The sequence below is a fragment of the Enterobacter sp. PGRG2 genome, from assembly GCF_030291195.1.
Lineage (GTDB): Bacteria > Pseudomonadota > Gammaproteobacteria > Enterobacterales > Enterobacteriaceae > Enterobacter_D.
Map to the genome: position 1 here is coordinate 3,066,071 of NZ_CP127837.1, position 56,717 is coordinate 3,122,787.

General features: G+C 56.9%; 57 protein-coding genes and 2 tRNA genes (1 of these 59 cut by a window edge). 22 read left to right on the top strand and 37 right to left on the bottom strand.

All coding sequences use genetic code 11. The features are described from left to right. Positions 1-474: 474 nt before the first annotated feature. From sufA to ldtE, 7 genes are all read left to right on the top strand, one after another. Complete coding sequence (gene sufA, locus QRD42_RS13635; protein ID WP_318363101.1) at positions 475-843, top strand: Fe-S cluster assembly scaffold SufA; 369 nt, start codon at positions 475-477, stop codon at positions 841-843. An 8-nt stretch (positions 844-851) separates the two neighbouring features. Then, entirely contained in the window at positions 852-2,336 is a 1,485-nt protein-coding gene (sufB, locus tag QRD42_RS13640; RefSeq protein ID WP_072568284.1) for a Fe-S cluster assembly protein SufB, read from the top strand. Positions 2,337-2,345: 9 nt separating this feature from the next. Next, positions 2,346-3,092 carry a Fe-S cluster assembly ATPase SufC gene (gene sufC, locus QRD42_RS13645; protein WP_321987371.1) on the top strand — a complete coding sequence of 249 codons (747 nt, stop codon included), beginning with the start codon at positions 2,346-2,348 and terminating at the stop codon, positions 3,090-3,092. Beyond that, positions 3,067-4,338, top strand: a complete 1,272-nt coding sequence (gene sufD, locus QRD42_RS13650) for a Fe-S cluster assembly protein SufD (protein ID WP_321987372.1) — start codon at positions 3,067-3,069, stop codon at positions 4,336-4,338. The genes sufC and sufD overlap by 26 nt, the downstream gene beginning before the upstream one ends. After that, complete coding sequence (gene sufS, locus QRD42_RS13655; protein WP_321987373.1) at positions 4,335-5,555, top strand: cysteine desulfurase SufS; 1,221 nt, start codon at positions 4,335-4,337, stop codon at positions 5,553-5,555. The genes sufD and sufS overlap by 4 nt, the downstream gene beginning before the upstream one ends. A 12-nt stretch (positions 5,556-5,567) precedes the next feature. After that, complete coding sequence (gene sufE, locus QRD42_RS13660; RefSeq protein ID WP_318363098.1) at positions 5,568-5,984, top strand: cysteine desulfuration protein SufE; 417 nt, start codon at positions 5,568-5,570, stop codon at positions 5,982-5,984. Between the two features lie 99 nt (positions 5,985-6,083). Beyond that, positions 6,084-7,091, top strand: coding sequence for a L,D-transpeptidase LdtE (gene ldtE / locus QRD42_RS13665; protein ID WP_321987374.1), 1,008 nt, complete (start codon positions 6,084-6,086; stop codon positions 7,089-7,091). A gap of 63 nt (positions 7,092-7,154) precedes the next feature. On the opposite strand, the gene QRD42_RS13670 is transcribed toward ldtE, so the two are convergent. The 8 genes from QRD42_RS13670 to mdtK form a co-directional block, all read right to left on the bottom strand. Next, positions 7,155-7,391 carry a major outer membrane lipoprotein gene (locus tag QRD42_RS13670; protein WP_007374746.1) on the bottom strand — a complete coding sequence of 79 codons (237 nt, stop codon included), beginning with the start codon at positions 7,389-7,391 and terminating at the stop codon, positions 7,155-7,157. A 308-nt stretch (positions 7,392-7,699) separates the two neighbouring features. After that, complete coding sequence (gene pykF / locus QRD42_RS13675; RefSeq protein ID WP_321987375.1) at positions 7,700-9,112, bottom strand: pyruvate kinase PykF; 1,413 nt, start codon at positions 9,110-9,112, stop codon at positions 7,700-7,702. Positions 9,113-9,526: 414 nt separating this feature from the next. Further along, positions 9,527-10,705: an MFS transporter gene (locus QRD42_RS13680; protein ID WP_318373252.1), complete on the bottom strand. Its 1,179-nt coding sequence runs from the start codon at positions 10,703-10,705 to the stop codon at positions 9,527-9,529. Positions 10,706-10,723: 18 nt separating this feature from the next. Further along, positions 10,724-11,515: an inositol monophosphatase family protein gene (locus tag QRD42_RS13685; protein WP_321987376.1), complete on the bottom strand. Its 792-nt coding sequence runs from the start codon at positions 11,513-11,515 to the stop codon at positions 10,724-10,726. 117 nt (positions 11,516-11,632) lie between these two features. Continuing rightward, positions 11,633-12,406, bottom strand: coding sequence for a DeoR/GlpR family DNA-binding transcription regulator (locus tag QRD42_RS13690; protein ID WP_318363093.1), 774 nt, complete (start codon positions 12,404-12,406; stop codon positions 11,633-11,635). Positions 12,407-12,504: 98 nt separating this feature from the next. Further along, positions 12,505-12,581 (bottom strand) — tRNA-Val (locus QRD42_RS13695). Positions 12,582-12,596: 15 nt separating this feature from the next. After that, positions 12,597-12,673 (bottom strand) — tRNA-Val (locus QRD42_RS13700). Positions 12,674-12,823: 150 nt separating this feature from the next. Then, positions 12,824-14,197 carry an MdtK family multidrug efflux MATE transporter gene (gene mdtK, locus QRD42_RS13705; protein WP_072568294.1) on the bottom strand — a complete coding sequence of 458 codons (1,374 nt, stop codon included), beginning with the start codon at positions 14,195-14,197 and terminating at the stop codon, positions 12,824-12,826. A 223-nt stretch (positions 14,198-14,420) separates the two neighbouring features. Here mdtK and QRD42_RS13710 point away from each other — a divergent pair, with 223 nt between their 5' ends. Further along, positions 14,421-15,053, top strand: coding sequence for a riboflavin synthase subunit alpha (locus tag QRD42_RS13710; RefSeq protein ID WP_321987377.1), 633 nt, complete (start codon positions 14,421-14,423; stop codon positions 15,051-15,053). A gap of 36 nt (positions 15,054-15,089) precedes the next feature. On the opposite strand, the gene cfa is transcribed toward QRD42_RS13710, so the two are convergent. Both cfa and punC read right to left on the bottom strand, forming a co-directional pair. Then, positions 15,090-16,238, bottom strand: coding sequence for a cyclopropane fatty acyl phospholipid synthase (gene cfa / locus QRD42_RS13715; protein ID WP_318363091.1), 1,149 nt, complete (start codon positions 16,236-16,238; stop codon positions 15,090-15,092). A 300-nt stretch (positions 16,239-16,538) separates the two neighbouring features. Beyond that, positions 16,539-17,723, bottom strand: coding sequence for a purine nucleoside transporter PunC (gene punC / locus QRD42_RS13720; protein ID WP_321987378.1), 1,185 nt, complete (start codon positions 17,721-17,723; stop codon positions 16,539-16,541). 113 nt (positions 17,724-17,836) lie between these two features. Between punC and punR the strand changes: the two genes are divergently transcribed. After that, a complete protein-coding gene (gene punR / locus QRD42_RS13725; protein ID WP_072568298.1) occupies positions 17,837-18,748 on the top strand; it encodes a DNA-binding transcriptional activator PunR in 912 nt (303 codons plus the stop codon). A 16-nt stretch (positions 18,749-18,764) separates the two neighbouring features. Here punR and purR read toward each other — a convergent pair whose 3' ends face one another. Next, complete coding sequence (gene purR, locus QRD42_RS13730; RefSeq protein ID WP_072568299.1) at positions 18,765-19,790, bottom strand: HTH-type transcriptional repressor PurR; 1,026 nt, start codon at positions 19,788-19,790, stop codon at positions 18,765-18,767. A gap of 294 nt (positions 19,791-20,084) precedes the next feature. Here purR and QRD42_RS13735 point away from each other — a divergent pair, with 294 nt between their 5' ends. Both QRD42_RS13735 and QRD42_RS13740 read left to right on the top strand, forming a co-directional pair. Then, positions 20,085-20,177, top strand: coding sequence for a YnhF family membrane protein (locus QRD42_RS13735; protein ID WP_199775924.1), 93 nt, complete (start codon positions 20,085-20,087; stop codon positions 20,175-20,177). Between the two features lie 172 nt (positions 20,178-20,349). Continuing rightward, positions 20,350-21,516, top strand: a complete 1,167-nt coding sequence (locus tag QRD42_RS13740) for an MFS transporter (RefSeq protein ID WP_321987379.1) — start codon at positions 20,350-20,352, stop codon at positions 21,514-21,516. A 53-nt stretch (positions 21,517-21,569) separates the two neighbouring features. On the opposite strand, the gene QRD42_RS13745 is transcribed toward QRD42_RS13740, so the two are convergent. After that, on the bottom strand, positions 21,570-22,412 hold the full coding sequence (locus QRD42_RS13745; RefSeq protein ID WP_318373258.1) for a C40 family peptidase: 843 nt from the start codon (positions 22,410-22,412) through the stop codon (positions 21,570-21,572). 328 nt (positions 22,413-22,740) lie between these two features. Here QRD42_RS13745 and grxD point away from each other — a divergent pair, with 328 nt between their 5' ends. Then, positions 22,741-23,088, top strand: a complete 348-nt coding sequence (gene grxD, locus QRD42_RS13750; RefSeq protein WP_072568302.1) for a monothiol glutaredoxin 4 — start codon at positions 22,741-22,743, stop codon at positions 23,086-23,088. Between the two features lie 37 nt (positions 23,089-23,125). On the opposite strand, the gene rnt is transcribed toward grxD, so the two are convergent. The 4 genes from rnt to QRD42_RS13770 form a co-directional block, all read right to left on the bottom strand. Next, on the bottom strand, positions 23,126-23,782 hold the full coding sequence (gene rnt, locus QRD42_RS13755; protein ID WP_321987380.1) for a ribonuclease T: 657 nt from the start codon (positions 23,780-23,782) through the stop codon (positions 23,126-23,128). 100 nt (positions 23,783-23,882) lie between these two features. Continuing rightward, positions 23,883-24,290 (bottom strand): lactoylglutathione lyase, encoded by a 408-nt coding sequence (gene gloA, locus QRD42_RS13760; RefSeq protein WP_072568304.1) that lies wholly within the window; start codon positions 24,288-24,290, stop codon positions 23,883-23,885. An 87-nt stretch (positions 24,291-24,377) separates the two neighbouring features. Beyond that, a complete protein-coding gene (locus QRD42_RS13765) occupies positions 24,378-25,472 on the bottom strand; it encodes an alkene reductase (RefSeq protein WP_321987381.1) in 1,095 nt (364 codons plus the stop codon). Between the two features lie 53 nt (positions 25,473-25,525). After that, positions 25,526-26,125 (bottom strand): TetR/AcrR family transcriptional regulator, encoded by a 600-nt coding sequence (locus QRD42_RS13770; RefSeq protein ID WP_072568306.1) that lies wholly within the window; start codon positions 26,123-26,125, stop codon positions 25,526-25,528. A 98-nt stretch (positions 26,126-26,223) separates the two neighbouring features. Here QRD42_RS13770 and QRD42_RS13775 point away from each other — a divergent pair, with 98 nt between their 5' ends. The 3 genes from QRD42_RS13775 to sodC all read left to right on the top strand — a co-directional run bounded on the left by QRD42_RS13775 (position 26,224) and on the right by sodC (position 28,011). Then, positions 26,224-26,463, top strand: coding sequence for a DUF1289 domain-containing protein (locus tag QRD42_RS13775; protein WP_318373261.1), 240 nt, complete (start codon positions 26,224-26,226; stop codon positions 26,461-26,463). Between the two features lie 49 nt (positions 26,464-26,512). Then, positions 26,513-27,409 carry an aldo/keto reductase gene (locus tag QRD42_RS13780; protein WP_321987382.1) on the top strand — a complete coding sequence of 299 codons (897 nt, stop codon included), beginning with the start codon at positions 26,513-26,515 and terminating at the stop codon, positions 27,407-27,409. An 80-nt stretch (positions 27,410-27,489) separates the two neighbouring features. Continuing rightward, complete coding sequence (sodC, locus tag QRD42_RS13785) at positions 27,490-28,011, top strand: superoxide dismutase [Cu-Zn] SodC (protein ID WP_072568309.1); 522 nt, start codon at positions 27,490-27,492, stop codon at positions 28,009-28,011. On the opposite strand, the gene QRD42_RS13790 is transcribed toward sodC, so the two are convergent. Genes QRD42_RS13790 through QRD42_RS13800 form a run of 3 tightly spaced genes read right to left on the bottom strand, consistent with a single transcriptional unit; the run spans position 28,004 to position 31,112 of the window. Next, positions 28,004-30,016, bottom strand: coding sequence for an FUSC family protein (locus tag QRD42_RS13790; protein WP_321987383.1), 2,013 nt, complete (start codon positions 30,014-30,016; stop codon positions 28,004-28,006). The two genes, sodC and QRD42_RS13790, sit on opposite strands and share 8 nt — an antisense overlap. Positions 30,017-30,018: 2 nt before the next feature. Further along, positions 30,019-30,870, bottom strand: a complete 852-nt coding sequence (locus QRD42_RS13795; RefSeq protein WP_321987384.1) for an HlyD family secretion protein — start codon at positions 30,868-30,870, stop codon at positions 30,019-30,021. Then, on the bottom strand, positions 30,867-31,112 hold the full coding sequence (locus QRD42_RS13800; RefSeq protein ID WP_321987385.1) for a DUF1656 domain-containing protein: 246 nt from the start codon (positions 31,110-31,112) through the stop codon (positions 30,867-30,869). The genes QRD42_RS13795 and QRD42_RS13800 overlap by 4 nt, the downstream gene beginning before the upstream one ends. A 194-nt stretch (positions 31,113-31,306) precedes the next feature. On the opposite strand from QRD42_RS13800, the gene slyA reads away from it, so the two are divergent. Continuing rightward, positions 31,307-31,747 carry a transcriptional regulator SlyA gene (gene slyA / locus QRD42_RS13805; RefSeq protein WP_072568313.1) on the top strand — a complete coding sequence of 147 codons (441 nt, stop codon included), beginning with the start codon at positions 31,307-31,309 and terminating at the stop codon, positions 31,745-31,747. A 51-nt stretch (positions 31,748-31,798) separates the two neighbouring features. On the opposite strand, the gene slyB is transcribed toward slyA, so the two are convergent. Continuing rightward, positions 31,799-32,266 (bottom strand): outer membrane lipoprotein SlyB, encoded by a 468-nt coding sequence (gene slyB / locus QRD42_RS13810; RefSeq protein ID WP_072568314.1) that lies wholly within the window; start codon positions 32,264-32,266, stop codon positions 31,799-31,801. A gap of 278 nt (positions 32,267-32,544) precedes the next feature. Here slyB and anmK point away from each other — a divergent pair, with 278 nt between their 5' ends. The 4 genes from anmK to tyrS all read left to right on the top strand — a co-directional run bounded on the left by anmK (position 32,545) and on the right by tyrS (position 36,217). Further along, positions 32,545-33,678, top strand: a complete 1,134-nt coding sequence (anmK, locus tag QRD42_RS13815) for an anhydro-N-acetylmuramic acid kinase (RefSeq protein ID WP_318363082.1) — start codon at positions 32,545-32,547, stop codon at positions 33,676-33,678. Positions 33,679-33,781: 103 nt separating this feature from the next. Further along, on the top strand, positions 33,782-34,105 hold the full coding sequence (mliC, locus tag QRD42_RS13820) for a C-type lysozyme inhibitor (RefSeq protein WP_072568316.1): 324 nt from the start codon (positions 33,782-33,784) through the stop codon (positions 34,103-34,105). A gap of 56 nt (positions 34,106-34,161) precedes the next feature. Then, positions 34,162-34,818, top strand: a complete 657-nt coding sequence (gene pdxH / locus QRD42_RS13825; protein WP_072568317.1) for a pyridoxamine 5'-phosphate oxidase — start codon at positions 34,162-34,164, stop codon at positions 34,816-34,818. A gap of 124 nt (positions 34,819-34,942) precedes the next feature. Further along, positions 34,943-36,217 (top strand): tyrosine--tRNA ligase, encoded by a 1,275-nt coding sequence (gene tyrS, locus QRD42_RS13830; RefSeq protein WP_318363079.1) that lies wholly within the window; start codon positions 34,943-34,945, stop codon positions 36,215-36,217. Positions 36,218-36,301: 84 nt separating this feature from the next. Here tyrS and gstA read toward each other — a convergent pair whose 3' ends face one another. The 12 genes from gstA to blr all read right to left on the bottom strand — a co-directional run bounded on the left by gstA (position 36,302) and on the right by blr (position 47,653). Further along, positions 36,302-36,904, bottom strand: coding sequence for a glutathione transferase GstA (gstA, locus tag QRD42_RS13835; protein ID WP_321987386.1), 603 nt, complete (start codon positions 36,902-36,904; stop codon positions 36,302-36,304). 99 nt (positions 36,905-37,003) lie between these two features. Then, complete coding sequence (gene dtpA / locus QRD42_RS13840; RefSeq protein WP_321987387.1) at positions 37,004-38,506, bottom strand: dipeptide/tripeptide permease DtpA; 1,503 nt, start codon at positions 38,504-38,506, stop codon at positions 37,004-37,006. 519 nt (positions 38,507-39,025) lie between these two features. Beyond that, on the bottom strand, positions 39,026-39,661 hold the full coding sequence (gene nth, locus QRD42_RS13845; RefSeq protein ID WP_318376289.1) for an endonuclease III: 636 nt from the start codon (positions 39,659-39,661) through the stop codon (positions 39,026-39,028). Next, entirely contained in the window at positions 39,661-40,359 is a 699-nt protein-coding gene (locus QRD42_RS13850; protein WP_318363076.1) for an electron transport complex subunit E, read from the bottom strand. The genes nth and QRD42_RS13850 overlap by 1 nt, the downstream gene beginning before the upstream one ends. A gap of 3 nt (positions 40,360-40,362) precedes the next feature. After that, positions 40,363-40,983 carry an electron transport complex subunit RsxG gene (rsxG, locus tag QRD42_RS13855; protein WP_321987388.1) on the bottom strand — a complete coding sequence of 207 codons (621 nt, stop codon included), beginning with the start codon at positions 40,981-40,983 and terminating at the stop codon, positions 40,363-40,365. A 9-nt stretch (positions 40,984-40,992) separates the two neighbouring features. Then, positions 40,993-42,045, bottom strand: coding sequence for an electron transport complex subunit RsxD (gene rsxD, locus QRD42_RS13860; RefSeq protein WP_321987389.1), 1,053 nt, complete (start codon positions 42,043-42,045; stop codon positions 40,993-40,995). Beyond that, a complete protein-coding gene (gene rsxC / locus QRD42_RS13865) occupies positions 42,046-44,115 on the bottom strand; it encodes an electron transport complex subunit RsxC (RefSeq protein WP_321987390.1) in 2,070 nt (689 codons plus the stop codon). Continuing rightward, complete coding sequence (gene rsxB / locus QRD42_RS13870) at positions 44,108-44,686, bottom strand: electron transport complex subunit RsxB (protein WP_072568326.1); 579 nt, start codon at positions 44,684-44,686, stop codon at positions 44,108-44,110. Before rsxB ends, rsxC begins: the two co-directional genes overlap by 8 nt. Beyond that, the gene (gene rsxA, locus QRD42_RS13875) at positions 44,686-45,267 is read right to left on the bottom strand and encodes an electron transport complex subunit RsxA (RefSeq protein ID WP_072568327.1); all 582 of its coding nucleotides are present in this window, start codon (positions 45,265-45,267) and stop codon (positions 44,686-44,688) included. The genes rsxB and rsxA overlap by 1 nt, the downstream gene beginning before the upstream one ends. 75 nt (positions 45,268-45,342) lie before the next feature. Beyond that, positions 45,343-45,783, bottom strand: a complete 441-nt coding sequence (locus QRD42_RS13880) for a DUF2569 domain-containing protein (RefSeq protein ID WP_318363072.1) — start codon at positions 45,781-45,783, stop codon at positions 45,343-45,345. A gap of 217 nt (positions 45,784-46,000) precedes the next feature. Then, on the bottom strand, positions 46,001-47,401 hold the full coding sequence (locus QRD42_RS13885) for a GH1 family beta-glucosidase (RefSeq protein WP_321987391.1): 1,401 nt from the start codon (positions 47,399-47,401) through the stop codon (positions 46,001-46,003). 126 nt (positions 47,402-47,527) lie between these two features. Next, on the bottom strand, positions 47,528-47,653 hold the full coding sequence (gene blr, locus QRD42_RS13890) for a division septum protein Blr (protein ID WP_318376307.1): 126 nt from the start codon (positions 47,651-47,653) through the stop codon (positions 47,528-47,530). Between the two features lie 217 nt (positions 47,654-47,870). Between blr and QRD42_RS13895 the strand changes: the two genes are divergently transcribed. Then, positions 47,871-48,914, top strand: coding sequence for an oxidoreductase (locus tag QRD42_RS13895; protein ID WP_072568331.1), 1,044 nt, complete (start codon positions 47,871-47,873; stop codon positions 48,912-48,914). Between the two features lie 27 nt (positions 48,915-48,941). Here the strand turns inward: QRD42_RS13895 and add are convergent, their stop codons facing one another. From add to malX, 3 genes are all read right to left on the bottom strand, one after another. After that, positions 48,942-49,943 carry an adenosine deaminase gene (gene add / locus QRD42_RS13900; RefSeq protein WP_072568332.1) on the bottom strand — a complete coding sequence of 334 codons (1,002 nt, stop codon included), beginning with the start codon at positions 49,941-49,943 and terminating at the stop codon, positions 48,942-48,944. A 106-nt stretch (positions 49,944-50,049) separates the two neighbouring features. Beyond that, positions 50,050-51,219: a MalY/PatB family protein gene (locus QRD42_RS13905; protein ID WP_321987392.1), complete on the bottom strand. Its 1,170-nt coding sequence runs from the start codon at positions 51,217-51,219 to the stop codon at positions 50,050-50,052. Positions 51,220-51,229: 10 nt separating this feature from the next. Beyond that, entirely contained in the window at positions 51,230-52,822 is a 1,593-nt protein-coding gene (malX, locus tag QRD42_RS13910) for a maltose/glucose-specific PTS transporter subunit IIBC (RefSeq protein WP_072568334.1), read from the bottom strand. A gap of 164 nt (positions 52,823-52,986) precedes the next feature. Here malX and malI point away from each other — a divergent pair, with 164 nt between their 5' ends. Further along, entirely contained in the window at positions 52,987-54,006 is a 1,020-nt protein-coding gene (malI, locus tag QRD42_RS13915) for a Mal regulon transcriptional regulator MalI (RefSeq protein ID WP_321987393.1), read from the top strand. Positions 54,007-54,076: 70 nt separating this feature from the next. Here the strand turns inward: malI and QRD42_RS13920 are convergent, their stop codons facing one another. After that, a complete protein-coding gene (locus tag QRD42_RS13920; RefSeq protein ID WP_321987394.1) occupies positions 54,077-55,615 on the bottom strand; it encodes a YdgA family protein in 1,539 nt (512 codons plus the stop codon). 98 nt (positions 55,616-55,713) lie between these two features. Further along, on the bottom strand, positions 55,714-56,717 hold the 3' portion of the coding sequence (gene manA, locus QRD42_RS13925) for a mannose-6-phosphate isomerase (RefSeq protein ID WP_321987395.1). It continues 175 nt past the right edge of the window; only the last 1,004 of its 1,179 coding nucleotides appear in the window; its start codon lies beyond the right edge, outside the window; it ends in the stop codon at positions 55,714-55,716.

The following is a 56,717-nucleotide window of genomic DNA, read 5'->3' on the forward strand; positions in this document are numbered from 1 at the left end:
TGCACTGCCGTACAGGCAGCCTCAAAATAAAGCCCGCGCAATCACATCACCGTAATGGTTCCGTAGCTACAAACAGCCCAGGCCCAATTTTGTCGGGTGGCGCTTCGCTTACCCGACCTGGCGCAACTGACCCGGCCTACAATGACAAACTTCGTCCCATGGGCACACTGCCCGCATCATTTGTCACGTTTATATTACAGAATTGTTATAAAATCCTATCTGATAAATAGGCATTGCCTATACATGTTTCATTTCTCCATGGTGTGTTAAAGACCACCGCATAAAAATATTTCATATTCAAATGCTTAGTTATCGCAGACCTTTCCGGTTAACCCGGTTGTGAGGGTCTATGCTTAATAGAACTGTGCAAAAAGAGCGCTTCAGGGAATAACCCTTTGGAATAGAGGTTGAAGTGATAATCATTATCACTAACATAGCGTTATGCCCTATGGCGCAATCACGTGAGGTAGACCTATGGAATTGCAAGCAGGAACCTTCGACCCCAACGATCCCGGTTGGCAGGGCCTGACATTAACGCCAGCCGCCGCGAAGCATATCCGCGCGCTGGTGGAAAAGCAGCCAGAGCTGCTCGGCGTACGTCTGGGTATCAAACAGACCGGTTGTGCCGGTTTTGGTTATGTTCTTGATACGGTTTCCGATCCGGTGGCAGACGATCTGCTGTTCGAGTTCGACGGCGCGCGTCTCTACGTGCCGCTTCAGGCGATGCCCTTTATTGACGGCACCGAAGTGGACTATGTGCGCGAAGGACTGAATCAGATTTTCAAATTCAATAACCCGAAAGCGCAGCACGAATGCGGCTGCGGCGAAAGCTTTGGGGTATAGGCGGTACTATGTCTCGTAATACTGAAGCGACTGACGATGTCAAAACCTGGTCCGGCCCGCTGAATTACAAAGAGGGCTTCTTCACCCGGTTACAGACGGACGAAATGGCTCACGGCATCAATGAAGATGTCGTGCGGGCGATCTCGGCCAAACGCAACGAACCTGAATGGATGCTGGAGTTCCGCCTGAAGGCCTATCATGCCTGGCTGGAAATGGAAGAACCGCACTGGCTTAAAGCCCATTACGACAAGCTGGATTATCAGGATTACAGCTACTACTCCGCGCCATCCTGCGGCAACTGCGACGACACCTGCGCCTCGCAGCCAGGCGCGGTACAGCAAACCGGCGCCGGCAGCTATCTGACCGACGAAGTGGAAGAAGCTTTTAATCAGCTGGGCGTACCGGTGCGTGAAGGGCGCGAAGTGGCGATGGACGCCATTTTTGACTCCGTCTCCGTGGCCACCACTTACCGTGAAAAACTCGCGGAACATGGCGTGATCTTCAGCTCGTTCGGGGAAGCGATCCACGATCACCCGGAGCTGGTGCAGAAGTATCTCGGCACCGTGGTGCCGTCGAACGATAACTTCTTTGCAGCGCTCAACGCGGCAGTCGCTTCGGACGGCACCTTTATCTACATCCCGAAAGGGGTACGTTGCCCGATGGAGCTGTCCACCTATTTCCGTATCAACGCGGAAAAAACCGGTCAGTTCGAGCGCACCATTTTGATCGCCGATGAAGGCAGCTACGTCAGCTATATCGAAGGCTGTTCCGCGCCGGTGCGCGACAGCTACCAGCTCCATGCGGCGGTGGTGGAAGTGATCATCCATAAAGACGCGGAAGTGAAATACTCCACCGTGCAGAACTGGTTCCCCGGCGATAACAACACCGGCGGTATTCTGAACTTCGTCACCAAGCGTGCGCTGTGTGAAGGCGAAAACAGCAAAATGTCCTGGACGCAGTCGGAAACCGGGTCGGCCATTACCTGGAAATACCCGAGCTGCATTCTGCGCGGTGACAACTCCATCGGCGAGTTCTATTCGGTGGCGCTGACCAGCGGGCATCAGCAGGCGGATACCGGCACCAAGATGATCCACATCGGCAAGAACACCCGTTCGACCATTATCTCGAAAGGGATCTCCGCCGGGAAAAGTCAGAACAGCTATCGCGGGCTGGTAAAAATCATGCCGACCGCCACTAACGCGCGTAACTTTACCCAGTGTGACTCGATGCTGATTGGCCCGGACTGCGGCGCTCACACCTTCCCGTATGTGGAATGCCGCAATAACAGCGCGCAGCTGGAGCACGAAGCTACCACCTCGCGTATCGGCGAAGATCAGCTGTTCTACTGCCTGCAACGCGGCATCAGCGAAGAAGATGCGATCTCGATGATCGTCAACGGCTTCTGTAAGGATGTTTTCTCCGAGCTGCCGCTGGAGTTTGCCGTTGAAGCCCAGAAATTACTCGCCATCAGCCTTGAGCACAGCGTCGGTTAAGGAAATTACATGTTAAGCATTAAAGATTTGCAGGTTGCCGTTGAAGATAAAGAGATCCTGCGCGGTCTGAACCTTGAAGTGCGTCCTGGTGAAGTGCACGCCATTATGGGGCCAAACGGCTCCGGGAAAAGTACGCTCTCAGCCACCCTTGCCGGGCGCGAAGATTATGAAGTGACCGGTGGTTCAGTGCAGTTCCACGGCAAAGATCTGCTGGAGCTGTCGCCGGAAGAGCGTTCGGGCGAAGGCATCTTTATGGCGTTCCAGTATCCGGTGGAAATCCCCGGCGTCAGTAACCAGTTCTTCCTGCAAACCGCGCTCAACGCCGTGCGCAAATATCGTGGGCTGGATGAGCTGGATCGCTTTGACTTCCAGGATCTGATGGAAGAGAAAATCAAGCTGCTGAAAATGCCGGAAGATCTGCTGACGCGCTCGGTTAACGTCGGTTTCTCCGGCGGCGAGAAAAAGCGTAACGACATTCTGCAAATGGCGGTGCTGGAGCCGGAACTGTGCATTCTCGATGAAACGGATTCCGGTCTGGATATCGATGCGCTGAAAATCGTTGCCGAAGGGGTGAACTCCCTGCGCGACGAAAAGCGCGCCTTTATCATCGTCACGCACTACCAGCGCATTCTGGATTACATCAAGCCCGACTTTGTGCACGTGCTGTACCAGGGCCGCATTGTGAAATCCGGTGATTTTACGCTGGTGAAACAACTGGAGGAGCAGGGCTATGGCTGGCTTACCGAACAGCAGTAACGCGCTGCAACAGTGGCATCATCTGTTTGAAATCGAGGGCAGCGCGCGTTCGGAACAGGCGCAGCAGCATCTGCAACAGGTGCTGCGTTTAGGGCTGCCGACGCGTAAGCACGAAAACTGGAAATACACGCCGCTGGAAGGGCTGCTCAGCAGCCACTTTGTCAGCACGCAGACCCGGTTATCCGCCGCACAGCGTGACGCGCTGGCTCTGCCGGTGGACGCGGTGCGACTGGTGTTTGTCGACGGGCGCTTTGACGCCGAACTCAGCGACAGTACCGAAAACAGCGGCTTTGTGGTCAGCATTAACGACGAGCGCGCGGCGCTGCCCGCGCCGGTACAGCCGGAAGTGTTTCTGCATCTGACGGAAAGCCTGGCGCACAGCGTCACCCATATCCGCGTGGCGCGCAATCAGCGTCCGGCGAAGCCGCTGCTGCTGATGCATATCACCCAGGGGCTGGCGGGCGAGGAGATGAACACCGCCCACTATCGTCATCATCTGGATCTGGAGCAGGGCGCAGAGGCGACGGTCTATGAGCATTACGTCAGCCTGAACGATCAGCGGCATTTTACCGGCTCGCGTCTGACCATGAACGTGGCGGCCAATGCGCAGTTGCATCACGCGAAGCTGGCGTTTGAAAATCCGCAGAGCTACCACTTTGCGCATAACGATATTCTGCTGGCCGCCGATGCCGCCGCGCACAGCCACAGTTTTCTGCTCGGCGGGGCGGTGCTGCGTCACAACACCAGCATGGCGCTGAACGGCGAAAACACCACGCTGCGCGTGAACAGCCTGGTGATGCCGGTGAACAGTGAAGTGTGCGACACCCGTACCTGGCTTGCCCATAACAAGGGCTACTGCAACAGCCGTCAGCTGCACAAAACTATCGTCTCTGATAAAGGCCGCGCCGTATTCAACGGGCTGATTAACGTGGCGCAGCACGCCATTAAAACCGACGGGCAGATGACCAACAACAATCTGCTGCTTGGCCGTCTGTCGGAAGTGGATACCAAACCGCAGCTGGAAATTTACGCCGATGACGTAAAATGCAGCCACGGCGCGACCATTGGCCGCATCGACGATGAACAAATGTTTTACCTGCGCTCGCGCGGCATTGATGAGAAGGCCGCGCAGCAAATGATCATCTACGCCTTTGCCGCTGAACTGACGGAAGCCATCAGCGACGAGGCGCTCAGGCATGAGGTACTGTCCCGTATCGGTCAGCGCCTGCCAGGGGGCATCGCATGAGTTTTTCCGTTGAGCGCGTACGGGCGGATTTTCCGGTTCTGACGCGTGAAGTGAATGGCCAGCCGCTGGCGTATCTCGACAGCGCCGCCAGCGCACAAAAACCCAATCAGGTGATTGATGCCGAAGCGGAGTTTTACCGCCACGGCTACGCCGCTGTGCACCGCGGCATTCATACCCTGAGTGCCGAAGCCACCCAGCGCATGGAAAACGTGCGTACGCTGGCGTCGCGGTTTATCAACGCCCGTACGCCGGAAGAGCTGGTGTTCGTGCGCGGTACCACCGAGGGCATCAACCTCGTCGCCAACAGCTGGGGCAACAGCAATGTGGCGGCGGGTGACAACATCATCATCACCGCCATGGAGCATCACGCCAATATCGTGCCCTGGCAGATGCTGTGTGAACGCACCGGCGCTGAGCTGCGCGTGATCCCGATTAATCAGGATGGCACGCTGCAACTGGACGCCCTTGCCGGGCTGCTCGATGACCGCACGCGGCTGGTGGCGGTGACGCACGTCTCTAACGTGCTCGGCACTGAGAATCCGCTGGCGGCGATCATCGCTCAGGCGCATCAACAGGGCGCAAAAGTGCTGGTGGACGGTGCGCAGGCGGTGATGCATCACGCGGTGGACGTGCAGGCGCTGGACTGCGATTTTTACGTCTTCTCCGCCCATAAACTGTATGGCCCGACCGGTATCGGCATTCTTTATGTAAAAGAGGCGATCCTGCAGGCGATGCCGCCGTGGGAAGGGGGCGGGGCGATGATCGCCACCGTCAGCCTGACGGAAGGCACCACTTGGGCGAAAGCGCCGTGGCGCTTCGAGGCGGGCACGCCGAATACCGGGGCGATTATCGGTTTTGGTGCTGCCATCGAGTACGTCACTGCGCTGGGACTGGACGCCATTGCCGAACACGAACGCGGACTGATGCGTTATGCGCTTAACGCGCTGGCGGAGGTCCCGGATCTGACGCTTTACGGCCCGGCGGATCGTCTGGGGGTTATTGCCTTTAATCTGGGGAAACATCACGCCTATGACGTGGGCAGTTTTCTCGATAATTACGGTGTTGCGGTGCGTACCGGACATCACTGCGCGATGCCGCTGATGGCGTTTTACAATGTGCCGGCCATGTGCCGCGCGTCGCTGGTGATGTACAACACGCAAGAAGAAGTGGATCGTCTGGTAGCCGGACTGAAACGCATTCATCAGTTATTAGGCTGACAGGGGGACGAGATGGCCGCTTTACCCGATAAAGAAAAACTGTTGCGCAACTTCACCCGTTGCGCCAACTGGGAAGAGAAGTATCTCTATATCATTGAACTGGGCCAGCGTCTGCCGGAACTGGCAGCAGAGGCGCACAGCCCGGAAAATATTATTCAGGGCTGCCAGAGCCAGGTATGGATCGTCATGCAGCGCCGGGATGATGGCGTGATTGAACTCCAGGGCGACAGCGATGCCGCCATCGTCAAGGGGCTGATTGCGGTGGTGTTTATTCTGTATCAACAGATGACCGCGCAGGATATCGTCGCCTTTGACGTACGCCCATGGTTTGAAAAAATGTCTCTCGCCCAGCATTTAACGCCTTCCCGCTCGCAGGGTCTGGAAGCAATGATCCGCGCAATACGTACGAAAGCAGCAAACATTAGCTAAACTCAAAAGACAGCGACTATCCTGTTATGCGGGGCAGATTTCTGCCTCGCTGGTTTATCAGCCTTCTGGCGCACTGCCAGTGATTACAGGAGTTTAAGCATGAAGCGCGCGTCTCTAATAACATTAAGCCTTATCGGCGCTTACAGCGTCATTCAGAGTGCCTGGGCGGCCGATTATCCATTACCGCCGGCGGGCAGGCGTCTCATCGGTCAGAATCAGACTTATGTCGTGCAACCTCAGGATCGTAATTTGCAGGCCATCGGCCGTCATTTTGACACCGGCGCGATGCTGCTTGTCGAAGCCAACGATACCATGGCGCCGGTACCCGCCCCGGGCACAACCCTGACCATTCCAACGCAGATGCTGCTGCCGGACAGCCCGCGGGAGGGGATCATCGTCAACCTGGCGGAGCTGCGTCTCTATTTTTATCCGCCGGGAAAAGACATTGTACAGGTCTTCCCGATTGGTATCGGTCAACAGGGGCTGGAAACGCCCGTCGCCGAGACGCGCGTCAGCCAGAAGATCCCCAATCCTACCTGGACGCCGCCTGCGGGCATACGCGCGCGTTCTAAAGCGAAGGGCATTGAGTTGCCCGCCGTGGTGCCAGCAGGCCCTTATAACCCTCTGGGGCGCTATGCGCTGCGTCTGGGGCTGGGCAACGGCGAATATCTCATTCACGGCACCAACGCTCAGGACAGCGTAGGCCTGCGCGTCAGCTCCGGCTGCATTCGTATGGGCGCGCCGGATATCGAAGCGCTGTTCTCCCAGGTGAACACTGGGACGCCGGTGCGCATCATCAACGAACCGGTCAAATACTCCGTGGAGCCGGATGGCCGCCACTATATCGAAGTGCACCGCCCGCTGGCTTCCACCCTTGAGGAGAACACCCAGACGGTGCCGATCACGCTGACCGCCACCTTTAGCGATTTTATTCGTCAGGCGGGCGGGGATCAGACGGCGATTGATAAGGCGATGGTGCGCCGTGCCGGTTACCCGGTGGCGATCCCTGCCGCAAAGAACGCGCAGGCAAACCCGACAGCCGTACTGTCAGCAAAGAATGGTGATCCGGCGGCGGCGAACGAGAACGGGAAAGTGATGACGCAGTAACCGAAGGTAAATCGCAGGCAAAAAAAATGGCGCACAATGTGCGCCATTTTATTACAGGAACTCTTACTTACGGTAAGAGTGAGCCTGGTTGTCCAGACGCTGGTTAGCGCGAGCTGCGTCGTCTTTAGCAGCCTGAACGTCAGAACGGATTGCGTTCACGTCGTTGCTCAGCTGGTCAACTTTAGCGTTCAGAGTCTGAACGTCAGAAGACAGCTGATCGATTTTAGCATTGCTGGAGCAACCAGCCAGCAGAGTAGAACCCAGGATTACCGCGCCCAGTACCAGTTTAGTACGATTCATTATTAATACCCTCTAGATTGAGTTAATCTCCATGTAGCGTTACAAGTATTACACAAACTTTTTTATATTGAGAATATTTTTTTGTTGGGAATACCCTTAAATTTGACTGTTCGCTCAAAGAAACACCGACTTTGCGGACGCACAGAAAAAAACTGTGTGAAAACAGACCGCTTTCATCGGATTCATCTTAGAACAAAGTCAGTTAAATAGTGCATTTCGATTTGCACTTATAGTAAATCGTTATTGGATGAATAAAAAAAAGCGCCACAAGGGCGCTTTTTTAATCAGATTAATTTGTACGGCAATTATTACAGTACGTGCACAGAAGCAGTATTGGTTGTGCCGCTTGGAACCAGCGCGCCGGAAACCATTACCACAACTTCACCTTTCTGAGCCAGGCCGCTTTCCAGCGCCACTTCTTTACCCAGGCGGTAGAAATCGTCAGTGGAAGAAATTTCTTTCACCAGCTGCGCGGTAACGCCTTTGCTGAGCACCAGCTGACGGGCAGTGACTTCGTTAGTGGTCAGCGCCAGGATGGTGGCATCCGGGAAGTATTTACGGATAGCGCGCGCAGATTTACCGCCCTGGGTCGCTACCACGATCAGCGGAGCAGCCAGTTTTTCGGCAGTTTCAACAGCGCCACGGCACACGGCTTCGGTGATGCGCAGTTTACGGCTGTCGTTGTTAAACTCCAGACGGCTGGTCATCACGCGGTCAGTACGCTCGCAGATGGTCGCCATGATGGAGACGGCTTCCAGCGGGTATTTACCCTTGGCAGACTCACCAGACAGCATTACGGCATCGGTACCGTCCAGGATGGCGTTAGCCACGTCGCCTGCTTCCGCACGGGTCGGACGCGGGTTTTTGATCATGGAATCCAGCATCTGGGTCGCGGTGATCACCACTTTACGGGCGCGGATACATTTTTCGATCATCATCTTCTGCGCGAAGATCACTTCTTCAACCGGGATCTCAACGCCCAGGTCGCCACGCGCAACCATGATGCCGTCAGAGGCTTCGAGGATTTCGTCGAAGTTGTTCAGGCCTTCCTGGTTTTCGATTTTGGAGATGATCTGGATGTGCTCGCCGCCGTGCGCTTTCAGGTGCTCACGGATTTCCACCACGTCAGAACGCTTACGGATAAAGGATGCCGCAACGAAGTCAACTCCTTGCTCGCAGCCAAAGATCAGGTCTTGTTTGTCTTTTTCTGCCAGCGCAGGCAGGGCGATGGAAACGCCCGGCAGGTTAACGCCTTTGTTCTCGCCCAGGTCGCCGTTGTTCAGCACTTTACAGATAACTTTGTTGCCTTCGATGGCGGTCACTTCCATACCGATCAGACCATCGTCAACCAGTACGGTGTTGCCAACGGACAGGTCATTGGTGAAGCCTTCGTAAGTGACAGCAACGATATCGCTGTTACCCACAACGGTTTTGTCCGTGGTGAAGGTGAAGGTCTGGCCTGCTTTCAGGGAGACGTCGTTACCGCCTTCCAGCTTGATGGTACGGATTTCCGGACCTTTGGTGTCCAGCAGGATCGCGGCTTTCTTGCCTGTCTTGCTCATCACGTTGCGCAAGTTTTTGATGCGCTGACCGTGTTCTGCATAGTCACCGTGGGAGAAGTTCAGACGCATCACGTTCATGCCGGCGTCCAGCATTTTGGTCAGCATCTCTTCTGATTCGGTTTTTGGGCCGATTGTGCAAACAATTTTGGTCTTTTTCATGACAGTCTTAGTCTTTAAGTTGAGAAGGATATGGAAATAACGCTCCGGGGGCGCACCGCCGCGGAGTCAAACCGGTGTTGCGAAAGTTTTGCGATGTCACGTCATAAGAATAGGTGACATCAAAAAAAGCGTGCAGAGGAATATGTGCTTGTGTATCAGCCCAGGGGGGAATGAGTCGCTGTGATAGTTGAATATTACAGTTCAATGAGCTGAAACCATTCAAGAGTCAATTGGCGCGCATTATACGATGAAAAACAGTCAAAAGGAAAATGAAAACAGCGTTTCAAAATGCATCTGTGCAGATTCACAACGAAGTGTTATCAAGGTGTTAAGTAAAGACAGAAATAATTTCAGGCACTTAATAAAATTAACAGGCCCGAGGGGGTAAAACCCGACGGGCCTGTTGCGCTCACCTTAAACTTTCACCAGCCTTGAGACCAGCGCCACGCCCACCATGGCGATGGCCACCACCACAAAGGCAGCGCTCAGACTGCTGTGATGCGCAATGCCGCCGATACTGGCCGGGCCCGCCAGTACGCCCATGTAGCCGAGCGTAGTGACGGCAGGCACCGCCAGCACCTGCGGCATGGCAGTCTGACGTCCGATTGCCGAAAACATCACCGGCACGATGTTTGCGCAACCCAGGCCGATCAACGCGTAACCCGTCAGCGACAGCGCCCAGGCATCAGACGCCACCGTCAGTAACAGGCCTGCGGCGGCCAGCAGCGCGCCGACAAAGACCACCGGCTGCTGGCCGAGGCGGGCGACAACGCGGTCGCCGGTTAACCGCCCCAGCGTCATAGTGGCGGCGAAGCAGGCAAAACCCAGCCCGCCGCGCGCTTCCGGCAGCCCGCGGTATTCGGTGAGGAACACCGCGCTCCAGTCCAGCACCGCGCCTTCCGCCAGAAACACCACGAAGCAGATACCGCCAAGCAGCAGCACGATACCGTGCGGCACCGCAAAGGCCGGACCTTCCTGCGGATTCGCGTAGCTGAGAAAACCGCGCACACACACCAGCAGTAACGCTATCACAATAAGGGTGGTGGCAAGACTGGCCGCCTGGGCGGAAAGCCCCAGCGACATCATGCCGCTCATCGCGCCGGCACCGGCAATCCCACCCACGCTGTAAAAGCCGTGAAAGCCGGACATCAGCGGGCGGGGAGACGCTTTTTCGACAATGATCGCCTGTACGTTCATCGCGCAGTCGGTGGTGCCGATACCAATACCGAACAGCAGCAGCGCCAGCGCCAGCAGTCGCGCATCCTGGGTTATCGCCAGCAGCGGCAGAATGGCGCAGAAAATCAGCACCGACACCACCATCACCCGACGACAGCCAAAGCGGGCGGTCAGCGCGCCGGTAAGCGGCATCGCCACCAGCGCGCCGCCGCCGAGGCACAGCAGCAGCAGGCCTAACGTGCCGTCGCTGACGCCGGTATTGTACTTGGCGAAGGGCACCAGTGCCGCCCAGGCCGCGGTGGCAAAGCCCGCCATAAAGAAGACAATGCGCGTCGCCCGCTGCTCGTTTCTGCCGGGCAGTGCGCGCGACGCACCACCGGTAGCGGGTAATTCCAGGGCTGCGTTTTTATTGCTCATAGACATCCTGTAAAACCATCAGCTGTTAAGAATTTTCAGCGCTTCGTCATGCAGACGCGGGCAGCCGGACGCCAGAATACGGCCACCGGCTTCCGGGCGATCGCCCGACAGCGTGGTGACCACGCCGCCCGCCTGTTCGACGATCGGAACGAAGGCCACAATATCGTAAGGTTGCAGCGCATATTCCAGACAAAGATCGATTTGACCGGCTGCCAGCATCGCCATCGCATAGCACTCCCCGCCGTAGCGGGTCATCAGGGTCGCGCTGTGCAGCGCCGCAAAGTTCACGTCCGGGGTGTGGCCAATCGGCTCCGGCGAGGTGGTATGCAAAATCGCCTGATTAAGCGACAGTCCTTTGCGGGTGGTCATGACACCGCTGCCCTGCGGACCGCTGCGCCAGGCCTGTTTCCCGTCCGCCCAGAAGCGTTCGCCGGTAAAGGGCTGGCCCATCATGCCCAGCTGACCGCGACCTTCCACCGTCAGGCCGATCAGCGTGCCCCACACCGGCAGACCGCACAGAAACGGGCGGGTACCGTCCACCGGATCCAGCACCCATTGCAGCGGGCCGTCGCCGGTGGTCCCAAACTCTTCGCCCATGATGGAATGGGAAGGGTAGCGTTCGTTGATAATGGCGCGCATCACCCGCTCGGCTTCACGATCGGCGTCGGTTACCGGATCAAAGCGAAAGCCCTCTTTGGGTTTGGAGCCGACATGCAGATTTAAGCCGGAGCGAAAACGCGGCAGCGTCTCTTTATCGGCGGCGTCGGCCAGTTCATGGAGGAAAGCGACATCGGGCAGGGAATGGTTCATGTTTCGATCCTTTTAAGCGTGAACAACGGCAGGGCGCAGAAAAACTTTCTGCTTGGTTATGCTCGATTATGCGCGATCGTGTGCAAGAGTACAAACGGCCCTGCGCATTATTTTTGTTCAGCTGGCGAGGATCACGTCCAGTTTTTTACTGCGCAGCGCTTTCAGCGCCTGTTCGCTCACGGCGTCATCGATCACCAGCGTCGTGATCTCTTCGCTGGTGGCGACCTGATAACGGGCAAGAGTAGCGATTTTATCGGCGGTCAGGGTGACGATGATGTCGCTGCTGCGCGTCACCAGACATTTTTTGAATTCGGCATCGTCATACTCAAACACCGTCACGCCTTCGTCCGCGTCAAAAGCGCAGGCGCCAAGCAGACACTGATCGAAAAACATTTTTTCAATGTGGCGCAGGGTATCAATACCGGTCGCGCCGCCCGTCTCTTTATTGATCCGCCCGCCGGGGAAGATGATTTCCACCGCCTCATGGTGCATCAGTTCAGCGGCGATTAACGGGGAATTGGTGACGGCGGTAAGGATAATACCGGGGGGTAACTGGCGGGCGATGGCGAGATTTGTCGTCCCGGCATCAAAAAAAACGCAGCTTTCGGGTTTGATCAGCGATACCGCGCGGCGGGCGAGCTGTTCTTTTTTATCGCTGTTAAGGTTTTCGCGCTTCAGAAAATTACCGGAAGGGGGAAGCACGCTGACCGCGCCGCCATAAACACGCTTGCACAGGCCAAGATTCGCCAGCTCTTTAAGGTCGCGGCGAATAGTGTGTTCGGAGACGTTAAGCTCAGGCGCGAGCTGGGCGCACACGACTTTGCCGTTAAGGGCTAAAAGCTGCTTTATTTTTTCCTGACGCTGCTCGGGAAATTCGGCGTAATCAAACATAGTGGCCCACTGAAATCATCACAGGTACGCATAAGCGAGCATGATGGGATAAAGCGGTCAGGGAGTCAAACAGGAACAAAAGGGAGAGTATTGCTGAATGGTGCGTCCGAGTGGACTCGAACCACCGACCCCCACCATGTCAAGGTGGTGCTCTAACCAACTGAGCTACGGACGCACTGTACAGAAAGAATGGTGCGTTCAATTGGACTCGAACCAACGACCCCCACCATGTCAAGGTGGTGCTCTAACCAACTGAGCTATGAACGCATTGTTGTGCTGACAACGGGGACGAATATTAGCGGCAGGGCGCGGCCGTGGCAAGCGGAAAAAAGCAATTTTCATTCTGATTTCACGCGATTGCGGAACAACTGCGCAAAATGTTGAGAAAGTAGCCGCCCGCAGGCGGCTACACTGTACTTAACGCGCCGCGCGGGCGAGGATCACCCCTGAAGGCTGACGTTGCAGGTAACGCATGCGCAGCATCATCAGGATGGCTGCCGAGGTCAGGCCGATGATAAAGCCCATCCAGAAACCGGCAGGACCCATGCGATCCACCACCAGATCGGTCAGCGCCAGCACATAGCCGCTCGGCAATCCCAGCACCCAGTAGGCGGTAAAGGTAATAAAGAAGATGGAGCGCGTATCTTTATAGCCACGCAGAATACCGCTGCCGACCACCTGGATGGAATCGGAAAGCTGATACACCGCCGCCATCAGCATTAACTGCGAGGCCAGATGCACCACTTCCGGATTGTCGTTATACAGCAGGGCAATATCTTCCCGCAGCGCGACGGTGAAGATCGCGGTGACGACCGCCATGCAGACGCCTACCGCCAGCCCGGTTCGCGCGGCGGTTTGCGCATCCAGCGTCGAGCCCTGGCCCAGGCGATAACCCACGCGAATGGTGACCGCTGCCGCCAGCGACATCGGCAGGACGAACATCAGCGAGCTGAAGTTAAGGGCGATCTGGTGCCCGGCCACATCGACAATGCCAAGGGGCGACACCAGCAGCGCCACCACGGCGAACAGCGTCACCTCAAAGAACAGCGCGAGGGCGATGGGCAGCCCCAGTTGCGCCAGGCGCAGCAGCACGGCGGGATCCGGTTTGCCAAAACGCATATCGTTACGGATGTCGCGCATGGAGCGCGCGCGCTTAATGTAGGAGACCATGCAGACGAACATCATCCAGTACACCGTTGCCGTCGCCACGCCGCAGCCGACGCCGCCCATCTCCGGCATACCGAAATGACCATAAATAAGCACATAGTTGATAGGGATATTCACCAGCAGGCCGAGAAAACCAAACACCATGCCGGGCTTGGTTTTCGCCAGCCCTTCACACTGGTTACGCGCCACCTGGAAGAACAGATAGCCAGGCGCGCCCCACAGCAGGGCGCGCAGATAGCGCACCGCTTTGTCTGCCAGTTCGGGATCGATATTGTGCATCGCATGAATGATATGACCCGCGTTCCACAGCACGATCATGATCAGCACCGACACGCCGCCCGCCAGCCAGAAACCCTGGCGTACCTGGTGGGCAATACGGTCGCGGCGGCCGGAGCCGTTCAGTTGCGCAACCGTCGGCGTCAGCGCCAGCAGCAGCCCGTGACCAAAAAGAATGGCGGGCAGCCAGATAGAGGTACCAATAGCCACCGCCGCCATGTCGGTGGCGCTGTAGCCGCCCGCCATCACGGTATCGACGAAACCCATCGCGGTCTGGGCGATTTGCGCAATGATCACCGGGATCGCCAGTGCTAATAACTGACGCGCTTCAAGAAAGTACTTCTGCACGTGAACACCTGTTGAATTGTAGTTATATGAAAAACTGAATAGCCGCCGTTACTGGCAGCAAAAGATTTGCAGGAGAAATAACCAGTACATTGTAGCGGGGAAATGCGATTAATCCAGAGAAAAAACAGCGTAATAAGTGCCGAGACTGGCAACCTCATTTTTCACCTGTTATTGTGCTGGTATAAACTCGGTTAACCGAATTAATGATACAGGAGCACCAGGCATGTTTACCGGTATTGTACAGGGCACGGCAAAAGTGGTGTCCATTGATGAGAAACCCAATTTCCGCACGCACGTCGTGGAGTTGCCAGACACCATGCTGGATGGCCTGGAGACGGGCGCGTCCGTGGCGCACAACGGTTGCTGCCTGACCGTAACGGAAATTAACGGCAACCTTATCAGTTTCGACTTAATGAAAGAGACGCTGCGTATTACCAATCTCGGTGAATTAGCCCCCGGCGATTATGTGAATGTTGAGCGTGCGGCAAAATTCAGTGATGAAATTGGCGGACATTTAATGTCAGGTCATATTATCACTACCGCGGAAGTGGTTAAGATCCTGGCGTCAGAAAATAATCGTCAGATCTGGTTTAAAGTCCAGGATCCGACGCTGATGAAGTATATTCTTTATAAAGGATTTATCGGTATTGACGGTATTAGCCTGACGGTAGGCGAGGTGACGCCGACGCGCTTCTGCGTACACCTGATCCCGGAAACGCTGGAGCGCACCACGCTCAGCAGCAAAAAACTGGGCAGCCGCGTCAATATCGAAATCGATCCCCAGACCCAGGCGGTGGTGGACACCGTCGAACGCGTAATGGCGGCCCGGGTGGTGGTGGTCGAGCGCGACGAGTAAATCCCACAAAAAACCCCGGCAAGCCGGGGTTTTTTATCAACGCGCCACGCGCAGGCCGTTTTCCACGCCCCGGCTGAACACCACCTGCCAGAGCTGAATATCCCGCGCGCGGAACGCCCCCGCACAGGCATTGAGATAGTAGCTGAACATCCTTCTGAAACGATCGGAATAATTGCCGGCAATCTCCGGCCAGGCGGCCTGAAAACGGCTGTGCCAGGCCATCAGCGTTTTATCATAATCCGAACCGAAGTTATGCCAGTCTTCCATCACAAAATGCGGCTCGCTGGCGGTGGCGATTTGTCGCACCGACGGCAGGCAGCCGTTAGGGAAGATGTACTTATTAATCCAGGGATCGACGTGGTGGTCAGTTTTATTCGAGCCGATAGTGTGCAGTAAAAACAGGCCGTCAGGTTTCAGATTGCGATCGACAACCTCAAAATAGGTGGCGTAGTTTTTAGGACCAACGTGTTCGAACATGCCGACAGAGACGATGCGGTCAAACTGCTCGTTAAGATCGCGATAATCCTGGAGCAAAATAGTCACATCGAGATCCTGACAGCGTTCCTGCGCCATTTTTTGCTGTTCCGCAGAAATCGTTACGCCCACCACGCTGACGTCATAATGCTGCGCCATGTACTGCGCAAGCCCACCCCAGCCACAGCCGATGTCGAGCACACGCATTCCGGGCTGGAGCTGTAACTTTTCGCAAATCAGTTTTAGCTTGGCAAGCTGGGCGTCTGCCAGCGTCGTGGCATCCTTCCAGTAGGCGCAAGAGTATTGCATTTGCGGATCCAGCATGCGGCTGAACAGATCATTACCCAAATCGTAATGCTCTTTGCCGACGATCCATGCCCGGCGCTTGCTCTGCAAATTAAATAATCTGGCGCCCGCTATACGCAGTGTATCTTTGAGATGGTGCGGGAGCTGGTTTTCAAGACCGGCACGCAGGACGTTGTTGAAGAAAATGTCCAGCCGTTCGCAATCCCACCAGCCGTCCATATAACTTTCACCCAGCCCCAGCGATCCTTCCTGCAGCACGCGTTTAAAAAAATGAGGATTTTTGACCTGAATATCTGCCGGGGACGAACCGTTGATTGTGATCCCCGCCCGGCCAAGCAGTTCGCTTACGATACGAAACCAGTCATCATCCCGTATGTTAACGTCTTCTATGCACGATGAACTCATAGCTTCTCCATCACCTGTATGTGATCAGAACCTTCAAACAGCGTAGTCGCTTTTTAGGGTTTGTGAGAAATCTCACGGAATGGTCCGCGAGCCAGAAATCCGACGTAGAACAGAGGAAGGGAGATTACCCTTGCCGAAAAGGCCGTCCGTGGTGAGAGAGGCGTCATCCTGCGCCTGTTACTGCATAATATTTATCGTAATTATATGTGCCGGAAATGAGTATAGGCCTCAGATCCGGCAGATACAATAGTAAATTCTTAGCAACCTAATCACTGATTTGTAACATAGTTGCCCGGTGAACTATGCAGAAGCGGTTTCAGCATCCGCATCTGGTACACCATGACGCTGCATCCGGTAACCGGCAGCGGCCAGTAATACGGTGATCAGCATTACGCTGGTGGTGGTCAACAGCGGCGTGCCGATAAGCGCGGACACCACCAGGCTGGCAAGGAAACAGAGCCCCAGTTGCAGGGTGTTTTGTAGCGCCGCCGCGCGTCCGGTCGCCTGCGGGAACGGGCGCAGCGCCTGGGCCACCACAATGGGATAGATGGCGCCGTTCGCCATTGCCATCACGCAGAAGGGCACCAGCAGCGCCGTGAGAGATTGACCCGCAACCAGCCCGGCTATCCAGGTACCCGCCACGCTCAGACCGTAGAACACCAGCAGCCACGGCAGTAACTTTTTACCCTGCCACTTTTGCAGCGCCGCGCGGCATCCATAGCCGCCGATCAGAAAGGCGATGGTTTGCGGTACATAGCTCAGGCCAATGGCCGCCGGGCCGTAGCCCATTTCGCTGAGGATAAAGGGCGAGCCGGTCAGCCAGGCGAAGAAGCTGGCGGAGCAGGCGGCGTAGATCAGCACGTTACCGCGGTAATCCCGGGAACGGAGCAGGGTGGCAAAGGTCAGCGGCACGTCGCTGCTGGTGGTTTTTTTTACCACCGGCTTCAGGCGCAGCGCGGGCAGCATCAGCACCAGCGTAATGACAAACAGCGTCATAAAAATCATTTGCCAGGAAAAATGCGCGAGGATCCAGCTACCCAGCAATGGCGCAAGGGCCGGAGAAAGACCCACCAGCGGCATAATGGTGGCGAAGATACGATTGGTGCGGTGCGCCGGATAGTGATCCGTCACCAGCGCCTGCCAGGTGACGGCGGCAGCGCAGACGCCGATCGCCTGGATAAAACGCAGCACCAGCAGCCAGGTGGCGTCGCGCACCCACAGCATGCCCAGACAGCCGACGGCAAAGAGCGCCAGACCGCTTAACAGCACCGGGCGGCGACCATAAGTATCGGACAGTGGACCCCACGCCAGTTGCGCAACCGCAAATCCGGCTAAAAACAGACTCAGGCTGGCGCTGACGGCAGCCGCCGGGGTTTGTAGATCATTCTGAATAACGGCGAAGGCGGGTAAATACATATCTGTAGCCAGAAAGCCCAGTACGCTTAACCCCGCCAGCCAGACTAAAAATCCTTTTCCAGGTTTCATGTCACGTTCTCTTGTTTTGGCAGGTGAGCAGAGCGGCAGAGTGTAGGGAGTGCAATGACGGTTGTGAAACGCTAATATTTGCACATTGCATTCAAAAAATTTGCAGGCAGAACATGTGGTCAGAATATTCACTGGAAGTGGTTGATGCGGTGGCACGAACCGGCAGCTTCAGCGCCGCGGCGCAGGAACTCCACCGGGTCCCATCGGCGGTTAGCTATACGGTGCGGCAACTGGAAGAGTGGCTGGCGGTACCGCTGTTTGAGCGCCGTCACCGTGACGTGGTGCTTACCCCCGCCGGACGCTGGTTTTTAAAGGAAGGACGATCTGTTATCAAAAAAATGCAGATCACCCGTCAGCAGTGTCAGCAGATCGCCAACGGCTGGCGGGGGCAGTTATCCATCGCGGTGGACAATATCGTTAAGCCCGAACGCAGCAGGCAAATGATTGTCGATTTCTACCGCCACTTTCAGGATGTGGAGCTGATCGTCTTTCAGGAAGTGTTCAACGGCGTGTGGGACGCGCTGGCGGATGGCCGCGTGGAGCTGGCGATCGGCGCGACCCAGGCGGTGCCGGTGGGTGGGCGCTACGCCTTCCGGGATATGGGGAAATTGAGCTGGAAGTGCGTGGTATCCCGTGAACACCCGCTGGCGGCGATGGACGGGCCGCTGAGCGATGACACCTTGCGCAACTGGCCGTCGCTGGTGCGCGAGGACACCTCCCGCTCGCTGCCCAAGCGTATTACCTGGCTGCTGGATAACCAGCGGCGCATCGTCGCGCCCGACTGGGAATCCTCGGCGGCCTGTCTGTCGGCGGGATTGTGCATCGGCATGGTACCGGCGCATTTTGCCAGGCCCTGGCTTGATCGCGGAGAGTGGGTGGCGCTGCCGCTTGAAAACCCCTTCCCGGACGCCGCCTGTTGCCTGACGTGGCAGCAAAAGGACAATTCGCCCGCCTTAAGCTGGCTGCTCGATTATTTAGGGGACAGCGAGACGCTGAATAAAGAGTGGTTGCGGGAGCCAGAGTGACTGGCTCCCGGCAGGCTTAACGGCGGTAGTCGCGGAACGGGCCGTCGGCGACCGAGCGGCGTTCTATGAGACGCGGGTGCACCTCAATGGACTGCGACTCTTCACGCTTGCTGACGATCCTGTCCATCAGCATATTGAAGGCCGTTTCGCCCAGCGAATCTTTCGGCTGGTGAATGGTGGTCAGCGCCGGGGTGAAGAAACGGGCGTTGCGCACGTTGTCATAACCAATCAGCGACACGTCCTGCGGCACGCGCAGACCCATTTCATCAGCTCCGCAGAGCGCGCCCATCGCCATCACGTCGCCGCCGCAGAAGACTGCGGTCGGACGATGCGGCTGGGAGAGGATCTGCTGCATGGCGCGGTAGCCGGATTCCGGCTCAAAGTCGCCCTGCACGATCCAGTTTTCGGGCACCTTAATCAGCGCTTCTTCCATCGCTTTCATAAAGCCCGCCAGACGGCCCGCGCCGGTGTTACGCTCAAGCGGGCCCGGAATGACGCCGATTTCACGGTGGCCACGTTCGATCAGATAACGGCCCGCCATATAGCCGCCTTCAAAAGCGTTATCGATCACCGAATCGGTAAAGTCCGCTTTCGCTTCGCCCCAGTCCATCACCACCATCGGGATATGACGGTACTCTTCCAGCATGCGCAACAGCGGGTCCGGGTATTCAGAACACATCACCATCAGGCCGTCGACGCGCTTTTGCGCCATCATCGACAAATAAGCGCGCTGCTTTTCCAGGTTGTTCCAGGCGTTGCCGAGGATCAGGGTATAGCCCTTCTGGAAGCAGTTTTTCTCAACCGCTTCAATGATTTCGGCAAAGTAGGGCGCTTCGCTGCTGGTCGCCAGCAAGCCAATCGACTTGGTATGGTTAACCTTCAGACTGCGCGCCACTGCGCTGGGGGAGTAATGCAGCTCTTTGATGGCTGCCCACACCGCGTTGCGCGTTTCTTCCGCAACAAAACGGGTTTTGTTAATAACATGTGATACGGTTGTAGTGGAAACGTTTGCGCGTTTCGCTACATCTTTAATTGTTGCCATTAGATCTCACTCCAGACCATATCTTAAACTCCTGATACTTCTACAGGTAAACGTTTGCCTTTATTAACCCTTCGCACAACTTTTTCAGGTTGCGATACGCCGGGAAAACAACACAGGACGTCAGGAGGGGTCAGTGGCCGGTACGCGAATAAATTTAGCGTGGAATTCTGGCTGATCTTGATGAAAAGGGGAAGCCTAAAAATGGTTATCAATCTAAAACAGAGAAGATTTTTGCGTTTAACTGTGCAAAAATGAACAATCTCACTTTTTGTGGGGGTTAACAAAGGAAAAAAAATGATGGATAGCAATCTGAAGTATTCGCTGTTTACTACCGTAATCGTGCTCAGCCTGATCGTTGCTGGTGCAATGACTGCCGCTTTTAATTGATCCAGAGCAGGGAGAGCGCTCTCCCTCTCTTTTTCATTCCCGCCGATTGTTATCAAATTTGCAATAATCTTTTGTCACTTCATTAACTTCTGTTTTTTTGTGATTAATGTCATGCTTTTGACTTCACCGCGAGGCGCTCTGTACGCCATCGCATTACTGGAGTCATGTAATAATGAAGATAAATTTTCCCCTGCTGTCACTGGCAATCGGGGCTTTCGGGATAGGTACGACTGAATTTTCACCCATGGGATTGCTGCCGGTTATCGCCCGTGGCGTTGACGTCTCGATCCCTGCCGCCGGCATGCTGATCAGCGCCTATGCGATCGGCGTGATGGTGGGCGCTCCCCTGATGACGCTGCTGCTGTCGCATCGCGCCCGTCGTAACGCGCTGATCTTCCTGATGGCGATTTTCACCCTCGGTAATGTACTGTCGGCCATTGCGCCGGATTACACCACGCTGCTGCTGTCGCGCATTATCACCAGTCTTAACCACGGCGCCTTCTTTGGCCTGGGATCAGTTGTGGCGGCCAGCGTGGTGCCGAAACACAAACAGGCCAGCGCCGTGGCGACCATGTTTATGGGACTGACCATCGCCAATATCGGCGGCGTGCCTGCGGCAACCTGGCTTGGGGAAACCATCGGCTGGCGGATGTCCTTCCTCGCCACCGCGGGTCTGGGCGTGGTGGCGATGATCAGCCTGTTCATCTCCCTGCCGAAGGGGAGTGCAGGTGTGCGGCCGAATGTGCGCAAGGAACTGTCGGTGCTGATGCGCCCGCAGGTGCTGTCAGCGTTGCTGACCACCGTGCTGGGCGCCGGGGCGATGTTTACGCTTTATACCTATATCTCGCCGGTGTTGCAGGAGCTGAATCACGCCACGCCGTTCTTTGTCACCGCGATGCTGGTGCTGATCGGCGTGGGCTTCTCGCTGGGCAATTACCTGGGCGGCAAGTTTGCCGATCGTTCCGTCAGCGGCACGCTGAAAGGCTTTCTGTTGCTGCTGATGGTGATCATGCTGGCGATCCCGCTACTGGTGAAAAGCGACATCGGCGCGGCCGTGGCAATGGTAGTGTGGGGTGCCGCAACGTTCGCGGTGGTGCCGCCATTGCAGATGCGCGTAATGCGTGTCGCTCATGAAGCGCCGGGGCTGTCTTCGTCCGTGAATATCGGCGCTTTTAACCTCGGCAATGCGCTGGGCGCGGCGGCGGGCGGCGCGGTGATCTCCGCAGGATTAGGCTACGCCGTCGTGCCGGTGATGGGCGCGGTTATTGCGGCGCTGGCGTTGCTGCTGGTGCTGTTTTCCGGGCGCGCCGATGCCCGCCGGGAATGCGTGGCGAACTGATCGTTACTGAGTAAAAAAGAAAAACACCCTGCCAGTCCGGCAGGGTGTTTTTTTTAGCGGACGTTTTTCGGCGTCATCACCCGGCGCGCGCCCACATAATGACGCTGCCAGTAATCTTCGCTAAGGGAAGTGATTTGAATATCCTGACCACTGCGCGGCGACTGGATGAATTTGCCATTGCCAACGTAGACGCCCACGTGATCGGCGGTGCCGCGACCCTGCGTGCGGAAGAACACCAGATCGCCCCGTTCCAGCTCGCCCGGGTTGACCGGCGAGGCATCACGCAGGTGATACATTTCATTGGCGGTGCGCGGGATGCGGAACTTCACCAGATCTTTATAGGCGTAATACACCAGCCCGCTGCAATCGAAGCCGGTACGCGGCGAGGTGCCGCCCCAGTGATAGGGTTTGCCGATCTGATTCATTAATGTCGATAACGCCGCCGTCTGGGCCTTTTTAATGCGCACTTTATGCGCGTCTGCCAGGGTAACCGGCTTGCTGTTTTTCACTTTCACGCAGTGCTGCTTGCGGCCTTTACGGGTAGTGCACTTTTCCGTAAAGGTAACGGCGGCAATTTTCCCCGGGCTGGATTTGCTTTTGCGTGAGGCGAGGCTGCTCGTTTTGGTGCCGGATGAGACGCGTTTTGTTCTGCTGGAGGTTTTTTGACTGGCGGAACTGCTGGATGCTTTTTTAGCTATTTTTTTACTGCTGCCACTGCTTTTCTTTGTTGTCTTTTGGGTCGTGCTTTGCTTCTTACGGTCGCTGGTTTTCGCCAGATGCGTTTTTTGCACGGCAGAGGGCCGCGCCTGTTCAGACGCCTGGCTTAATGGCGCAAACGTCAGCGAAGCAAAAACCAAAGCACAGAGCGTGATCGAGACTTTATTTATCCGCGCCACTGAGCAATCCCCTGATTCGGGCAGGCATGAAATCATGCGTGCGTGTGATTTTCAAAACTCGTCGATTCTAAAGCATAAAATGCTAAAAAGGTAAGAGCCTTTTTGCATCCTTGCGCTGTTTCGTTAACAAGCGCAAAAAAAAGCAGCAATTCAGGGAAGGAAACGGTTAAGGCATGAGCGAATCGTTTCGCTCAAACTGATATTCTTAAGGCATCTTTATCCGACAGACGATAATATAACGCGTGGTGAACAAAATGTTATTTTCCGTGGGTTGTCTGAACCGCTACAATAAGACGACTGTCGTAGAAGAAGTTAAGGAAGCAAGACAATGAGCGAGACCATCGAAAAAATCCAGCGTCAAATCGCTGAAAACCCGATCCTGCTGTACATGAAAGGTTCCCCTAAGCTGCCAAGCTGCGGCTTCTCTGCCCAGGCAGTTCAGGCGCTTTCCGCCTGTGGCGAACGCTTTGCTTATGTTGATATTCTGCAGAACCCGGACATCCGCGCCGAGCTGCCGAAATACGCCAACTGGCCGACCTTCCCGCAGCTGTGGGTGGATGGCGAGCTGGTAGGCGGCTGCGACATCATCATTGAGATGTACCAGCGCGGAGAACTTCAGCCGCTGATCAAAGAAACCGCCGCGAAGTACAAAACCGAAGAGCCGGGCGCTGAATAAGCGCAGGCAATAAAAAAGCACCCTCGGGTGCTTTTTTTTATGGCTGATTTTCGTCGCCAGGCATCGCTATCGGCCAGCCGCCCAGCCGCTTCCAGCGGTTAACGATCTCGCAGAACAGCAGGGCGGTTTGCTCAGTATCATAAAGGGCAGAGTGGGCCTGGGTGCTGTCGAAATCCAGACCGGCGGCGGCGCAGGCTTTGGAAAGTACCGTCTGTCCCAGCGCCAGACCGCTCAGTGAGGCGGTGTCAAAGGTGACAAACGGATGGAAAGGGTTGCGTTTCAGCGAGGCGCGCGCGGCGGCGGCCATCATAAAGCTGTGATCGAAGGTCGCATTGTGGGCCACCATGATCGCGCGGCTACAGCCGCTGTCTTTAATGCCTTTGCGCACCATTTTGAAAATCGCATGCAGCGCATCGTGCTCACTGATCGCCCCGCGCAGCGGGTTAGCAGGATCGATACCGTTGAACGCCAGCGCTTCAGGCTGCAGATTTGCCCCTTCGAACGGCTCAACGTGAAAATGCAGCGTGCTGTCCGGCATCAGCCAGCCCTCATCATCCATTTTTAAGGTAATGGCGGCAACTTCGAGCAGCGCATCGGTTTTGGCGTTAAACCCGGCGGTTTCCACATCAATAACAACAGGGTAAAAACCACGAAAACGGCCGCACAGACCGGTGAGTTGAGCGTTATCGGACATCAGGATCTCTTAAGACGGAAAATTGCAGCGCGCATTATGGCAAATTTTACGCAAGGATTATACCGCGCAGAAAGAACGGGCGCGGCGCGCCCGTGGGGGATCAGTTGCCCAGACCGCGACCGGCGTCTTTGGCTTCGATCAGTTCGATTTTATAACCGTCCGGATCTTCAACGAAGGCGATAACCGTGGTGCCGCCTTTAACCGGGCCAGCTTCACGGGTGACATTGCCGCCATTCTGACGGATACGTTCGCAGGCTTCAGCCGCGTTATCCACTTCCAGCGCGATATGACCGTAAGCGGTGCCCAGCTCATAGCTGTCGACGCCCCAGTTATAGGTCAGTTCGATAACCGCTTCGTCGCTTTCCGGGCCGTAGCCCACAAATGCCAGCGAGTATTTGTATTCGGTATTTTCACTGGTACGCAGCAGCGTCATGCCCAGCACGTTGGTGTAGAAGTCGATGGAGCGTTGCAGATCGCCAACACGCAGCATGGTGTGAAGTAAGCGCATAATATCCTCTTAATCAGTTGTTTTGCGTTCCGGTCGTAAAGCTTTATGCAGTATAGCGGCGGAGTGTCGCCGCTATCAATCAACGGATCACAGAGTAGGGTAGTCGGTGTAACCTTCCGCGCCGCCGCCGTAGAAGCTTTCCGGGCGCTGCGGGTTCAGTTCCGCTTTGCGCTCCAGGCGCTCAACCAGATCCGGGTTGGCGATATAGTCACGACCAAAGGCCACCGCATCGATCAGCCCTTTGCCGATCAGATCTTCGGCTTTCTCCGGCGTATAAGCCCCGGCGCCGATAATCGGGCCATGGAAACGGGCGCGCACTTTTTCACGGAAGGCTTCGGTATAAGGCGCGCCACCCGCCCAGTCTGGCTCAGACATGTGCAGGTAAGCGATGCCGCGACGGGCCAGCTCTTCGATCAGGTACAGCGCATCGGCTTCTTCGTTAGGGCCATTGTCGGTGTTCTGGAAGGTACCGATTGGCGAGACGCGAATACCAATGCGATCTGCGCCCCACTCGTTACAGACCGCATCCACCACTTCCAGCACCAGACGGGCGCGGTTTTCCACGCTGCCGCCGTACTCATCGGTACGCTGGTTAGCGGAAGGGGACAGGAACTGGTGCAGCAGGTAACCGTGGGCGGCATGCAGTTCGACCAGATCAAAACCGGCTTCGCGGGCGTTGGCGACAGCCTGGCGGAAATCGTTCACGATGCCCGGAATTTCATCGATTTCCAGCGCGCGCGGCACGGAGGTTTCTTCGCGGATGGCGTTGCCATTGGCATCACGCAGGGAAGTACGGGTACCCGCTGCGATGGCAGAGGGCGCGACCGGCGCCTGACCGCCCGGTTGCAGGCTGGTGTGGGAGATACGACCGGTGTGCCACAGCTGTACGGCCATATGGCCATTTTCAGCGTGCACGCCAGCGGTGATTTTTTTCCATGCGGCAATCTGCTCCGGGCTGTGCAGCCCCGGCGCGCCCGCATAGCCTTTCGCCTGGGCGGAAATCTGTGTCGCTTCGCTGATGATAAGACCGGCGCTGGCGCGCTGGCGGTAATATTCGCCCATCAGCGGGGTCGGAATATCGCCTGGCTCAATGCTGCGCAGGCGCGTCAACGGAGCCATAAATACACGGTTCGGTACGGTAATGGCACCCACTTTCAATGGGGTAAATAACGATTTAGACATAACTGCTCCTGAATAGACCGGTCGACTAGTAAAAGTAGAAATAAAAACGCCTGTTATTGTGCAGGCGCTGCGATAACAAATCGGGCATGTGCCAGCGCGCTTTCCAGCGGCACGGCGCTGCGTGACATCTTGGCCTGCAGATTCGCCCCCAGCCACAGGGAATAGAGCACCTGAGCCTGCGTCTGCGCATCGCCGGGAAAATCGAGGCTGCGCTCACCACGGCCTTTTTCCAGCGCATCCGCAATCAGGGCGATCACCTGGGTTGCGCCATTATTCATGGCGGTGCGCATATCCTCTGACAGATCGCACACTTCCGCAGACAGCTTCACCGTCAGACAACCGCTGATAATGCCCTGCTGACGAAACTGCTCCAGCGTATATTCATAATAGGCCAGCACGCGGTCACGGTAATTACCTTCACTGCTGGCAAAATGCTGCGCCAGCCGCGCATGGTAATTTGCGTAATGACGCTCCAGCAGCGCGACGCCGAAGGCTTCTTTCGAGCGGAAATAGTGATAAAACGAACCCTTGGGCACTTCCGCCGTTTTCAGCAGTTCGCTTAATCCCATGCCGGTGAAGCCACGGTGCATACATAACTGCTCGCCGGTGGCCAGCAGATGTTCGCGGGTATCATGTTCAGTGTGTCTGTTCATGACGTCACTGTAATAGACCGTTCGGTCTAATGCAAGACGATTTGCGAAATGCTCCGGTGGCGTCTTCAATGTAATAAACCCTAAACCGGAGGCCGGGCGTGGCAGAGCAACTTGAGTTTTTCCCGATCCAGAGTCCGTGTCGGGGCATTTGTCAGACGGACGAGCGCGGATTTTGCCGCGGCTGCATGCGAACGCGGGACGAACGTTTTAACTGGCAAAACATGAGTGATACGCAAAAGCAGACGGTGTTGCGCCTGTGCCGCCAGCGTCTGCTGCGTAAATTACGCGCAAACAAACCGGATGCGCCGGAGGAACCGCAACAACCTTCACTTTTTTAATCGTGCATATGCGTATACTCAGAGCACATTAATTAAAGAGGAAGCGGTTATGGTTCAGCGTATTACCCTTGCGCCGCAAGGCCCGGAATTTTCACGTTTCGTAATGGGTTACTGGCGTCTGATGGACTGGAATATGTCTGCGCGCCAGCTGGTGAGCTTCATTGAAGAACATCTCGATCTGGGCGTGACCACTGTCGATCACGCCGATATTTATGGCGGTTATCAGTGCGAAGCGGCCTTTGGTGAAGCCTTAAAGCTGGCCCCGCATCTGCGCGCCCGCATGGAAGTGGTGTCCAAGTGCGGCATCGCCACCACCGCCCGCGCGGAAAATGCGCTCGGTCATTACATCACCGATAAAAGTCATATCATCGCCAGCGCCGAACAGTCGCTGCGCAATCTGGCTGTCGATCATCTTGATTTGCTGCTGATCCACCGCCCGGATCCGTTGATGGATGCGGATGACGTGGCGGAAGGCTTCCTGCATCTGCACCAGAGCGGCAAAGTGCGTCATTTCGGCGTGTCAAACTTTACCCCGGCGCAGTTCGCGCTGTTGCAGTCCCGTCTGCCGTTTACCCTCGCCACCAACCAGGTTGAAATTTCACCGGTGCATCAGCCGCTGATCCTTGACGGCACTCTCGATCAGCTCCAGCAACTGCGCGTGCGCCCGATGGCGTGGTCCTGCCTTGGCGGCGGTCGTCTGTTCAACGACGACGCTTTCCAGCCGCTGCGGGATGAACTGGCGCAGATCGCCCAGGAAGTGAATGCCGCCAGCATTGAGCAGGTGGTCTATGCGTGGGTTCTGCGTCTGCCGTCACAGCCGCTGCCGATTATCGGCTCCGGTAAAATTGAGCGCGTACGGGCTGCTATTGAGGCGGAAAACATCCAGCTCAGCCGCCAGCAGTGGTTCCGTATCCGCAAAGCCGCGCTGGGCTACGACGTTCCCTGATCACGGAATAACCTGACTTTCCAGTGAGATCCTTACCCCTGGTTTACACTTCAGGGGTAAATCTGATCAAGGGAGGTTATATGAAGCGTTTTTGTCTCGCGATGCTGGCTCTGTCCGTCTGCGCAGGCGCGCAGGCTGCCAGCCAGGAAGTTACGATGAACCTCGTCACCTCCGGGGGCATCGGGCAGTCCATTGGTACAGTTAAAATCAGTGAAACCGATAAAGGGCTGGAATTTGCCCCCAATCTTAAAGCCCTGCCGCCCGGCGAGCACGGTTTCCATGTACATGCCAAAGGCTCCTGCGAACCGGCCATAAAAGACGGTAAAGCAGTGGCGGCAGAAGCCGCAGGCGGCCACCTCGATCCGCACGACACCGGCAAGCATGAAGGCCCGGAAGGTAAAGGGCATACCGGCGATCTGCCGGTGCTGGTGGTCAACAATGACGGCAAGGCCACCGACGCGGTGGTGGCGCCACGGCTGAAAAAACTTGATGAAGTGAAAGACAAAGCGCTGATGATCCACGTTGGCGGCGATAATATGTCCGACTCGCCAGAGCCCCTGGGCGGTGGCGGAGCCCGTTACGCCTGTGGTGTCATCAAGTAATCTCTGCAGGTACCACGCCTGCTGCCGGGGCCTGTTCAAGTTGCAGGAGCGCGCAATAGAGCCGCCAGACAATGGAGGCCAGTTCCCGCGCAGCAGGCTGGTGATGCCGGGCCAGCGTATCGCAGATGCGCTGTAGCTCCTCCAGCGTTACCCCCAGCGACCCATGCCGCACGCCTTTTTCACTCATCACGCCGCGCAGCAGGGCAAGACAGCGATCCCGCACCCTCGATAACGGATCGGAGCGGGTTTCCCAGTCGCGCAGCTGCCATACCACATGCGTACAGTTGAGCAGCACCACGCCCCAGCGCAACAACCAGCGCCTGGACTGCGCATCTTTACTCTGGCTGAGCTGGCTGACGTGATGATAAACCAGCGACTCGAACTCACTTTCGCGGTAGCGCGGCCGACGGCTTAGCTGATCGATAAACCGCAGGCGCAGGGCGCGAATATGACGATGGCTTTTACGGGCGTCCGATCCGGGACGCAGCACCGCGAATGCCAGCCACGCCATGCCCACGCCGAGTAATTTCCCCAGATCGTCATTCAGAAAATCCGCGAAGTCATACACCGGGGGATTGGTGACGGAAATAAACGATCCCATAAAGACGATCAATTGCCCCCAGAGACCGGCGTATTTCGCCATTTGCAGCTTCAGCAGTTGCATGGTGGTCAGCAGCGGAAACAGAAAAAGTAAAAACTGCCAAAGCTCTGAAATTTGCACCATCAGGCCAAACTTCACGGCAAAGCTGAACAGCGACAGTAAAAGCAGCGTGCGCATCAGCAGCGTCAGCGAGCTGAAAGGCGAAGCAACAGCGGAATAGAGCACGCAGCTGATGGCCGCCAGCGTTAGCGCCGACGCGCCAGCCTCCCACTGCGCGCCGATGGCCCATGCGCCGATGGCGATCAGGGTGACGAAGGTACGCAGTCCGCTCCATACGGCTTCCAGATTATCGGTATGACGGGCCAGCGCTGGCGCACGCGGCACGGTGAAAGCGGTGACGGGGCGGGCATGTTCCAGCCGCTGGATCCAGCGACTGCTGGCTAAGTGCAAGCGGCAAAAATAGCGCAGCCTGTCCCAGAAGGCGCGGTGGCGGTAATCGGCATCATCCCGCGGCGCAAGCGGGGCGATAATGCGCGCCACGGCATAAAAATCCGCATCCGGACGCCCGAGGGCGGCGAGCAGCTGTTCCAGCACTGGACGGGTGGCGGCCGGCGCGTCGGGCCAGTTCAGCAGCAGACGCCGCAGGCTTGAGATCACGCTGGTCATGCGTAGCTGTTGATGCAGTAAATAGTTGAGCAGGGCGTTTTGCTGGCGAAAGCGGTAGTGGCTCCAGAACGCCTGAATGCGCAGCAGGTTGAGGGTGAGGATCTGGCCGATGACATTTTCATGGGCGGCGCGAATGGCGTCGCTGGTGTCCGGCTGCCAGAGTAAGGCGGCGTGTTCCAGCAGGCGGGCTTGCCTGTTTTTCAGCGCGCTGAGCAGCGCCGTGCCATCCGGGGCGCTCGGCAGGATCATCATCATCATGCCCCCCGACAGGATCCCCACGATCACCTCGCAGACCCGCGACTGGGCGATGTCCCACAGCTCGCCGGTTTCGCTGATATTTATCACCGGAAAGGCGATGATCGCCGCGGTATAACCCGCCAGCTGAAAGGCATAGGCCACGTTATTGCTGTAGTGCGCGCAGGCCCAGGTGCAGTAGCCGATCCAGCCCGCCATGGCGAATAAAAACAGCCAGGGATCGTTAAGGGTATGACCGGCGATCAGCAGCGCGGCCACGGCCCCGAGCAGGCTTCCGGCGATGCGGCCAAGGCTTTTGCTGATCACCCCGCCGACGGTAGGAAAGCTGACGACCGCCGCAGAGGTCATCGCCCAGTAAGGTTCGTCGAGATTAAGCGTATAGGCGACGCTGAGCGCCAGACACATGGCGATACCATTGCGCAGGCCATAGCGCCATTGCGCACGGGTGGCCTTAAACCACGGCAGCGCCTGAAGCAGCCGCACCGTCAGCGTCCGATTGCCACGGTACAGGTGGTGCCGGACACCAGCGTCAGGCCCTGCGGCGGCGCATCGAATTCAATGCGCACCGGCACCCGCTGGGCCAGTCGTACCCAGGGCACGTTCGGTTTCACATCGGCCACCAGACCGCTGTCGCTCTCCACGCTCTGATCGTAGATAGCGCGACCAATACTGGATACGTGACCCTGTAACTTTTGATCGCTGCTGTAGAGCACCACGCTGGCGGGCATTCCCTCGCGGATATGGCGAAGTTTGGTCTCTTCGAAATAGCCGATGACATAAAACGAGTGGCTGTCCACTACCGCGAATACCGGCTGTCCGGCGGTGGCGTAATTACCCACGCGGGCGGAAAGATTGGTCACCCAGCCGTCAACCGGCGAGGTGACCGTCGTTTGCTGTTGCTGCCATTGCGCCTGCGCAAGCTCGGCCTGCGCCGCCGCGACGTCAGCCTGCATGGCTTTGACATTGATATTGGCGGTATCCAGATCTTCGGCGGAAATATAGTTATGAGGCAGATGTCGGCGGCGGCTGGCTTCGTTATTGGCTTTTGCCAGTTCCGTTTGCGCGCGAGCCAGTTGCGCTTCGGCGTTTAAAATGGCGATGCGATAGGGCGTTTCGTCGATGCGGAACAGCACCTCGCCGGCATGCACAAACTGATTATCCCGCACGTTCAGCGTCGTGATGCTGCCGGACACCTGCGGCGTAACGCTGACCTGTTCGGCGCGGATCTTGCCGTCCCGCGTCCAGGGCGACTGCATGTAATAATTCCACAGCCAGATCCCGGCAATGATGGCGAGGGCAAGCACCAGCAGCGTGGAGAAATATTTTAAGGTTTTCATAACGACGTCCACGCAATCAACAGGGCCAGAGCCAGTGCCACCGAAATTACGAATAAAGAGAGATCCATCAGCAGCGGATGCCAGATATCACCGGCATAGATCCAGCCGCGCAGCAGGCGATGGGCGATCAGCCAGAGAAAGAAACCAAGCGCGACGGCATAAAATAACGGTGGGAAATAAACGGATGCGCCGACAATCAGATCCTGGAGGGGCAGGCCAGAGGTGATGAATCTGAGCGTCACGGGCAGGGATCCTTTGCAAAATGAAGGGGGTGAACCCGGGTTATACAAAAAAGTAACAATAGCGCCTGGTTAACAAGCTTTTAAAAACAATACTATAGGAAAATACGTTAAAGCTTTACATTTGTTTTACCAATATAAATGCTGCACACTATTCTAAAATCAGTATAATAACTTAGCAAGCTAATTATAAGGAGATGAAATTGGAATCGCCATTAGGTTCTGATCTGGCACGTTTAGTGCGCATCTGGCGTGCTTTAATTGACCATCGCCTCAAACCTCTGGAATTAACGCAGACTCACTGGGTAACGCTGCATAATATTCACCAGTTACCTCCCGAGCAGTCGCAAATTCAACTGGCAAAAGCGATCGGCATTGAACAGCCTTCGCTGGTGCGTACGCTGGATCAGCTGGAAGACAAAGGGCTTATATCCCGTCAGACCTGCGCCAGTGACCGTCGTGCAAAACGTATCAAGCTCACAGAGAAAGCCACTCCCATTATAGATGAAATGGAAACGGTGATCAGAAAGACTCGCGGTGAAATACTGTCGGGGATTTCGGAAGAAGAATTGACGCAGCTTATCAGTCTTATCGCCCGGCTTGAGCAAAATATTATTGAATTACATACGCGTGATTAATGATAAAAGCCCTGCATTGCAGGGCTTTTTTATTACCTGGCCGCGTATAAATTAACGCGGAGACGCCGTTACCTGGCCGCCGTTGGTTGCCAGAGCGACACGCTGGCCTGGCGAGAAGCGGGAATTACCCTGTTTCTGCACCACGATAATGCTGTTGCCGTCGTCTTTACGGATTTCCAGCTCCACGCCCTGGGTTTTGTTCATGGAACCCTGCACGCCCTGTCCAGCCACGCCACCAGCGACCGCGCCCGCCGCCGTAGCCAGTGAACGGCCTGTGCCGCCGCCGACGGTGTTACCCAGGAAACCACCCAGTACCGCGCCGCCTAACGCGCCGATAACGTTAGAATCATCGCCGCCCTGGATCTGCACCGGACGTACGTTTACCACGGTACCGTAGGTCACACTCTGCACCTGCTTGGCTTCGGATGCCGTATAAACGTCTCCTGAAAGGCTATCGTTGTTCACGCAACCTGCAAGAGTGAAACCAATCAGCGAAACGGCCATTACACGTAACATCATTTATGAATCTCCTGTCCAACAAGAAACGCTCAGGTGAGCATCCGTATAACTAAATTATATGGCATTTAGCCATTGAGGACACAACTTCTGCCAGCTCGCGGTAAATATTGTACCTTTGGCCCGCTTAACTTCGTCTAAACGAAACAAGTGTAACGTCAAATGTCGCCTGGCGATAACGCCTATACACAAAAAGACATAAGACTTCATGGTATTAGCGGTCACTTTATGGTGGAGTGTTATGTCTGTTAACTTTTATCCGCACGCAAACAGGAAGGCGTATGAAATCAGGTCGCTACATTGGCGTTATGTCGGGAACCAGCCTGGACGGGGTGGACGTGGTCCTTGCGGCCATTGATGACCGGATGGTGGCGCAGCAGGCGAGCCTGACCTGGCCCATTCCCGTTCCGCTTAAGCAGGCGATCCTGAACATCTGCCAGGGGCAGCAGCTTACGCTGTCGCAGTTCGGGCAGCTGGATACGCAGCTCGGCAAACTCTTTGCAGAGGCGGTGCAGGCACTGATGGTCCGGGAGCAGCTGCGTCCGGAAGATGTGGTGGCGATTGGCTGTCACGGACAAACCGTGTGGCACGAGCCGCAAGGCGAAGCGCCGCATACGCTGCAAATCGGTGACAACAATCAAATCGTCGCCCGTACCGGCGTGACCGTCGTGGGCGATTTTCGCCGCCGGGATATGGCGCTGGGCGGGCAGGGCGCGCCGCTGGTGCCCGCCTTTCATCACGCCTTGCTCGCGCATCCCACAGAACGCCGCATGGTGCTGAACATTGGCGGCATCGCCAATCTCTCGTTGCTGTTTCCGGGGCAGCCGGTGCGCGGTTACGACACCGGGCCGGGCAATATGCTGATGGATGCCTGGATCTGGCGGCAAAAAGGTAAGCCCTATGATAAAGACGCACAGTGGGCCAGCGCAGGCAATGTGATCCTGCCATTGCTGCAAAATATGCAACGCGATGCCTATTTTTCCGCCCCCGCGCCGAAAAGCACCGGGCGGGAGTATTTCAACTACGGCTGGCTGGAACGCCACCTGGCGCATTTCCCCGGCGTGGCTGGCGCTGATGTGCAGGCCACACTGGTCGAGCTGACGGCGATAACTATTGCCGAACAGGTACAACTGAGCGGTGGCGCAGAGCGGTTGCTGGTGTGCGGCGGCGGCGGTCGTAATCCGCTGCTGATGGCGCGGCTGGCCGCGCTGCTGCCGGGTATTGAAGTCTCCACCACTGATGAAGCAGGGATCAGCGGTGACGACATGGAGGCGCTGGCCTTCGCCTGGCTGGCATGGCGCACCGTGGCGGGCTTACCGGGCAATCTGCCGTCGGTGACCGGCGCGTCCGCCGCCAGCGTACTGGGGGCGATATTCCCGGCGAATCCCCGCCATCCACCCCGCACGCGGGCATAATCAGAGTTTCCTGACTCCCCGGCACGCCTCTGGCCGGTAGACTGGTGCGGTAAAGCGAGAGGGTGCAACCCTCTCAGACCGGGAAAGTCTATGGGACAGGTGAATGAAAAAACTGTTAATCGCATGTGTGCCAGTGCTGCTGGCAGGATGTAGTACCTATAACCAGTTTGTCGATCGCATGAACACCGATACGCTGGAGTATCAGTGTGAAGAAAAACCGCTGACCGTGAAGCTGAATCATCCCCGCCAGGAAGTGAGTTTTGTGCTGGATAACAAACCGCTTATCCTGACGCAGGGCCTGTCGGCCTCCGGCGCGCGTTACACCGATGGGATCTATGTGTTCTGGTCGAAGGGCGACAGCGCCACCGTGTATCATCGCGATCGCGTGGTACTGGAGAACTGCCAGCTACAAAACCCGCAACGTTGAGATTTCCAGCCGGGCGGCGCACAATAGCGCCACCCGATCACAACGTAGCGAATGCCATGTCAGACCACGATGAACTGCAACATATTGCGCATCTGCGCCGTGAATACACCAAAGGCGGTTTACGCCGCAACGATCTCCCCGCTGAACCGATAGCGCTGTTTGAACGCTGGCTGGGTCAGGCCTGCGAAGCAAAACTGGCCGATCCCACCGCCATGGTGGTGGCCACCGTCGATGAAAACGGGCAGCCTTACCAGCGCATTGTGTTACTGAAACACTATGACGAAAAAGGCTTCGTGTTTTATACCAACCTCGGCAGCCGCAAGGCGCAGCATATCGAACGCAATCCTCGCGTAAATTTACTCTTTCCCTGGCATATGCTGGAGCGTCAGGTGATGGTCACCGGCAAAGCCGAACGCCTGTCGACGCTGGAAGTGGTGAAGTATTTCCACAGCCGCCCCCGCGACAGTCAGATCGGCGCCTGGGTTTCGCAGCAGTCCACCCGCATTTCCGCCCGCGGCATCCTCGAAAGCAAGTTTCTGGAACTGAAGCAGAAATTTCAGCAGGGAGAAGTGCCGCTGCCAAGCTTCTGGGGCGGTTTCCGCATCAGCATCGAGCAGATGGAATTCTGGCAGGGCGGCGCGCATCGTCTGCATGACCGTTTTTTATACCAACGGGAAAATGACGCCTGGAAAATTGACCGTCTCGCGCCCTGATCGCTAAAAATGTTGTGTTAAGCGCTGGTGCTCCTGTTTCCGGCGCTTTATTCTATGTCTCTTTTCGTAACTGGCGAAAGGCCGTGTACCGGCAGAGGTGCAGTCGTTTTAAATGGAGAATTTGATGGCAAGCAGTAACTTGATTAAACAATTGCAAGAGCGGGGCCTGGTCGCCCAGGTGACGGATGAAGAGGCGTTAGCCTCGCTGCTGGCGCAAGGTCCGATCGCGCTGTATTGCGGCTTCGATCCTACCGCTGACAGCTTGCATTTGGGGCATCTGGTTCCTTTGTTATGCCTGAAACGGTTCCAGCAGGCCGGGCATAAGCCAGTCGCGCTGGTGGGCGGGGCAACGGGTCTGATTGGCGATCCGAGCTTCAAAGCCGCCGAGCGTAAACTCAATACCGAAGACACCGTGCAGGAGTGGGTGGATAAAATCCGCCGCCAGGTTGCGCCTTTCCTCGATTTCGACTGCGGCGACAATTCCGCTATCGCGGCGAACAACTATGACTGGTTCGGCAACATGAACGTGCTGACCTTCCTGCGCGATATTGGTAAACACTTCTCTGTTAACCAGATGATTAACAAAGAAGCGGTGAAACAGCGTCTGAACCGCGACGACCAGGGCATCTCCTTCACCGAGTTTTCCTACAACCTGTTGCAGGGCTACGACTTCGCCTGTCTGAACAAACTGCACAATGTTTCGCTGCAAATCGGCGGCTCTGACCAGTGGGGCAACATCACCTCCGGTATCGATCTGACGCGTCGTATGCATCAGAAACAGGTATTCGGTCTGACCGTTCCGCTGATCACCAAGGCTGACGGCACCAAATTCGGTAAAACCGAAGGCGGCGCGGTATGGCTCGATCCGAAGAAAACCAGTCCGTACAAATTCTACCAGTTCTGGATCAACACTGCCGACGCCGATGTCTATCGCTTCCTGAAATTCTTCACCTTTATGGATCTGGAAGAGATCAACGCGCTGGAAGAAGAAGACAAGAACAGCGGTAAAGCGCCGCGCGCCCAGTATGTGCTGGCCGATCAGGTGACGCGTCTGGTGCACGGCGAAGAAGGGCTGGAAGCGGCAAAACGCATCACCGCCAGCCTGTTTAACGGCACCCTGAGCGATCTGAGCGAAGCCGATTTCGAACAGCTGGCGCAGGATGGCGTGCCGATGGTCGAGATGGAAAAAGGCGCGGATCTGATGCAGGCGCTGGTGGATTCCGATCTGCAGCCGTCCCGCGGCCAGGCGCGTAAAACTATCGCCTCTAATGCGGTGACCATCAACGGTGAAAAACAGGCCGATCCGGAATATACCTTCACCGACAGCGATCGTCTGTTCGGACGCTATACGCTGCTGCGTCGTGGTAAGAAGAACTACTGCCTGGTGTGCTGGAAGTAAGTTTTAAAGGTTAAAAAGGGAGTGAGAAATCACTCCCTTTTTTATTTGCAGGTCGGGTAAGCGAGGCGCTCGCCCGACGAAATGTTATAACCCTTCTGCTCCCTGCGCGGCGATCACGCTCTCACGCGCCGCCACACGCGCCACAAAGGCGTCGAGATTGCTCAGGCTGCCCATTTCCAGTTTCACCGCCCGCGCCCAGCGCAGCACGTTATAGAGATACGCATCGGCAATGGTGAAATGATCGCCTGCAATAAATTCCCGTGACGCCAGCTCGCCGTTTACGAAGCTCAATTTCTTCTCCAGCAACGCACGCGCCACTGGTTTGTACTCGTCCGGCGTATCCGGGCGGAACAGCGGCGTAAAGCCTTTGTGCAGTTCGGTGGCGATATAGTTCAGCCACTCCAGCGTTTTATAACGCGACAGATCGCTTGTCGGGGCCAGCAGATTTTTCTGCGGCGCGCTGTCCGCGAGGTACTGCATGATCACGACGGATTCGGTGATCAGCGTGCCGTCGTCCAGTTGCAGCGCCGGCACCTGGCCTTTCGGGTTAATGGCAAGATAATCGCTGCCGTCGCCGAGGCGTTTGGTCATCAGATCGACCGCTTCCAGCGTAAAATCCTTACCGGTTTCACGCAGAATAATATGTGGGGCAAGCGAGCAGGCGCCCGGTTTGTAGAACAATTTCATCGATCACTCCTGTTGTTATAGAAACTCAAGTGTACGTTAAACCTCAAAAAAAAACCGCTGACACTATGCCAGCGGTTTAATTTGCGTTTCCCGAAGCGATTACGCTTTCGCGATTTCCGGGGCGTCAGTTTTTACATCATCCTGCGCCATACGGTTCAGTTTCGGCGCCATCAGCACCATCAGCGCAGCCATGATTGCGGTGGCGATACCAATTTTCAGGAACACGCTGCCGTAGACGTTCAGGGACATCAGCGGATCGGTCACCCCTTCCGGGATCGCCATCAGGTTAGCCACATAACCGGCGATCAGGTTCGCACCGGCGGTGGTCAGGAACCAGCTACCCATGATGAAGCCCATCAGACGTTGCGGCACCAGCTGCGCCACCATTGCCAGACCCAGACCGGAAATCATCAGCTCGCCGATACTCTGGAAGGCGTAGCTCATGATCAGCCAGTTAACGGAAACGATACCCGCGTCGGTAGCGAATTTAGTACCCAGCGGCAGGATCAGGAAGGCCGCGGAGCACAGCACCATACCAATCGCAAACTTGTGCGGCATCGGCAGGTTGTCGCCCATCTTGTTATAGATGGCCGCAAGGATCGGGCTGCCAATGATGATCCAGAACGGGTTCAGCGCCTGGAACTGCTCCGGCTCGAAATTGATACCCAGAATGGCATGCTCAACGTTACGGATAGCGAAGAAGTTCAGCGAGGTCGGCATCTGGCTGTACAGCACGAAGAACACAATCGCCTGCAACATCAGAATGAAGGCGACGATCATTTTACGACGTGCCGCACCCTGCATGGAGAAGGTTTCTTTCGCGAAAATAACGATAATGCCCAGCGCGACGACGCCCAGCACCATACGAGCGATGCCCTGGTTGTGCAGCAGCCAGGTGGCGATGGTCACCAGTACAACGATACCTACGATGGTCAGCAGCAGGCTACCCACACGCAGCGGTTCAAAGTCTGGTTTAGAGCCATACTGTTTCACCCAGCGCTGGCAGAACGCGAAGTTCACCACGGTGATCAGCATACCCACCACGCTCAGCGCAAAGGCCATGCTCCAGCCGAACTTCGCGGCCAGCCATGGGGTTGCCAGCATGGAGAAGAAGGAGCCGATATTTACCGCCATGTAATACATGGTGAAGGCACCGTCCAGACGCGGATCGTCTTTCGAGTAGCAGGTGGAGAGCAGGGAAGACGGGTTCGCCTTAAACAGGCCGTTACCCACCGCAATGGTCGCCATACCCATATAAACCACCGCCGCGTCGTGACCGGACCATGCCACCAGGGCATAACCAATCGCCAGCACAATAGCGCCGAGCATAATCACACGTTTGGTACCCAGCACTTTGTCGCCCAGCCAGCCGCCGATGGCAACCAGACCGTACACGAGGGCGCTGAAGGACGAGAACAGCGTAATGGAATCAGATTCGGACATACCCAGTTGTTTCACCAGGTAGACGGCCATGATGCCTTGCAGACCGTAGAAGCCGAAGCGTTCCCATAATTCGATAGAGAAGATCAGATAAAACGCTTTCGGTTGTTTGAACGCGTTCATACTTACGTTATCTGCTGGTTTTTTGTTTGCAGTCGACACATATACCTCTTTTTTTACAACCCATATTAACGGGGGTGTTCAGTGCGCCATGTCCAGAGATCATTGCGCTTATAGTTATAGTGGGAGGGGAAAACGGCAGGTAATGTTCCCTATCCGGGGCTTCCAGGCAATACCTTTGTAATAGTCTGTTACATATAAACAGGGCGGGATAAAACTCGGAGCGGCTAAATGTTATTTAGCGTTAAATTTCACTATGGAATAAAACATAGTTTTTTACTCTGCAAAGGGGGCGGTGGTAGCGGGATATGGCGATATATTCTGCCATCTGGTAAAAAACTTAGCGAATTAGTCCAGTATTACAGAATTGACTGGTTTTATCTGTTGCTGGTTGAAAAAAAGCCTCTTTGATACAAGGCGTAACTTTGCCGAAAAATACAATATTTTAACAAGCTGAAAAAAATGCATCCGATGGTGTGGGTGGTAGTAATTTTTTGCGCTAAAAAAACATTCAGGCGCATTCCGATGGAATAAGCGCCTGCGGATCCGCTAAGCGCGGCGCTACTCGTAGACTTTTTCTTTGTATTCGCAGAGATCTTCAATCAGGCAGGAACCGCAGCGAGGCTTGCGGGCAATACAGGTATAGCGGCCATGCAGGATCAGCCAGTGATGACAGTCCACTTTAAACTCAGCTGGCACAACTTTCAGCAGGCTTTCTTCCACTTGCTCCACGTTCTTGCCGGGCGCGAAACGCGTGCGATTACAGACCCGGAAAATATGCGTATCCACGGCAATGGTCGGCCAGCCAAAAGCGGTGTTCAGCACCACGTTGGCGGTTTTGCGTCCGACGCCCGGCAGCGCCTCCAGCGCGGCGCGATCTTCCGGCACTTCGCCGCCGTGCAGCTCGATCAGCATACGGCAGGTTTTGATGACGTTTTCTGCCTTGCTGTTAAACAGGCCGATGGTCTTGATGTACGACTTCACCCCCTCGACGCCCAGCTCCAGCATCGCCTGCGGCGTATTCGCCACCGGGTAAAGTCTGGCGGTGGCTTTATTGACGCTGACATCGGTGGCCTGCGCCGACAGCAATACCGCAATCAGCAGCTCAAAGGGGGAGCTGAAGTTAAGCTCGGTGGTCGGATGCGGATTATTATCCCGCAGGCGGGTCAGGATTTCCCTTCGTTTAACGTTGTTCATTATGCCTTCTCTGGCGTTACGTCCGGCACCGCGTCGGAGGTTGCCACCGCCGCCGCGCGACGTTTTTTACTGCGTTCATCAATCAGGTATTTCACCGCCAGCATCATGCCGAGGCCAATAAAAGCGCCGGGGGGCAGCATCGCCAGCAGGAAAGGGGAATCGGTGTGGAAGACTTCAATGCGCAGCGCTTTGGCCCAGCCACCCAGCAGCGCATCCGCGCCGTCAAACAGGGTGCCGTTACCGAGGATTTCACGCATCGATCCCAGCACAAACATCGCGCCGGTGGCGCCCATGCCGATGGCAAAGCCGTCCAGCGCCGACAGCGCCGGGCCTTTCTTCGCCGCAAAAGCTTCTGCCCGACCCACCACGATACAGTTGGTGACGATCAGCGGAATAAAGATCCCCAGCGACTGGTACAGGCCAAACGCATAGGCGTTGATCAGCATCTGCACCACGCTCACCACAGAGGCGATAATCATCACGTAAATGGGAATACGGATCTCCGACGGCGTCCAGCGGCGCAGGGCGGAAATGGACAGGTTAGTCAACGTCAGCACCAGGGTGGTGGCCAGCCCCAGTCCCAGCGCGTTGGTGGCGGTAGAGGTCACCGCCAGCAGCGGACACATCCCCAGCAGTTGCACCAGCGCGGAGTTGTTTTTCCACAACCCCTGAACAATAACCTCTTTGACTTCGCTCATGGTTTACTCTCCACAGGCCGGTAATTGGTTAAGACGGGCAGGCAGCGATTGTGCGTAGATCCCCGCCCGTTTGACGGCGTTCACCACCGCGCGCGGGGTGATGGTTGCCCCGGTAAACTGATCGATATCGCCGCCGTCCTTTTTCACTGCCCAGTGCGCGCTGTCCTGCGGATCGATTTTGCGGCCTGCAAAGGTCAGGATCCAGTCAGAAATGCGCAGCTCAATTTTGTCCCCCAGTCCCGGGGTTTCATGATGTTCAGTCACGCGCGCCCCGGTCACCGTACCGGAAAAATCCGCGCCGACCAGCAGCTGGATCGCACCGGAATAGCCGTCCGGCGCGGTGGCTTCAATGATGGCCGCCACCGGCGTGTCGTCTTTTCGGGCAATATAGACGCGATGCTCACCTTTGCCCAGCTCTGGCGCAGTAACAAAATAGCAGCTCTGGCTGAGATCGTTATCATAAAGCGACGCGGGCACTACCTGATCGAACAGCGCTTTCTGTTGCAGCGCCGCCTGATCGTCAATGGTCGATTTAGTCAGCTGGTTGATTGCGGCGGTCATGCCGGTACAGCAGGCGGCAAAGATCGCCAGCGTCACACCGTGTTTTTGCATGGTCTTTAACATGGTGCGTCCTTAGCGGTGACCGTACACGCGCGGGCGCGTGTAGTAATCAATTAACGGAACGGTGATATTCGCCAGCAGTACGGCAAAGGCCACGCCGTCGGGATAGCCGCCGAAGCTGCGGATCAACCACACCAGTAGACCCGCCAGCGCGCCAAAAATCAGACGGCCTTTATTGGTGGTCGACGCGGTCACCGGATCGGTGAGAATAAAGAACGCGCCCAGCATGGTGGCCCCGGAGAACAGATGCAGCGTCGGGGATGCCAGGCTGTCCGGCGACAGCAGCCAGCCAAGGGTGGAGCAGAAGGCCAGCATGGCGATAAAACTGACCGGGATATGCCAGCGGATGGTTTTCTGCCACAGCAGGAACACCCCGCCCGCCAGATAAGCCAGGTTTACCCACTGCCAGCCCGCGCCTGCCAGCACGCCGCTGTAAATCGGATAGCTCAGGATCTCGTCAACTTTATGTCCGGCATGCAGGGACGTTTTAAAGGTATCCAGCGGCGTCGCCTGGCTGATGCCGTCAACGCCCATGCGCAGGGTATCCATATTGCCGCCGCTGGCGGTATGGCCGGAGAAGATCACCTGCAGCGCATCCATAAAGCCGGGAACGGTGGCGGCAATGTCATGTGGCGGCAGCCAGCTGGTCATCTGCACCGGGAAGGAGATCAGCAACACCACGTAGCCAACCATCGCAGGGTTAAAGGGGTTATGCCCGAGGCCGCCGTAAAGTTGCTTGGCGATGATCACCGCGAACACCGTGCCCAGCACCACCATCCACCAGGGGGCAAAAGAGGGAATACTGATCGCCAGTAGCAGGCCGGTTAACAGCGCAGAATTATCTGCAAGGATCATTTTGATGTTCTGCTTGCGTAACTTCAGCACCAGCGCTTCGGCGGCCAGCGCGCTGACGCCAGCCAGTATAATTTGTATCAGCGTACCCCAGCCGAAAAACCAGCTTTGCACGGCAATGCCCGGCAGGGCCGCCAGCAATACCAGCATCATGATGCGTGACGTCTGGCGCTGGTTATGGGTATAAGGGGAGCTTGCGATTCGAAAAACCATTTAATCCTCGTTAACGGCCTGTTGTGCGGCTTTCTTAGCCTGAACTCTGGCGATCGCCGCAGCGACGGCCGCTTTACGCGGATCGTCATTGGCCGCCGGGGTATCGGTGACCGGCTGCTGGGCTTTACGTGCTTTGGCGCGGGCAATAGCCGCTTCCACCGCGGCTTTGCGCGGATCGATGACCTCTTCCGGCGCGGGTGGAATTTTCGGCGGTGGCGCTTCTGCCGCCTGCTGCTGCGCTTTACGTGCTTTGGCGCGGGCGATAGCTGCTTCCACCGCCGCTTTACGGGGATCAACATCGCCAACAGGTTCAGAGGGCGCTGCAGGCTCTGGGGCTTCGGCGGTCTGCTGCGCTTTACGCGCTTTAGCGCGGGCAATGGCCGCTTCTACCGCGGCTTTACGCGGATCGGCGTCCGGCGCGTTAACGGCCGCAGCCTGTTGTGCTTTCTCTGCCTGACGGGCGCGCGCTTCGGCTTTGCGGGCTTCACGGGCGGCGATTACCTCGCTGTTATCCGGTACGGCGCCTGCCTGCACCACCACCGGCTGGGTGGCGTTCTGTTTTTTCTCGCGCACGCGGGCAAGCGCCGCGTCGATGGCAGCCTGATCTTTCGCCGCAGGCTGTACCGCCGCCTGTTTGTGGCGGGCGAGACGCGCCTCTTTTTCACGCTCAAGACGCGCCTGACGCGCTTCAAAGCGCATCTTCGCTTCCGCGGCACGTTTTTCTTCCTGCGCGATGGCGTAGATTTCGGCTTTTTCCTGACGGAAATACTGCACCAGCGGAATATTGCTCGGACACACCCAGGCACAGGCGCCGCACTCGATGCAGTCGGAGAGGTTATGCGCGGTGGCTTTGTCGTGCTGCTGGCCTTTACTGAACCAGTAGAGCTGCTGCGGCAGCAAGTCGGCAGGACAGGCGTCCGCACAGGCGCTGCAACGGATACAGCCTTTCTCTTCCTGCGGCTCGCCCATTTCAGTGGCGGACGGTGCCAGTAGGCAGTTAGTGATTTTCACCACCGGCACGTCCAGCCACGGCAGGGTAAAGCCCATTAGTGGACCGCCCATGATGACCATCTGCTCGCCACCGGGACAAAAACCTGCGGCGTCAAGCAGATGACGGATCGGCGTGCCCAGACGCGCCCAGACGTTGCCCGGCTGTTTTACCGCTTCACCGGTCAGCGTCACCACGCGTTCGGTCAGAGGTTCGCCATCCACCACGGCGCGTTTTACCGCATAGGCGGTGCCGACGTTCTGCATCAGCACGCCGATATCGGACGAACGTCCGCCGTGCGGCACCTGTTTGCCGGTGAGGATCTGTGTCAGCTGTTTCGCGCCGCCCGACGGGTATTTGGTCGGGATAACGCGCAGCGTAATGTCGTGCGAACCTGCCAGCACCGCCCGCAGCATGGAGATCGCCTGGGGTTTGTTATCTTCAATGCCAATCAGCACCTGGCGCGGCTGCAAAATATGCGCAAGGATGCGAATGCCTTCCACCACCTGGGCCGCGCAATCCTGCATCAGACGGTCATCGGCGGTGATGTACGGCTCGCACTCGGCGGCGTTGATGATCAGCGTGTCAATTTTATCGCCGCCACCATGCAGTTTATTGCCGGTCGGGAAGCCCGCGCCGCCAAGACCAGCGACGCCCGCCTGGTGAATACGCTCAATCAGCGCCTCACGGCTGCGGGAGCGGTAATCACTCCAGCCGTCGCGCTCGATCCATTGATCCTCACCGTCGGCGTCAATAAGCACGCTCAGTTCCGCCAGTCCGGACGGATGCGCCGTGGAGTGGGGGGCAATGGCCACCACCACGCCGGAGGTTGGCGCATGTACCGGCAGCATACGGCCGCGCCCGCGGGTCAGCGGCTGACCGCGCAATACGCGATCGCCTGCGCGCACGCACAGCTCACCCTCAGCGCCGATATGCTGCTTGAGAGGAATGACAAAACGCGAGGCCAGCGGCAGCTGACGCAGCGGCGTGCCGCTGGACTGGGTCTTCATTTCCGGCGGATGAATACCGCCGTGGAAGTCCCACAGTTTATCTTTTCGGAAAGCCGAGAATAACTTAAGCATGTTGTTCCACAGAAATGATGCGCACCGGGATCGTCTGTAAATCCCATTTCCAGCTGTCAGGGGTAGCGGCCACCGGACGCAGCTCAATGCACTGTGTCGGGCAGGGATCGACGCACAGATTACAACCGGTGCACAGGTCGCTCATCACCGTATGCATGGCGCGGGTCGCGCCGACGATGGCATCGACCGGGCAGGCCTGAATGCATTTGGTGCAGCCAATACAGTTAGGTTCGTCGATCACCGCCAGCATACGCACCGGCTCTGCCGCGACTTCTTCGTCGTCCACTGGTTGCGGATCCACGTTTAGCAGCGTGGCGATTTTCAGCATCACGGCTTCGCCGCCAGGGGCGCAGCGGTTAATTTTTTCACCCTGCACGCCCACCGCCTCAGCATAAGGGCGGCAGCCAGGGTAGCCGCACTGACCGCACTGGCTCTGCGGCAGCAGTTCGTCAATGCGTTCGACAACGGGATCGTCCTCCACCGCGAAACGGCGGGAGGCGTAACCAAGAATGACGCCAAAGATCAGCCCGAGAACGCTCAGGGCGGCAATGGCAATCCAGATCGCACTCATTACAACTTCACCAGACCACTAAAGCCCATAAAGGCCAGAGACATTAAACCTGCAGTGATCAGCGCAATGGCGTTACCGCGGAAGGGGGCGGGCACATCCGCCACCACCAGACGCTCACGGATCGCCGCGAACAGCACCATCACCAGTGAAAAGCCCACCGCCGCGGCAAAGCCGTACAGCGCAGACTGCATAAAATTGTGCCCGAGGTTGATATTGAGCAACGCCACGCCCAGCACCGCGCAGTTGGTGGTGATAAGCGGCAGAAAAATGCCCAGCAGGCGATAGAGCGCCGGGCTGGTTTTACGTACCACCATCTCAGTAAACTGCACCACCACGGCGATGATCAGAATAAAGGCCAGTGTACGCAGATAGATCAGATCCAGCGGAATAAGCACCCAGGTGTCGATGATCCATGCGCACACGGAGGCCATCGTCATGACAAAGGTGGTTGCCAGTCCCATCCCCATGGCGGATTCCAGTTTTTTGGACACCCCCATAAACGGGCAGAGGCCAAGAAACTTCACCAGCACAAAGTTATTGACCAGAACGGTTCCGACAAACAGCAGTAAGTAATCAGTCATTATTCGCCCTGAAAGAATAAACCGCCCATTATCGGATAATCCGCAACGGGCGACAACAGCATAACTGTAGGGTTATTACGGGTTAACAAAGGTCTTTTTGACCCTGCCGGAGCGCTTAAAATAGGGCACCAGCAACGCCGCCGCCATCAGCGGAAACAGCAGCTGGCGCAGCGCCAGTTCATCCGATACCGGGGAAAAGGCAAAGGCTTTTACCGCCAGCAGCACCGAAATCAGCAGCCAGATAATATAGTGCTTTGGCACCATCCGGCGGCGTTTGAAAAAGGCAATGGTCAGCCACAGGGTGTAATACCACATGCCTACGGCAAACAGCAGGGTGGCAAACCACATCACCATCGACATCATGCCCTGGGCGTGCAGCGTGGCGAACGTCCGGGGCGACATCAGCGCCGAAGTATAGAGCAGAAGCGCCAGCGACGTGCTCAGCAGCGCCACCAGCAGCCATGCCAGGGGGGCGAGTAACCAGCCTCCGATTCGTTCTGCGGGCGTTGCGGTCATGGATTATTCACCTTTAGTCTGTACGCGTAATTTGCCGGGCGAAGATTATAAAGCATTGCCGGGGGAATACTACTGGCATTATTACCGGTAACACCCGGACGCAGCGGGTAATAATACGCGACCTGGCGAAACAGATTTGTCCGTCAATGCGGTGGCAGGGGAGTTAAGGTGGTTCTTAAGGGGTAAAAAGCAGGCACCGGAAAGTGCCTGCGGTAAATTAACGCTGCGCGCCGCGACTGGCAATTAACTGCTGATACCAGAAGAAACTTTTTTTACGTTTACGCGCCAGATTATTGTCATGATCGACATAGACAAAACCATACTGTTTTTTATACCCGTTAAGCCAGCTCAGCAAATCAATAAATGACCAGGGATAATAGCCGCGTACGTCCGCGCCCTGCGCCATAGCGTCAGCCATCGCATCCACATGCATGCGCAGATAATCAATGCGCGGGTCATCTACAATTTCCCCGTCAATAATGGGATCCTTCGCGCCTAAGCCATTTTCGGTGATGTAGATGGGAATATCACCGTAACGGGCTTTGATTTGCATAATGCCGTCGGTCAGTCCCTGCGGCCAGATTTCCCAGTCCCAGTCGGTATAAACGCCGTCCGGATTACGCACGAATTTAAACAGTCCTTTAAAGCCGAATTCATGACCGCTGTTGCGCTCGCCAGAATGATTCGCCTGGGTATGGGTTTCGTGCGGATTGGAAACTACCGTTTCACGACGATAATAATTCAGGCCGATAAAGTCGCAGCGATTCTCCCGCAGTAAGCGATCGTCTTCCGGGGCGAACCGCGGCACCCCCCAGCGCTGCTGCGCGGCAGCCAGTAATGCCGCCGGATATTCGCCTTTCAGCACCGGATCGTAAAACCAATGGGTATAAATGGCATCCGCCAGATCTGCCGCCGCCACGTCTTCCGGCAGGCGGGTGAGCGGGGTGTGCGGTTGCAGTACGTTCACAAAACCGATTTCACCCGTGATGCCGGACTGACGAAAGGCTTTTACCGCCAGCGCATGGGCGATAAAGACATGGTGACAGGCCTGAATGGCCCGCGCCGGATCGGTAACGGAGGGCGGATGGCTGCCGGTGATATAGCCGTGACCGATAAATACGATGGTTTCGTTGAAGGTGGCCCACAGGAGGACGCGGGAGCCGAAGCGGTCATAGCACAGGCGGGCGTACTCCTCAAAAGCGTCCGCCGTAGAGCGGGCTTCCCAGCCGCCTTCGTCCTGCAGTGCCTGGGGTAAATCCCAGTGATAAAGGGTCACCATAGGCACAATATTGTGCGCCAGCAGGGCGTCGATCAGATCGCTGTAGAACTTCACGCCCGCTTCATTCACCTCGCCGCGGCCCTGCGGCAGCAGGCGCGGCCATGAAATCGAAAACCGGTAGCTTTGCAGCCCCATTTCCGCCATCAGCGCGACGTCTTCCTGCATGCGGTGATAATGGTCAACGGCGACATCGCCGTTGGTGCCCTGCCAGGTGGCGCCGGGAATATGCGAAAACACATCCCAGATCGACGGGCCTTTACCATCGGCATCATGTCCGCCTTCAACCTGATACGCCGCAGTCGCGGCACCCCATAAAAATTCTTCCGGAAACGCAGCCATCGTGTGCTCCTTTCTGTTCCATGACGTTAAGGCACGTTACACGCGATGCGTTTATCACCGCAACCGGTTTCAGAAACCGGTTACCGGAATGGGAGGGCAGTCACTTTTAGCCCGGCGGGGAGGGCGTTATTTTGCCTGTACGTGGGCGGCGGGTTCCGGCGGCTGATAATTATCAATATGGCTGGCAACGCCTAATAAAATGGCGCTGACGCCCAGCACGATCCAGCCGGCGAGTTCAATAATGCGGGTCACTACTCCGTTCATAATGCAGACTTCTCCTGTTTACCTGAGGGCGAATAGTAGCGGGGCGTGATTATTCCGGCAAGTCTGCGTCGGTATTCAGGGTATTTTCAGGATTTTCTGAAATCAGCGCCCCCGATGACGCTCTGTTTGAGGAAGACAGGCTGACCATCGCCACGTATGATTAATAAAGCGAAAACACATTCCTCCACTGACGAGAGGCAGCTTTATGAGTGACAAGATCCGTGTCGGATTAATTGGCTATGGCTATGCCAGCAAAACCTTTCATGCTCCGCTGATCGACGGCACGCCGGGCATGGAGCTGGCGGCGATCTCCAGCAGTGATGAAAACAAAGTCCATGCCGACTGGCCGAACGTGCCGGTGGTGTCGGAGCCGAAGCATCTGTTTAACGATCCTTCGCTGGATTTGATTGTCATCCCTACGCCCAACGATACCCATTTCCCGCTGGCGAAAGCGGCGCTGGAAGCCGGTAAACATGTGGTGGTGGATAAGCCGTTTACCGTGACACTGTCACAGGCACGCGAGCTGGATGCGCTGGCGAAAACCCTTGGCCGTGTGCTGTCGGTATTCCACAACCGCCGCTGGGACAGCGATTTCCTGACGCTGAAAGCGCTGGTGGCGGAAGGCGCGCTGGGGGAAGTGACCTATTTTGAATCGCACTTTGACCGTTACCGGCCGGAAGTGCGTAATCGCTGGCGAGAAATGGCCGGTCCAGGCAGCGGCATCTGGTACGATCTGGGGCCGCATCTGCTCGATCAGGCGGTCAACCTGTTTGGCCTGCCGGTGGGCATGAACGTCGATCTGGCGCAGTTACGCCCCGGCGCGCAGGCCACCGACTATTTCCATGCGGTGCTCACCTATCCGCAGCGGCGCGTGGTGCTGCACGGCACGCTGCTGGCGGCGGCAGAATCGGCGCGCTATATCGTGCACGGCACCCGGGGGAGCTATGTGAAGTTTGGCCTCGATCCGCAGGAAGAACGGCTGAAAAACGGCGAACGTCTGCCGCAGGAAGACTGGGGTTATGACATGCGCGACGGCGTGCTGACCCGTGCCGAAGGCGACGAGCGGGTAGAGGAAAGCTGGCTGACCATTCCGGGCAACTATCCGGCCTATTATGCCGGGATCCGCGATGCGCTGAACGGTGACGGGGAAAACCCGGTGCCCGCCAGCCAGGCGATTCAGATCATGGAGCTGATCGAGCTGGGCATGGAATCGGCAAAACATCGCTCGACGCTTTGCCTGTCGTCATGAAGAAGCCCGGCATCTGCCGGGCTTTTTTTATGCGCGGATGAGGCTGTCGCGCAGCGCCTGTTTTTCAGCGGCGCTCAGGAAGGCGATCTCCAGACCGTTGATCTGCGCCTGGCGGATCTGCTCGCGGCTTAAACCGGCCTGCGGCGCCGCGACCTGATACTCATGAATAATATCCACGCCCTGTACCGCCGGATCGTCGGTATTCAGCGTGGCCAGCACGCCGTGCTCAAGGAAGGTTTTTAGCGGGTGCGCGGAAAGGGACGCCACCGTGCTGGTCTGAATATTAGAGGTCAGACAGGATTCAATGCCGATACGCTGCTCCGCGAGGAAATCCATCAGCGCAGGATCTTCAATAGCCTTCACGCCGTGGCCGATACGCTCGGCGCCCAGCTCACGGATCGCCTGCCAGATGCTCTCCGGGCCCGCCGCTTCACCGGCGTGAACGGTAATACGCCAGCCCGCGTCACGCGCGCGGTTGAAGTGGGAGAGGAACAGGCTGCCGGGGAAGCCCAGCTCGTCGCCCGCCAGATCCAGCGCGGTAATGCTGTCGCGGTGCGCCAGCAATGCTTCCAGCTCTTCCAGACAGGCCGCTTCGCCGAAGGTGCGGCTCATAATGCCGATCAGACGCGCCTGCACGTTGAACGCGCTGCTGCCCTGACGCACCCCTTCGATGACCGCTTCCACCACGCCCGCTACCGGCAGGTTATGGGTCATCGCCATATAGCCCGGTGAAAAGCGCAGTTCAACATAGTGCAGGCCATTGCGCGCCGCATCTTCCATATTCTCGAACGCCACACGACGGCAGGCGTCCAGCGAGGCCAGCACTTTCACGCCCCAGTCGAGTTTTGACAGGAAGCTGACCAGATCCGGTTCGTTAGAGGTCACCTGCACGTGCGGACGCAGGGTATCAAGGGTATCAGCGGGCAGGGAGAGGTTAAACTGGCGGCCAAGATCGAGGATGGTCTGGGCGCGAATATTGCCATCAAGGTGGCGGTGAATGTCGGTCAATGGAATAGTGGAATCAATCATGCTGCACTCTTTTTAGATGTTTTAGGTAAAGTGCAGAGCATTATAAAAATAAATCGGGGTAAAAAGCTATGTTGCGCAAGCAATAAGTTGGTTGCGCAACACAAAATCACAAAAGTGCCTGAATTCCGGCTATTAACCGGCTGACGCCCTGTTCCAGCTTCACGCGCGGACAACCGGCATTCAGACGCACAAAACCGCGGCCCGCATCGCCATAGGTCAGCCCCGGCATAATGGCGACCTTCTGGTTTTCAATCAGCTCCTGCTGCAACCGCGCATCATCAATGCCCAGCGGCCGCAGGTCGATCCACGCCAGATAAGTTGACTGTGGCGGCTGCCAGTTGAGGTCAGGGAAGGCGGCGTTCAGCTCCGCCGCTACAAAGTCCAGATTTGCCGCCAGATATGCCCGCAACGCATCCAGCCAGGGCGCGCCCTCGCGATAGGCGGCAATATGCGCATGGATCGCCAGCACCGACGGTGATGATAGCCCGTCGCGGCTCTTCAGCGCCGCCAGATAACGTGACCGTGTCACGTTATCTTCAATAATGCCATATGCGCCGGTCAACGCCGGGATATTAAAGCTTTTCGACGCCGAGGTAAGCAGCGCCCAGGGACCCTGAGCGACACGGCTCCAGGGTATATGACGGTGCGCTCCCCAGGTCATATCCATATGGATCTCATCGCTGATCACCCTCACACCGTGGCGGGCGCACAGCGCCGCCATGGTGTGCAGCTCATCCTGCGTCCAGACCTTCCCGGTCGGGTTTTGCGGGCTGCACAGCAGCAGGATTTTGTTTTCTTCCTGCGCGAGCGCCGCTTCCAGCGCGGCCATATCGCAGTGCCAGTCGCCGTTATGTTGCAGCGGCACCGGCACGACGCGGCGATCGTTGCCCTCGATCACCTTGTAGAACGCGTCATAGGCCGGGGTATGCACCACCACCCCGTCACAGGGGGCAGACCACAGGCGGATCAGTTCGGCGACCATGTAGATCACCGACGGGCCATAGACCAGCGCATTGTCCGGCAGCGGGGCGTTAAAGCGCGTACTGAACCAGTGCTGCACGGCGCTGATAAATTCCTCGTTGTTCCAGCGGCTGTAACCTAATACGCCATGGGCCAGCCGCGCCTGTAACGCCTCAATCACACAGGGCGCCGTGGCAAAATCCATATCCGAGATGGTGAACGGCAGCAGGTCGGCGTGACCAAAACGGTCTGCCACATAATCCCACTGGGTACACCAGGTGCCGTGGCGATCCACGACGGTTGAGAAATCAAACATCTCGCTATCCTTATGCTTCAACGGTATTCATCAGTGACACCAGCTCATCTTTGACCGACTGAACCTGCGGGCCAATGACCACCTGAAGATTATGCTCGTTTAATTTCACCACTCCAATCGCCCGCAGTGCTTTCAGCGCGTCGGTATCCACTTTTGACATGTCCGCCACCGACAGGCGCAGGCGAGTAATGCAGTTATCAATGGTCACCAGATTCTCCGCGCCGCCCAGCGCCGCCAGAATAGCCGGGACGTTATAGCCGGATTTCCCGGCGCTGCCCGCAAAACGTTTTTCAAGCTGGCTGCTGATCTCTGCCTCGCGACCCGGCGTTTTCAGGTTAAAGCGGGTAATGGCGAAGCGGAAAATGGCGTAGTAGGTGACGAACCAGACCGCTGCGACCACCGGCACCATGTACCATTTGGTCGCCAGACCGTGCAGGATGCCGAACACCACAAAGTCGATCAGGTTGCCGTCGGTATTGCCGATGGTGACGCCCAGCACCGCCATCATGGTAAAGCCCAGACCCGTGAGCAGGGCATGGATCACATACAGCACCGGCGCGACGAACAGGAACAGGAACTCCAGCGGCTCGGTGGTGCCGCCAATCACGCAGGCGACCACGCCGGAAATAAGCAGACCTTTAATTTTATGACGATTCTCCGGACGGGCGCAGTGATACATCGCCAGCGCCGCCCCTGGTAAGCCGCCGAGGAAGGCGGGCATCTTACCCTGCGACAGAAAACGTGTAGCGCTTTCGGCAAAGCCGTGGGAAGTCGGGCAGTTTAACTGCGCCTGGAAGATAGTTAACGCACCGCTGACCGTGTTGCCGCAGACGTCGAGCGTACCGCCTGCCTCACTGAAGCGGATCAGCGCCACCAGAATATGGTGCAGGCCAAAGGGCAGCAGCAGACGCTCGCCGGTGCCGAAAATCATCGGCCCAAAATCCCCGGCGCTGTTGATCATCTGCCCGAGGCCGTTGATACCCATGGCGAAAAACGGCCAGATAAGCGGAATACACAGCCCCACCAGCCCCATCACCACCGTGGTGATGATCGGCACAAAACGCGTGCCGCCGAAAAACGCCAGCGCGTCCGGCAGGCGCACGGTATGGAAACGTTCATGCAGCAGCCAGACCACCACCCCTGCGATCACCGCGCCCAGAATGCCGGTATCAATGGACTGGATGCCGAGGATGTTCTGCACGTTGTTGGCTTTCAGAATGGCGGCGTCGGTGGTTGGCAGAATGCCTTTCGCGGTCAGCCAGAAATTAACCGCCAGGTTCATGACCGCATAACCGACGAAACCGGCGAAGGCCGCCACGCCTTTATTTTCGCGCGCCAGCCCTAGCGGAATGGCGATACAGAACATCACCGGCAGAAAGCTGAACGCAAAAGAACCGACTTTCCCCATCCAGATGAAAATCGCCTGTAACACCGGATTTTCAAGCGCCGGTAACAGCGTCACCACATCATGGCTGCTCAGGGAGCTGCCGATGCCCATCATGATCCCGCAGAAAGAGAGCAGGGCCACCGGCAACATAAAGGTTTTCCCTAACTGCTGGAAAAACTCCCACAGCGTAATTTTTGGTGCAGTTTTAACAGGCATGAACGATTCCTTGTCTGTAAAAGTGGATTCAGTGGCCAGAAGATAAAACGTTTTATCAAATTTTAGTGCGACAAATATCACATAGTAAGCGTATAAATTGCGGTAAAAAGGGTAACGGTAAAAAAACGTTTTACCAAAATCATTAGCAGGGATACCTCGCCGGGATGACGAATAAAAAAATCACCATCAATGATGTCGCGCTGCACGCTGGCGTATCGGTCAGCACCGTATCGCTGGTGCTCAGCGGTAAAGGGCGCATTTCGCCCTCCACCGGGCAAAAAGTGAATGCGGCGGTAGAGCAGCTGGGTTTTGTGCGTAACCGTCAGGCAGCGCTGCTGCGCGGCGGCAAAACCGGCGTCGTTGGGCTTATCGTAAGCCACTTCTCCGATCCCTTTTACGCGCAGCTAACGGCAGGGTTGACCGGCGTGCTGGAGGCGGAAGGCAAAATGGTGTTTCTCACCCAGGGGGGACGGCAGGGGGAGCATCTGCTGTCCCGCATCGACACACTGATGGCACAAGGAGTGGACGGCATAGTGATCGCCGGGGGCGTCAGTAATACCGCTGAAATCAACGCCCGTGCTGACGGGCTGCCAGTGGTGTTCGCTTCACGGGCCAGCTATCTCGATGACGCCGATATTATTCGCCCGGACAATATGCAGGCGGCACAAATGCTGACCGAACATCTTATTCGCGGCGGCCATCAGCGCATTGCCTGGCTCGGGGGCAACAGTTCGTCCCTTACCCGTGCCGAACGCGTCGGCGGCTACTGCGCCACCTTGCTGAAGTACGGGCTGCCGTTTCACAATGAATGGGTGGTGGAGTGCGAGTCCAGCCAGAAGCATGCGGCCGAAGCCATTGGCGCGCTGCTGCGCCATAATCCGACTATCAGCGCGGTGATGTGCTACAACAGCACCATCGCCATGGGGGCCTGGTTTGGCCTGATGCGCGCCGGGCGGCAGAGCGGTTTTGAGAGCGTCGGCAACGTGTTTGATCAGCAGATCGCGCTGGCGGCCTTTGCGGATGTGCCGGAAAGCCGGCTGGATGATGTGCCCATCGCCTGGTCACTGACCCCGGCGCAGGAGATCGGCTGCGCGCTGGCAGAGCGCATCATGCAGCGCATCGACAAACAGGATGCACACACGCAGGAGCAGATCATGCCTTCACGGCTGGTGACGGTGAGATAAAACGGGGATAAACAGGGGAAAACGGCACCTTACTTCGCGGAGATCTCCGCATTTCAGGTGCAGCTTATCGTTACTGCTGAGGCACCGCAGGTACGGCCGGGGCAACCGGCGGCTGAGGCGCTGGCGCTGGCAGGCCGAGATCCGGCATACCGAACATGCCGACAAACTCATCCAGCGGCATTTTCTGACCGTTCAGCGTCACCTGACCATTGGCGTACTGCAGGCTGGTGGAGATCACGTTGTTATCCAGCGTGGTGATGCGGAACATCTGGCCCATCGCCGCCAGGCCTTTCACCTGCTGGGCAGCCAGCTTGCTGGCGTCAGCGTCCTGATAACCTTCCAGTTTTGCCACCTGGGTCATAAACTCGGTCGCCATATCTACCGGGATAGTCAGCTTGCTGTCGAGGGATTTCACGCTGCGATCCACTTCCTGCGCCAGGGTTTGCGGCTCGCCGGTCGCGGTGGCCGGATCTTTTAAGAACAGCGACAGGTTAAAGGCAGTTTCGCCTTTGTCGTTTTTCCAGCTCAGCGGCGCAACGGTGATCACCGGCTCGCCTTTCAACAGCAGCGGCAGGGAAGAGAAGAAGGCTTCCGTCGCTTTCTGCTGATAAAGTTCCGGGTTCTGTACCACTTCCGGCTGCGCCATCAGCGCTTTGGTCTGCGCGTTATATTGCTGGCTGAACTGATGCCAGGCCTGGCCGTCAATCTGACCGACTTTCAGCGTCAGTTTGCCGCTGCCCATATTCTGGTTCTGAATTTTCAGGCTGTTGAGGGTGTAATCGATCTGGCTGTTGACGGTTTTGTTGTCTTTCGCCACATCGGTCTTCGCCGTCAGATCCATGCCTTCCAGCACCGCCATCTCTTTGTTTTCCACAGAGATAGCCAGCTTTTCCAGCGACAGCTTCTGATCGCCGATACGCTCGTTAAAGCTGGCGCGTTTGCTGTTGCCTTCGCTCTTCAGATTGTTGAAGGTAACCTGCACCTTCTGGCCGTATTCGTTGACCGCGTCCACCAGACCGCTTGCCGCTTCGCCGGTCAGCGACACTTCGTTGCCATCACGATCGGCCTCAAGTTTGAAATCCCCGCCGCTGAAGGCGACTTTCTCACCCTCTTTTTCATAGTTCAGCGGCTTCAGGGCGATGTCAGAACGGGTATCGCCGCCGTAGCCAATGCGCGTGTCCACCACAAACGGCGACTCGCCTTTGGCCATATCAAACAGCGGCTTTGAGACGTTATTATTAACCAGCGTCGACTTCACTGACGCCATCGCCGGGATCAGATTGAAATGTTTAAGCTGGGCAAAGGGGAAGGGGCCATGATCCACGGACTCGTTCAACACCACGCTTTCGCCCGGTTTCAGCCAGACGTTCTCGCTGCCGGCGACGGGTTTGATCACCAGTTGCAAATGGCTGCTGAAGACGCCGCGCTGATAGCTCTGATAAGCCAGTTCCACGCCCGCTTCCGGCGCGCTGTTTTTAATTTCTGCGTTAGCCTGATTGACCATATCCGCGATACGGCCTTCAAGCTGTTTACCCGTGTACCAGGCTGCACCTGTCCAGATAGCACCCAGTGCAACAATAACTCCCGCGGCGACCAGCGTTTTTTTCATAATGATTATCCATAAAAATGAAACCAGGCGGCTCAGGCCGCCTGGACGATCGTAAAGTCTTGCTAAGCTTAGCAATACCCGCCTGTTACGTCAGTAACTTAGTTAACCTTATTGTAGACTCTCGCCACGCGGCCAACACCACTGACGGCGACCGGTGACTCATCGGCGCGGATCACCGCCGACTCGCCCGGTTTCAGGGTCAGGCGCTCGTCGCCTTTACTAAGCAGGGCTTCGCCTTCCACGCAGAACACAATCGCGGCGCTGTGCTGGGCAAGCGCCGTTTCCTGGGAGGATAAATCGTGCAGCGAGAACGCAAAATCCTCCACCGGGATCGGGAATTCCAGCGTACTGCCGTCTTTTTGCGGCTGCGTCAGCAGTTCAGCGGCTGGCTTCGGCGTGAATTTGACGTTTGCCACCAGTTCCGGAATATCGATGTATTTCGGCGTCAGTCCGGCGCGCAGCACGTTGTCGGAGTTTGCCATTACTTCCAGCGCCACGCCCTGCAGGTAAGCGTGCGGGGTTTCGGCGAACAGGAACATGGCTTCGCCCGGCTCCAGTTTCACCACGTTAAGCAGCAGCGGCGAGAACAGGCCGCTGTCATCCGGATAGAACTGCTTAATAACGCGGATGGTCTCCCACGGCTCGCCCTGCTGGCTGGTGAGCGCGGCGCTGAGCACCGCCAGCGCGCGGGATTTCTCTTCGCCCTGCATGTTGAGCAGGCTGGCGAACAGCTGGCTTAAGCTCTCTGCATCAGGATTTTCCAGGAAATGAGCGATGGAGGTATGCGCACCCGCCACCGGCTGCAATAAAGAGACAATCTCGGAGAACTCGCGGAATGCGTTCATCGCGAGGAACGGCGTCAGGGCAAAGACCAGCTCCGGTTTATGGTTCGGATCTTTGTAGTTACGCTCCGCGGCATCCAGCGGAATGCCTGCGGCGTTTTCCTTCGCAAAACCGTCTTCCGACGCCTGCTTGTTAGGGTGCACCTGGATGGAAAGCGGTTGATCGGCACACAGCACTTTAAACAGGAACGGCAGTTCGCCAAAACGGTTGGCAACCGCCTCGCCCAGCCAGCGGGTTTTATCCTGATCGATCAGATCGC

What these genes read in the sequence shown, in the direction of transcription:
- QRD42_RS13895 (WP_072568331.1), top strand. Translation starts at nt 47,871, where the DNA reads ATGAGTGACAAGATCCGTGTCGGATTAATTGGCTATGGCTATGCCAGC.
- punC (WP_321987378.1), bottom strand. Translation starts at nt 17,723, where the DNA reads ATGAAACCTGGAAAAGGATTTTTAGTCTGGCTGGCGGGGTTAAGCGTA.
- tyrS (WP_318363079.1), top strand. Translation starts at nt 34,943, where the DNA reads ATGGCAAGCAGTAACTTGATTAAACAATTGCAAGAGCGGGGCCTGGTC.
- sodC (WP_072568309.1), top strand. Translation starts at nt 27,490, where the DNA reads ATGAAGCGTTTTTGTCTCGCGATGCTGGCTCTGTCCGTCTGCGCAGGC.
- QRD42_RS13680 (WP_318373252.1), bottom strand. Translation starts at nt 10,705, where the DNA reads ATGAGCAATAAAAACGCAGCCCTGGAATTACCCGCTACCGGTGGTGCG.
- slyB (WP_072568314.1), bottom strand. Translation starts at nt 32,266, where the DNA reads ATGATGTTACGTGTAATGGCCGTTTCGCTGATTGGTTTCACTCTTGCA.
- cfa (WP_318363091.1), bottom strand. Translation starts at nt 16,238, where the DNA reads ATGAGTTCATCGTGCATAGAAGACGTTAACATACGGGATGATGACTGG.
- rnt (WP_321987380.1), bottom strand. Translation starts at nt 23,782, where the DNA reads ATGTCCGATAACGCTCAACTCACCGGTCTGTGCGGCCGTTTTCGTGGT.
- QRD42_RS13710 (WP_321987377.1), top strand. Translation starts at nt 14,421, where the DNA reads ATGTTTACCGGTATTGTACAGGGCACGGCAAAAGTGGTGTCCATTGAT.
- add (WP_072568332.1), bottom strand. Translation starts at nt 49,943, where the DNA reads ATGATTGATTCCACTATTCCATTGACCGACATTCACCGCCACCTTGAT.
- sufB (WP_072568284.1), top strand. Translation starts at nt 852, where the DNA reads ATGTCTCGTAATACTGAAGCGACTGACGATGTCAAAACCTGGTCCGGC.
- pdxH (WP_072568317.1), top strand. Translation starts at nt 34,162, where the DNA reads ATGTCAGACCACGATGAACTGCAACATATTGCGCATCTGCGCCGTGAA.
- sufD (WP_321987372.1), top strand. Translation starts at nt 3,067, where the DNA reads ATGGCTGGCTTACCGAACAGCAGTAACGCGCTGCAACAGTGGCATCAT.
- gstA (WP_321987386.1), bottom strand. Translation starts at nt 36,904, where the DNA reads ATGAAATTGTTCTACAAACCGGGCGCCTGCTCGCTTGCCCCACATATT.
- pykF (WP_321987375.1), bottom strand. Translation starts at nt 9,112, where the DNA reads ATGAAAAAGACCAAAATTGTTTGCACAATCGGCCCAAAAACCGAATCA.
- rsxD (WP_321987389.1), bottom strand. Translation starts at nt 42,045, where the DNA reads ATGGTTTTTCGAATCGCAAGCTCCCCTTATACCCATAACCAGCGCCAG.
- mliC (WP_072568316.1), top strand. Translation starts at nt 33,782, where the DNA reads ATGAAAAAACTGTTAATCGCATGTGTGCCAGTGCTGCTGGCAGGATGT.
- malI (WP_321987393.1), top strand. Translation starts at nt 52,987, where the DNA reads ATGACGAATAAAAAAATCACCATCAATGATGTCGCGCTGCACGCTGGC.
- punR (WP_072568298.1), top strand. Translation starts at nt 17,837, where the DNA reads ATGTGGTCAGAATATTCACTGGAAGTGGTTGATGCGGTGGCACGAACC.
- QRD42_RS13880 (WP_318363072.1), bottom strand. Translation starts at nt 45,783, where the DNA reads ATGACCGCAACGCCCGCAGAACGAATCGGAGGCTGGTTACTCGCCCCC.
- purR (WP_072568299.1), bottom strand. Translation starts at nt 19,790, where the DNA reads ATGGCAACAATTAAAGATGTAGCGAAACGCGCAAACGTTTCCACTACA.
- QRD42_RS13795 (WP_321987384.1), bottom strand. Translation starts at nt 30,870, where the DNA reads ATGAAAACCTTAAAATATTTCTCCACGCTGCTGGTGCTTGCCCTCGCC.
- slyA (WP_072568313.1), top strand. Translation starts at nt 31,307, where the DNA reads ATGAAATTGGAATCGCCATTAGGTTCTGATCTGGCACGTTTAGTGCGC.
- ldtE (WP_321987374.1), top strand. Translation starts at nt 6,084, where the DNA reads ATGAAGCGCGCGTCTCTAATAACATTAAGCCTTATCGGCGCTTACAGC.
- QRD42_RS13885 (WP_321987391.1), bottom strand. Translation starts at nt 47,401, where the DNA reads ATGGCTGCGTTTCCGGAAGAATTTTTATGGGGTGCCGCGACTGCGGCG.
- rsxB (WP_072568326.1), bottom strand. Translation starts at nt 44,686, where the DNA reads ATGAGTGCGATCTGGATTGCCATTGCCGCCCTGAGCGTTCTCGGGCTG.
- anmK (WP_318363082.1), top strand. Translation starts at nt 32,545, where the DNA reads ATGAAATCAGGTCGCTACATTGGCGTTATGTCGGGAACCAGCCTGGAC.
- QRD42_RS13905 (WP_321987392.1), bottom strand. Translation starts at nt 51,219, where the DNA reads ATGTTTGATTTCTCAACCGTCGTGGATCGCCACGGCACCTGGTGTACC.
- QRD42_RS13850 (WP_318363076.1), bottom strand. Translation starts at nt 40,359, where the DNA reads ATGAGCGAAGTCAAAGAGGTTATTGTTCAGGGGTTGTGGAAAAACAAC.
- QRD42_RS13770 (WP_072568306.1), bottom strand. Translation starts at nt 26,125, where the DNA reads ATGAACAGACACACTGAACATGATACCCGCGAACATCTGCTGGCCACC.
- QRD42_RS13685 (WP_321987376.1), bottom strand. Translation starts at nt 11,515, where the DNA reads ATGAACCATTCCCTGCCCGATGTCGCTTTCCTCCATGAACTGGCCGAC.
- sufS (WP_321987373.1), top strand. Translation starts at nt 4,335, where the DNA reads ATGAGTTTTTCCGTTGAGCGCGTACGGGCGGATTTTCCGGTTCTGACG.
- rsxG (WP_321987388.1), bottom strand. Translation starts at nt 40,983, where the DNA reads ATGTTAAAGACCATGCAAAAACACGGTGTGACGCTGGCGATCTTTGCC.
- QRD42_RS13920 (WP_321987394.1), bottom strand. Translation starts at nt 55,615, where the DNA reads ATGAAAAAAACGCTGGTCGCCGCGGGAGTTATTGTTGCACTGGGTGCT.
- QRD42_RS13670 (WP_007374746.1), bottom strand. Translation starts at nt 7,391, where the DNA reads ATGAATCGTACTAAACTGGTACTGGGCGCGGTAATCCTGGGTTCTACT.
- rsxA (WP_072568327.1), bottom strand. Translation starts at nt 45,267, where the DNA reads ATGACTGATTACTTACTGCTGTTTGTCGGAACCGTTCTGGTCAATAAC.
- sufE (WP_318363098.1), top strand. Translation starts at nt 5,568, where the DNA reads ATGGCCGCTTTACCCGATAAAGAAAAACTGTTGCGCAACTTCACCCGT.
- QRD42_RS13740 (WP_321987379.1), top strand. Translation starts at nt 20,350, where the DNA reads ATGAAGATAAATTTTCCCCTGCTGTCACTGGCAATCGGGGCTTTCGGG.
- nth (WP_318376289.1), bottom strand. Translation starts at nt 39,661, where the DNA reads ATGAACAACGTTAAACGAAGGGAAATCCTGACCCGCCTGCGGGATAAT.
- malX (WP_072568334.1), bottom strand. Translation starts at nt 52,822, where the DNA reads ATGCCTGTTAAAACTGCACCAAAAATTACGCTGTGGGAGTTTTTCCAG.
- sufC (WP_321987371.1), top strand. Translation starts at nt 2,346, where the DNA reads ATGTTAAGCATTAAAGATTTGCAGGTTGCCGTTGAAGATAAAGAGATC.
- QRD42_RS13780 (WP_321987382.1), top strand. Translation starts at nt 26,513, where the DNA reads ATGGTTCAGCGTATTACCCTTGCGCCGCAAGGCCCGGAATTTTCACGT.
- gloA (WP_072568304.1), bottom strand. Translation starts at nt 24,290, where the DNA reads ATGCGCTTACTTCACACCATGCTGCGTGTTGGCGATCTGCAACGCTCC.
- QRD42_RS13735 (WP_199775924.1), top strand. Translation starts at nt 20,085, where the DNA reads ATGATGGATAGCAATCTGAAGTATTCGCTGTTTACTACCGTAATCGTG.
- sufA (WP_318363101.1), top strand. Translation starts at nt 475, where the DNA reads ATGGAATTGCAAGCAGGAACCTTCGACCCCAACGATCCCGGTTGGCAG.
- grxD (WP_072568302.1), top strand. Translation starts at nt 22,741, where the DNA reads ATGAGCGAGACCATCGAAAAAATCCAGCGTCAAATCGCTGAAAACCCG.
- rsxC (WP_321987390.1), bottom strand. Translation starts at nt 44,115, where the DNA reads ATGCTTAAGTTATTCTCGGCTTTCCGAAAAGATAAACTGTGGGACTTC.
- QRD42_RS13690 (WP_318363093.1), bottom strand. Translation starts at nt 12,406, where the DNA reads ATGTTTGATTACGCCGAATTTCCCGAGCAGCGTCAGGAAAAAATAAAG.
- QRD42_RS13765 (WP_321987381.1), bottom strand. Translation starts at nt 25,472, where the DNA reads ATGTCTAAATCGTTATTTACCCCATTGAAAGTGGGTGCCATTACCGTA.